Origin of the sequence: Spongiibacter sp., assembly GCF_041602295.1 — a bacterium.
Taxonomy (GTDB): domain Bacteria; phylum Pseudomonadota; class Gammaproteobacteria; order Pseudomonadales; family Spongiibacteraceae; genus Spongiibacter.
The window spans coordinates 1-46,762 of the sequence record NZ_JBFIGO010000012.1; the positions used below are offsets into that span (position 1 = coordinate 1).

General features: G+C 57.5%; 38 protein-coding genes. 16 read left to right on the plus strand and 22 right to left on the minus strand.

The genetic code is table 11. The features are described from left to right. Window positions 1–416 precede the first annotated feature (416 nt). A complete protein-coding gene (locus tag ABYM29_RS04020) occupies window positions 417–1,571 on the plus strand; it encodes a fibronectin type III domain-containing protein (protein ID WP_372862417.1) in 1,155 nt (384 codons plus the stop codon). A 131-nt stretch (window positions 1,572–1,702) separates the two neighbouring features. Here ABYM29_RS04020 and ABYM29_RS04025 read toward each other — a convergent pair whose 3' ends face one another. Then, entirely contained in the window at window positions 1,703–2,059 is a 357-nt protein-coding gene (locus tag ABYM29_RS04025) for a nuclear transport factor 2 family protein (protein WP_372862419.1), read from the minus strand. A gap of 182 nt (window positions 2,060–2,241) precedes the next feature. Then, entirely contained in the window at window positions 2,242–3,159 is a 918-nt protein-coding gene (locus ABYM29_RS04030; RefSeq protein WP_372862421.1) for a LysR family transcriptional regulator, read from the minus strand. 141 nt (window positions 3,160–3,300) lie between these two features. Between ABYM29_RS04030 and ABYM29_RS04035 the strand changes: the two genes are divergently transcribed. From ABYM29_RS04035 to trxC, 3 genes are all read left to right on the plus strand, one after another. Then, window positions 3,301–3,549 (plus strand): DUF2798 domain-containing protein, encoded by a 249-nt coding sequence (locus ABYM29_RS04035; protein WP_372862424.1) that lies wholly within the window; start codon window positions 3,301–3,303, stop codon window positions 3,547–3,549. Between the two features lie 101 nt (window positions 3,550–3,650). Beyond that, window positions 3,651–4,295 (plus strand): thiopurine S-methyltransferase, encoded by a 645-nt coding sequence (tmpT, locus tag ABYM29_RS04040; protein WP_372862426.1) that lies wholly within the window; start codon window positions 3,651–3,653, stop codon window positions 4,293–4,295. A gap of 71 nt (window positions 4,296–4,366) precedes the next feature. Then, window positions 4,367–4,825: a thioredoxin TrxC gene (trxC, locus tag ABYM29_RS04045; protein WP_372862428.1), complete on the plus strand. Its 459-nt coding sequence runs from the start codon at window positions 4,367–4,369 to the stop codon at window positions 4,823–4,825. A gap of 29 nt (window positions 4,826–4,854) precedes the next feature. Here the strand turns inward: trxC and ABYM29_RS04050 are convergent, their stop codons facing one another. Both ABYM29_RS04050 and rapA read right to left on the minus strand, forming a co-directional pair. Continuing rightward, complete coding sequence (locus tag ABYM29_RS04050; protein ID WP_372862430.1) at window positions 4,855–5,124, minus strand: hypothetical protein; 270 nt, start codon at window positions 5,122–5,124, stop codon at window positions 4,855–4,857. 36 nt (window positions 5,125–5,160) lie between these two features. Next, window positions 5,161–8,031 (minus strand): RNA polymerase-associated protein RapA, encoded by a 2,871-nt coding sequence (gene rapA, locus ABYM29_RS04055; protein WP_372862432.1) that lies wholly within the window; start codon window positions 8,029–8,031, stop codon window positions 5,161–5,163. Window positions 8,032–8,228: 197 nt separating this feature from the next. Between rapA and ABYM29_RS04060 the strand changes: the two genes are divergently transcribed. Then, window positions 8,229–11,777 carry a NahK/ErcS family hybrid sensor histidine kinase/response regulator gene (locus ABYM29_RS04060; RefSeq protein ID WP_372862434.1) on the plus strand — a complete coding sequence of 1,183 codons (3,549 nt, stop codon included), beginning with the start codon at window positions 8,229–8,231 and terminating at the stop codon, window positions 11,775–11,777. Here the strand turns inward: ABYM29_RS04060 and ABYM29_RS04065 are convergent. The 4 genes from ABYM29_RS04065 to ABYM29_RS04080 are packed head-to-tail and all read right to left on the minus strand — an operon-like array spanning window position 11,774 to window position 17,969. Beyond that, the gene (locus tag ABYM29_RS04065; RefSeq protein ID WP_372862437.1) at window positions 11,774–13,261 is read right to left on the minus strand and encodes a M28 family peptidase; all 1,488 of its coding nucleotides are present in this window, start codon (window positions 13,259–13,261) and stop codon (window positions 11,774–11,776) included. The genes ABYM29_RS04060 and ABYM29_RS04065 overlap by 4 nt on opposite strands. A gap of 11 nt (window positions 13,262–13,272) precedes the next feature. Further along, window positions 13,273–15,711, minus strand: coding sequence for a TonB-dependent receptor (locus tag ABYM29_RS04070; RefSeq protein ID WP_372862439.1), 2,439 nt, complete (start codon window positions 15,709–15,711; stop codon window positions 13,273–13,275). Window positions 15,712–15,739: 28 nt separating this feature from the next. Continuing rightward, a complete protein-coding gene (locus ABYM29_RS04075; RefSeq protein ID WP_372862442.1) occupies window positions 15,740–17,242 on the minus strand; it encodes a carboxylesterase/lipase family protein in 1,503 nt (500 codons plus the stop codon). Then, window positions 17,229–17,969 carry an alpha/beta fold hydrolase gene (locus tag ABYM29_RS04080; RefSeq protein ID WP_372862444.1) on the minus strand — a complete coding sequence of 247 codons (741 nt, stop codon included), beginning with the start codon at window positions 17,967–17,969 and terminating at the stop codon, window positions 17,229–17,231. Before ABYM29_RS04080 ends, ABYM29_RS04075 begins: the two co-directional genes overlap by 14 nt. A gap of 184 nt (window positions 17,970–18,153) precedes the next feature. On the opposite strand from ABYM29_RS04080, the gene ABYM29_RS04085 reads away from it, so the two are divergent. Further along, the gene (locus tag ABYM29_RS04085) at window positions 18,154–18,825 is read left to right on the plus strand and encodes a TetR/AcrR family transcriptional regulator (protein ID WP_372862445.1); all 672 of its coding nucleotides are present in this window, start codon (window positions 18,154–18,156) and stop codon (window positions 18,823–18,825) included. Between the two features lie 40 nt (window positions 18,826–18,865). Here ABYM29_RS04085 and ABYM29_RS04090 read toward each other — a convergent pair whose 3' ends face one another. Together ABYM29_RS04090 and acs are read right to left on the minus strand one after the other, a co-directional pair. After that, window positions 18,866–19,519, minus strand: a complete 654-nt coding sequence (locus tag ABYM29_RS04090; RefSeq protein ID WP_372862448.1) for a response regulator — start codon at window positions 19,517–19,519, stop codon at window positions 18,866–18,868. A 91-nt stretch (window positions 19,520–19,610) separates the two neighbouring features. Next, the gene (gene acs, locus ABYM29_RS04095; protein WP_372862450.1) at window positions 19,611–21,572 is read right to left on the minus strand and encodes an acetate--CoA ligase; all 1,962 of its coding nucleotides are present in this window, start codon (window positions 21,570–21,572) and stop codon (window positions 19,611–19,613) included. Between the two features lie 210 nt (window positions 21,573–21,782). On the opposite strand from acs, the gene ABYM29_RS04100 reads away from it, so the two are divergent. From ABYM29_RS04100 to ABYM29_RS04140, 9 genes are all read left to right on the plus strand, one after another. Further along, entirely contained in the window at window positions 21,783–23,087 is a 1,305-nt protein-coding gene (locus ABYM29_RS04100) for a DcaP family trimeric outer membrane transporter (protein WP_372862454.1), read from the plus strand. 93 nt (window positions 23,088–23,180) lie between these two features. Further along, window positions 23,181–23,450 carry a DUF4212 domain-containing protein gene (locus ABYM29_RS04105; protein ID WP_372862456.1) on the plus strand — a complete coding sequence of 90 codons (270 nt, stop codon included), beginning with the start codon at window positions 23,181–23,183 and terminating at the stop codon, window positions 23,448–23,450. Window positions 23,451–23,465: 15 nt separating this feature from the next. Then, window positions 23,466–25,199: a sodium:solute symporter family protein gene (locus tag ABYM29_RS04110; protein WP_372862458.1), complete on the plus strand. Its 1,734-nt coding sequence runs from the start codon at window positions 23,466–23,468 to the stop codon at window positions 25,197–25,199. A gap of 123 nt (window positions 25,200–25,322) precedes the next feature. After that, window positions 25,323–25,841: a hypothetical protein gene (locus tag ABYM29_RS04115; RefSeq protein ID WP_372862461.1), complete on the plus strand. Its 519-nt coding sequence runs from the start codon at window positions 25,323–25,325 to the stop codon at window positions 25,839–25,841. Window positions 25,842–25,867: 26 nt separating this feature from the next. Further along, window positions 25,868–27,691, plus strand: a complete 1,824-nt coding sequence (locus ABYM29_RS04120) for a putative nucleotidyltransferase substrate binding domain-containing protein (protein WP_372862463.1) — start codon at window positions 25,868–25,870, stop codon at window positions 27,689–27,691. Window positions 27,692–27,695: 4 nt separating this feature from the next. Next, the gene (locus ABYM29_RS04125) at window positions 27,696–28,331 is read left to right on the plus strand and encodes a 3'-5' exonuclease (RefSeq protein WP_372862466.1); all 636 of its coding nucleotides are present in this window, start codon (window positions 27,696–27,698) and stop codon (window positions 28,329–28,331) included. 62 nt (window positions 28,332–28,393) lie between these two features. Next, window positions 28,394–28,903, plus strand: coding sequence for a PaaI family thioesterase (locus ABYM29_RS04130; RefSeq protein ID WP_372862469.1), 510 nt, complete (start codon window positions 28,394–28,396; stop codon window positions 28,901–28,903). Then, window positions 28,903–29,301, plus strand: a complete 399-nt coding sequence (locus ABYM29_RS04135) for a PaaI family thioesterase (RefSeq protein WP_372862472.1) — start codon at window positions 28,903–28,905, stop codon at window positions 29,299–29,301. Before ABYM29_RS04130 ends, ABYM29_RS04135 begins: the two co-directional genes overlap by 1 nt. 5 nt (window positions 29,302–29,306) lie before the next feature. After that, on the plus strand, window positions 29,307–30,518 hold the full coding sequence (locus ABYM29_RS04140) for an NAD(P)/FAD-dependent oxidoreductase (protein ID WP_372862474.1): 1,212 nt from the start codon (window positions 29,307–29,309) through the stop codon (window positions 30,516–30,518). A gap of 52 nt (window positions 30,519–30,570) precedes the next feature. Here ABYM29_RS04140 and ABYM29_RS04145 read toward each other — a convergent pair whose 3' ends face one another. Next, on the minus strand, window positions 30,571–31,335 hold the full coding sequence (locus ABYM29_RS04145; protein ID WP_372862477.1) for an SDR family oxidoreductase: 765 nt from the start codon (window positions 31,333–31,335) through the stop codon (window positions 30,571–30,573). A gap of 240 nt (window positions 31,336–31,575) precedes the next feature. Between ABYM29_RS04145 and ABYM29_RS04150 the strand changes: the two genes are divergently transcribed. Beyond that, the gene (locus ABYM29_RS04150; protein ID WP_372862480.1) at window positions 31,576–31,935 is read left to right on the plus strand and encodes a DUF3127 domain-containing protein; all 360 of its coding nucleotides are present in this window, start codon (window positions 31,576–31,578) and stop codon (window positions 31,933–31,935) included. Window positions 31,936–31,937: 2 nt separating this feature from the next. Here ABYM29_RS04150 and ABYM29_RS04155 read toward each other — a convergent pair whose 3' ends face one another. The 11 genes from ABYM29_RS04155 to ABYM29_RS04205 all read right to left on the minus strand — a co-directional run bounded on the left by ABYM29_RS04155 (window position 31,938) and on the right by ABYM29_RS04205 (window position 46,176). Continuing rightward, window positions 31,938–33,218, minus strand: a complete 1,281-nt coding sequence (locus ABYM29_RS04155) for a YncE family protein (protein ID WP_372862482.1) — start codon at window positions 33,216–33,218, stop codon at window positions 31,938–31,940. A gap of 304 nt (window positions 33,219–33,522) precedes the next feature. Then, entirely contained in the window at window positions 33,523–34,815 is a 1,293-nt protein-coding gene (locus ABYM29_RS04160) for a diguanylate cyclase (RefSeq protein WP_372862485.1), read from the minus strand. Window positions 34,816–34,857: 42 nt separating this feature from the next. Then, window positions 34,858–35,922, minus strand: coding sequence for a chemotaxis-specific protein-glutamate methyltransferase CheB (gene cheB / locus ABYM29_RS04165; protein WP_372862487.1), 1,065 nt, complete (start codon window positions 35,920–35,922; stop codon window positions 34,858–34,860). Between the two features lie 20 nt (window positions 35,923–35,942). Beyond that, window positions 35,943–38,270 (minus strand): response regulator, encoded by a 2,328-nt coding sequence (locus tag ABYM29_RS04170; protein WP_372862490.1) that lies wholly within the window; start codon window positions 38,268–38,270, stop codon window positions 35,943–35,945. Between the two features lie 56 nt (window positions 38,271–38,326). Then, window positions 38,327–39,835, minus strand: coding sequence for a protoglobin domain-containing protein (locus ABYM29_RS04175; RefSeq protein ID WP_372862492.1), 1,509 nt, complete (start codon window positions 39,833–39,835; stop codon window positions 38,327–38,329). Between the two features lie 53 nt (window positions 39,836–39,888). Further along, the gene (locus ABYM29_RS04180) at window positions 39,889–40,425 is read right to left on the minus strand and encodes a chemotaxis protein CheW (protein ID WP_372862495.1); all 537 of its coding nucleotides are present in this window, start codon (window positions 40,423–40,425) and stop codon (window positions 39,889–39,891) included. 17 nt (window positions 40,426–40,442) lie between these two features. Beyond that, the gene (locus ABYM29_RS04185; protein WP_372862498.1) at window positions 40,443–41,993 is read right to left on the minus strand and encodes a CheR family methyltransferase; all 1,551 of its coding nucleotides are present in this window, start codon (window positions 41,991–41,993) and stop codon (window positions 40,443–40,445) included. A gap of 15 nt (window positions 41,994–42,008) precedes the next feature. Further along, window positions 42,009–42,482, minus strand: coding sequence for a chemotaxis protein CheW (locus ABYM29_RS04190; protein WP_372862500.1), 474 nt, complete (start codon window positions 42,480–42,482; stop codon window positions 42,009–42,011). A 352-nt stretch (window positions 42,483–42,834) separates the two neighbouring features. Beyond that, window positions 42,835–44,205 (minus strand): porin, encoded by a 1,371-nt coding sequence (locus ABYM29_RS04195; RefSeq protein ID WP_372862509.1) that lies wholly within the window; start codon window positions 44,203–44,205, stop codon window positions 42,835–42,837. Next, window positions 44,147–45,730 carry a diguanylate cyclase domain-containing protein gene (locus ABYM29_RS04200; protein ID WP_372862503.1) on the minus strand — a complete coding sequence of 528 codons (1,584 nt, stop codon included), beginning with the start codon at window positions 45,728–45,730 and terminating at the stop codon, window positions 44,147–44,149. Before ABYM29_RS04200 ends, ABYM29_RS04195 begins: the two co-directional genes overlap by 59 nt. 29 nt (window positions 45,731–45,759) lie before the next feature. After that, the gene (locus ABYM29_RS04205; protein WP_372862506.1) at window positions 45,760–46,176 is read right to left on the minus strand and encodes a hypothetical protein; all 417 of its coding nucleotides are present in this window, start codon (window positions 46,174–46,176) and stop codon (window positions 45,760–45,762) included. Window positions 46,177–46,762 lie beyond the last annotated feature (586 nt).

Genomic DNA, 46,762 nt, shown 5'->3' on the forward strand with positions numbered 1-46,762 from the left:
CAGCATCACTGCTTGACTAAGGCGCCTTCGGGCGCCTTTTTTGTTGGTGTTGCATACGCAGTGTGCAGCGGGCGACTTCCGATTATCGCCGAGACTGGCAGTCCTGAGGAGCGCCGTCTTTGCCATGGTGAGTGTGGGGATGTTGTGCGGCCATTCGCTGTCCGGTGCTTGGCTGCGTCGGCCATTACATTGCAGCTTTATCGTTGTGGCTGTTGCAGGAACATTGTTCCGTGCTTAGTGGTTTTCGCTGGCAGGGGTAGGTGTCGCCAATGCCTACAAAGATAGCGGGGTTCTTTCGCTATCTTCGCCGATTTTGTCGAGACGTGCGCTACTTAACGGTTCTGTTAAGCGGCCGGATTAGAATGTCCTCACCGTCAACCCCGACGGAATAATATAAACAATAAGGGAAAACACGCATGAAGCTTGGAAAGCAGTTAGTGGCCGGTGTGCTGATGGCCGCGGCCTCTGCCAGTAGTTTGGCGGCGGAATTTGAGAAGGTGATTGGTTTTTCGACTAAGACCGGTTTTCGCGCGGTGTTTGCTTGGCAGGCAGATACTCAAGTCAGCGGTGTGGTGGAATATCAGGTCGACGGTGGTGAGGTGCAAACCGCCTTGCCGCTGGTGAATGTGGTCGATACGGCGCAGATGGCGGTGATCGACGGCTTGCAGCCGGGTCAAACGGTGAGTTATCGAGTGCGCGATCAGTTTAGTGGCGCGCTGTCAGCGTCCTCTGGGTTTGTGGCCGGTAATGCCTACACCAGCTGGGACGGCAGTAACTATACCGTGAATGCCCTGGTGCAGCTGGATTCGCAGGGGCTGCCCGCCGGCATACCCTGGGATCAGGGGGTCGGTGATCTCGCTGACGGTATGCAGATTGTTGCCGAGCGCTTGTACGACGCGATGGACGGTTATGCGCAAATGGGCAGTGTGCTGGTGACCGACACGGTATTGAACTATCCCCTGAACCTGCCCTTCGGCGCTCAAGCGACCTTCGGCGGTGCCTGCGGTACACAGAACTTCGACGGCACTGGTGCTGTCGGCCACACCCTGGCTGATTTCTTAGTACAGACCAGTATCCCCTTTGATAGCCACACCTTCGGCGGTTGGATGATCGACAACCCCTGTGTCGGGTTTTATATCGGTCGTGTGGGGCAGCTCGTGGTGCCCTGGGAGGACGACTTGCATCTGGGCTATACCATGACCCATGAGCTGATGCACTACGCCTTTAATGCCCCGGATTTGTACAGCCTGAACAGCGATGCGGATTGTCGCAACCTAGATTGGGACGGTTCGCTAATGCATAACACCGGTGGTTGGAATGGTTCGCGCTGGGAGTTGACCGAGCTGGATCGCAGTGCGGCGGCCACACCCTGTGCCCACGGTACTCAGCCCTACACCTGGCAGGAGCTGCGCACGCGTTATACGCAAGTGCCCAGCAATGCCACGCCTCAGCATGTGATCGACACTCAGGCTCGCGGCAACCCCACTGGTGGCGAGCTGGAGATCTGGGTGCTGGACCACGAGCCCGGTAATTCCCGCCTGTGCCGCTACGGCAGCGCAGACTGCCTGTAGAAAACCGCGCGCCGCTGCGTTTTTCGCGGCGGTGTTCGTGTTTTTTAAAAGCGGTTTAACGATCGCCTTGTGGCGCTTGTGAGTTGCGTCGCCTGCGTATGTGTTTACCTGCAGGCGGCGCAACGCTTTTCTTACGAGCCCATATTCTCAGCGCCCCAGAAAGCGCGCATGGAAACCACCATGCCCTCGGCATTGAATTTAAAAATGTCGATCACGTCGATGCTCATACCGGGGGCTTTTACCTGAAAGGGGAAGGCCACTTCGTCGCCAGCGCAGCGTGGGGTGCCGGTGAGGGCCAACTTTACACCACTGCTGAGGGCGCCCTCGTAAAAGGCGACAATGGCGTCGATGCCATTGTGGGTGTCGGTGCCAACGGGGTCTTCGACGGTGGCGTCGGCGGCGTAGAGTTCTTTGATGATAGCGATGTCGGCGGTTTCGAACGCTTCTACATAGCGGTGGACGGCGGCGATTTTGTCTTGGGTTTCCATGGTGGGCTCCTGTTGTGTGTCGGCGCAGTATAGTGATTGGCGGTGTGCCGGATAATGACGAATGGGGTCAAGGCGCTGCTTAAGGGCTGCGCTTGGGAAGTCGTGGGCGTCGACAGACTCATGTCGGCTGTCTGCACACTTCTAGCATTACCTCTACTGCAGTGGTGTGCTCTCGGGTAGTTTTATGTTGTTTTGCTTTCATGCCTTGAGGGAACTTGCGTGAGGCGGTCGACGATAAATGCCGCCATATAGTCGCGCAGGCACTTGGCTTTAGCACTGAGCAGGCGGCCGCTGGGCCACACCGCGTAGATATCGCGCGGTTCGCCTCGCCATTGGGGCAGCACACGTTGCAGCTCGCCGCTGTCGAGTTCAGGTTTTAGTTCAGAGAGCGGCAGCAGGGTAATCCCCTGACCATCGATGGCCATGTATTTGGCGAAGGTGGTGTCGTTAAACTGTGCCACAAAGCGCGGCAGTATTTCTTGGTGCTTGCTGCTTTCAATGTCGTGCAGGGGCCATTTTCCGGAAATGGTGGTGCCGACCAAGCGGTGGTGTTTCAGTTCCCCGGGGTGGGCGGGGTGGCCGTGCTCCTTGAGGTAGCTGGGTGCGGCAACGAGTATTTTGTCGACCTGGCCGAGCTTTTTCTGGTAGAGCGCGGAATCTGCCTGCGGGCCAATGCGCAGGGCGATATCCGCTCTGGCCTTGATCATGTCGTGCAGCTGGTTGCTGAGCTGCAGCTCTAATTGAATATCGGGATACTGGCGGGTGAAGCCCAGCCACATGGGGCGCAGCATGCCGTGGGAGATGTTGCTGGGGGCCAGCACCCGCAGCTTACCGCGCAACTGCCGCATGTCGTTGTACAGTTGTTGTCGCACCTGCTCCAGTTGCTCTATCAGTTCCGCGTAGCTGTGGTAGAGCACCTCGCCGTCAACGGTCAGCACACATTGGCGGGCCGAACGCTGCAGCAGCTGGTAGCCCAGACGCTGTTCGAGTTTCTGCAGGCGCCGGGTTACGGTGGCAGCGGGCAGGCCCAAGTGCTTGGCGGCGCTGCTCAGGCCGCCTTGCTGGGCAATGTGAACAAAGAGGGCGATGTCGTCGTACATGATTCCAAAAATGAAAAATAAGCTTATTGTTTTCGGTGTAGATGTCAAAAATGTAAGTTTCTATCATAGCGCTTGTACCCCGTTTGGGGAAATCAGCGGCGAGATACGGAGCACCGGGGGCTCTCGCCAAGGAGGAGTGGAGTGATACCCGCGCGTTACGGCAATATTGTGTTTGCTTTTTATATGTCACTGATTATGTCAAATGTGATGTCCCTGTTTATTTCGCTGATCAATGTCGGCTTTATCGAGGGGATTGTCGGCATTTGGCTGCGGGCTTGGGGGTTGGCCTTTGTGGTAGCGTTTCCGACGGTGGTGCTAGTGACTCCCCTGGTGCGGCGCTTGGTGGCGCTGTCACTGAGCAGTAATGATCTGCCGCCGGGGGGAGCTTAGGGCGTGATGTCGGTGAGCACAGCCCATTGGCGACGCTCGGCATGTCGGCGCCTGTTAAGCGGGCGGTTATTTGATGACACATAGGGATGGGGGCAATAGCGATGGACGCGGAATTTTGGCATAAAAAATGGGAAGAAAAGGACATCGCCTTTCATACTTGCGATGCCAATCCGCTGCTTGTGCGGTATTTCGACACTTTGGCCCTGGCGCCGGGGGCGGGGGTATTCCTTCCGCTGTGTGGTAAGACGCGGGACATCGCCTGGCTGAGTCAGCGCGGTATGCGGGTCATCGGGGTTGAGCTCAGTGCCATAGCGGTTGAGGAGCTCTTTGCCGAGTTGGGCGTGGTGCCGGAGGTCAGTCGCTCCGGTGAGCTGAGGTATTATCGCGGCGGCGGTATCGAGATATACCAGGGTGACGTATTCGCATTGGCGCCGTCGCAATTAGCGACTGTGGAGGCAGTCTATGATCGCGCCGCGCTGGTGGCGTTACCGGCAGAGATGCGCCGCCGCTACAGTGCACATGTTGTGCAGCTCAGCAGTGCAGCGCCGCAGTTATTGATCAATTATGACTACGACCAGCGGGCCATGCCCGGTCCGCCATTCGCCATTAGCGACGCTGAACTACAGGGCCACTACGCTAAGCATTATCAGTTAGAGGCGCTGTACTGTGAGGCGGTGGATGGTGGCTTAAAGGGGTTGTGCCCGGCACTGGAGAAGGTTTGGCGACTGCAGCCGCGCGGCGTTTAGTGATGCCGCTGACTTGAAAATGCGCCGTGCCGGCAGCATCTACGCTTTATGCAACAGACAGAGGAAGATGGATGAACACCAGCGGTGCACTGCAAGTCATTTGTCCGGCCTGCGAGGCCATTAATCGCGTCGCCGCGGAAAAACTGGCCGACCAGCCGGTGTGCGGCAAGTGCCGGGCGGTGCTGTTGGACGGCGCGGTGGTTAACGCCAGCGATGCCAATTTCAGCCGCCATATTCAAAAAAGCAGCCTGCCGCTGGTGGTGGACTTCTGGGCGCCGTGGTGCGGCCCCTGTCAGTCCTTTGCGCCCGTTTTTGCGGAGGTGGCGGGGGAGCAGACGCGCCGGGCGCGATTTATCAAAGTAGATACCGAGGCCAATCCGCGCACGGCGGCCCAGTATCAGATTCGCTCGATTCCGACCCTGATGCTGTTTTATCAGGGGCGCGAGGTGGCGCGCCTTTCCGGTGCCCTGCCCAAACTGCAGTTTCAGCAGTGGCTGGCGCAGCAGTTGGCGAGCCTGCCCAGCGGATGATTGCCCCGGGGGCGTTAACCAGTGGGGGGTTAGTGGGCGTTAAAGGCCTGCACGCAATAGCCCTTGGCTTGCGCTTCCTGGATCTGCGGGTCTTTTTTCATGCTGGCGTCGACCTTGATCTGTCGGCGTTTTAGCACTTTGACCTCGCGAAAGCCCTCGCGCATCACAAACAGGGTGGCCAGTTGCTCGGCGCCAAACAGGTCTTTGAAGTCGATGTAGACGATAAACGGCACTTCCTCGCCCTGTTTGAATTCGCCCTGGTCTTTGCTGGATCTAGCGTTCAGTGAAAACAAAAACATAGTGTTCTCCGCGTTGCTTGCGTTTCGGCGGCCACCTTAGCTGACAATGGCCAGCCGCAGGGCGTGGGTGTTGAGCTGCAGGCCGCCGAGCAGGGCCAGGCCCTGTTCGCTGTCGCGGTCAAAGCTTAGCAGCTCGGGCTCACCAATGTCCGGGTTGCGCAGGGCCAGTGCCTGCAGGCGCGCGCGCTCGCTGTTGCGGGCCTGCTGGTAAGCCGCCACGGCCTGTTCGCGCCATTGGCTTTCCAGTTGTTTGGCGAGCGCTTCGACATTGTTGAGCAGTTCGGTGAGCGGTTCGCGAATCTGCCGCATCAGCGCCGGTACTAGGCTTTTCTTTACATTTTGGCAGAGGCTATTGAGCTGCTTGTGGCTGACCTTGCTGCTCAACTGGCGACCGTGGCTGTCCAGCAGCACGCGTTCGCTGGTGGCGGGCAGGTAGCGGTCCAGTGCCAGCGCTGCGGGCGCTTGCAGCGAGGGGTTGAAGAAGGTTTCCAGCAACATGCTGCCGGCGGGCAGGCCCTTCACCGCCAGGGTACACATGCAGGCACTGCCGAAGTCGCCGGTGGCGATGAGTTCCATCGCATCGCGCAGCAGGGGGTGTTCCCAGCTGAGAAAGGCCATGTCTTCGCGACTCAGCGCGCGGCGGCGGTCGAAGGTGCCGGTCATGCCCTCTTCGGGCAGCTGCGGGAAGGCGTCGCTGAGCATATGGTCGCCGGGGCGCAGGATGATGGTGTGCTCGCTGTGGTCTTCGTGCTCCAGACCAAACTGGTCGGCCAGTTGTTCCAGGTAACCGGCCAGTTCGTCGCTGCGCTGTTCGTCCTCGACTTTGGCGACCAGTGCCTCGGCCGGTTCGCGGCGACAGGAGTTTAACTCCAGCAGCTGGTTGCGGCCGGAGTGCAGTTCCAGGCGCAGGGCCTCGGCGACCTCGGCGGCCTCGCGGATCAGCGCGCCGGCATCGCCGCCGCTGCTCAGGGCGTCGTGCAGGGCGCTGTCAAAGCGCTGCATCATGGCGCTGCCGATGGTGCAGGGCTCGCGGAAGATGGCCATAGCGTCGCGGTACCAGTGCAGCAGGGTCTGTTGGGCGCTGTCTTGGTAAAAGGGGATGTGGATATTCACTTCGCCGCGCCGGCCGATGCGGTCGAGGCGGCCGATGCGCTGCTCCAGCAAGTCGGGGTTGAGCGGCAGATCAAACAGTACCAGGTGCTCGGCAAACTGGAAGTTGCGGCCCTCGCTGCCGATTTCGCTGCACACCAGCAGCTGTGCGCCGTCGTCGGGGTCGGCAAAATAGGCGGCGGCGCGGTCGCGCTCCAGCAGGCTCATCTCTTCGTGGAACACCGCGCTGGCAATGCCGCGGCGCAGGCGCATATACAGCTCCAGCTCGCGGGCGGTGTCGGTGTTGGCGCAGATCAGCAGGCAGCGGGTGTCGGGCTGGCTGAGTAGGAACTTTTCCAACCACTGCACACGCGGGTCACAGCCGGTCCAGTCTTCGCCGAGCAGTTGCTCGGGGCGCAGGCGATCGTCAAGCTCCAATTCGCTGGCGGCGGCGCGGTATAAGGCGGGCGCTTCCAGTGGGTGTTCGTGCAGGGCGCGGGCCGGGAAGCCGCCCACCGAGGCGCGGCTGTTGCGGAACAGGCTGCGGCCGGTGCCAAAACGGTCAAGCAGGGCCTCGATCGCGGCCTCGCGATGGTCGTCGGGCGAGGCGGTAAAGGCTGTCAGCAGCTCGTCGTCCAGGTAGTCGGCCAGGGGCTTGAGCAGGTCTTGATCGCTGTCGGCCGTGTGCAGCTGGCGGATCAGTTCGCTGATGCCGGCGTAGCTGCTCTGTTCGGCACGGAAGGCCTCGAGGTCGCTGTAGCGTTCGGGGTCGAGCAGGCGCAGGCGGGCAAAGTGGCCGTCGATGCCGGCGTTTTCCGGGGTGGCGGTCAGCAGCAGCACCGAGGGAATGGCCTGACTCAGGGTTTCCAGCAGGGCGTAGCCCGGCGAGGGCTCGGCGCCGGGCTGCCACTGCAGGTGGTGGGCTTCGTCGACCACCAGGGTGTCCCAGCCGGCGTCGACCAGCTGTTGGCCGCGACGCGGGTGGCTGGCCAGCCAGTCGATGGAGGCAATTAACAGTTGCTCGCTTTCAAAGGGGTTTTGCTCGCGGGCTTTTTCCGCGTCTTCGTCAAAGAAAATGGTGTTGGCGTCATCGCGATAGGGGTCGATGTCGCGGCAGCGGGCCTCGTCGAAAATACTGAAGTTGAGGTTGAAGCGGCGACGCATTTCCACCAGCCACTGGTGTACCAGACTGTCGGGCACCAAGATCAATACGCGCTTAATGCGCTCGTCGAGCATTTGTTGGTGAAGGATCAGCCCGGCCTCGATGGTTTTACCCAGGCCCACCTCATCGGCAAGCAATACCCGCGGCTGGGCGCGTTCGGCGACATTGCGGGCAATATAAAACTGGTGGGGCAGCAGCTCTACGCGCGGGCCGAGCAGGCCGCGACTGTGTCCGGCGCGGGCGCGATTGCGCTGCTCCAGGGTGCTGACGCGCAGTTCATAGCGCTTGGGGTGGTCGAGTTGGCCGGCCAGCAAGCGGTCGCGGGCGCTGTGCAGTTGAATTTGCGCGCTGAGAATTTGCTCGGGCACCGGGTGGATATCGCCATTGCTGTCTTCGGCAAAATACACCAGGCAGCCGTTGTGCTCCTGTACCTCGCGCACCTTCAGGGGTGGCTGTTCAGGCACATTGATGTCGTCGCCGGCCTGAAACTGTACCCGCGACAGCGGCGCGCGGTCGGCGGCGTAGGTGCGTTCTTCTTCGGCGGCGGGGAAGGCAATCACCACGCGGCGGTTGGCGGCTTCAAGAATAATGCCTAAGCCCAGGTCGGGTTCGGGGGTACTGATCCAGCGTTGGCCGGCGGTAAAGGTCTCTGGCATAGCGTGCGGGGGGCCTGATCTCGTCGAGCAAATTCGGGGCAGGCATCTTACGCGTCGACGCCGCTCAGGGGAAGGCTTGGCGGTCTCGCTGGCTGTGTAATTGCCACTCGCCATTAGCATAGACTTTAGTCGAATGCGCGGGCTTGGGGGCTGGGTTAGACTGAGTCTTCGTCGTCATAATAAAAAAGAGGCCTGCAGTGCCAGCGAATCAGTGGGTCATGTTATTGGCCTTTCTCTATGTCGGAATTCTGTTTGTGATCGCTTGGTGGGCGGATCGGCGGCCGAGCTGGCCGCGTCGTTTTAGGCCACTGATCTACAGCCTGTCACTGGCGGTGTACTGCAGCTCCTGGACGTTTTTCGGCGCGGTAGGCGAGGCCGCAGAGGGCGGCTGGAGTTTTCTGCCGATTTATCTCGGGCCAATTTTATTGTTTGCGCTGGGTTGGCCATTTTTGCGCCGCCTGTCGGTGATGAGCACGCGCAATAGGGTGACGTCGATCGCCGATTTTATGGGCTCGCGTTACGGCAAAAGCCAGCTACTGGCCGCGCTGGTTACCTTTCTGGCGGTATTGGGTAGCCTGCCCTATATCGCCTTGCAGCTGAAGGCCATTACTCAGGCCTGGCTCAGTGTGGAGCAACTTTGGGATCGGCATGCGATTGATGCCGGCGCGTCTTTCAGAGGGACGGGCCACAGCCTAGTTGCCGATTTGGGCAGTACCAGTTTTGTCGCGGCGCTGGTGTTGGTGCTGTTTACCGTGGTGTTTGGTACCCGGGTGGCCGATAAGCGCCAGCGCCACCGCGGCTTGATGGCGGCGGTGGCGGTGGAGTCGCTGGTCAAATTGGCAGCCTTTGTTCTGGTAGGGGTATTCGCCATTGGCTTGCTGTTGTCGACAGATGGCGAGCAGCCCATCGCCTGGGGGCAGTTGGCACAACAGCCCGACTGGACCAATTTTATCACCCAGCTGCTGTTGGCGGTGGCGGCGATCATCTGTCTGCCGAGGCAGTTTCATGTGATGGTGGTTGAGGACCACAGTCGCCGGGACATGCGCTTGGCGAGGTGGGTGTTCCCGCTGTACTTGCTGATTTTCTGCGCGATGATCGCGCCGATTGCGATTGCCGGTCAAAGCCTGCTGGCGCCGGGCGGCAGTGCCGATATGTTGGTGGTGGCACTGCCGCTTCAGCAGGGTAATCACCCGTTGGCGGTGGTGGCGCTGTTGGGCGGTATGTCGGCTGCGACTGGCATGGTGATCGTTGCCTGCGTGACGCTGTCAGTCATGGTGTGCAATGAGTGGCTGGTGCCGCTGTGGCAGTATTTTCGTCAGGGTCACCAGATTAATGCCCGTTGGTTGCAACAGGTTCGGCGAGTGGCTATTGCCGCTGTGTTGCTGGCTGCTTGGTTGTTAGAGCAACAGCTCAACGCCCGCGGTGGTCTGGCGTCGCTGGGGCTGTTGTCCTTTGCGGCGGCGGCGCAGTTGTTGCCGGGCATTGTTGCCGCATTGTATTGGCCGCGGGGCCACGCCCGCGGCGTGGTGGCGGGCCTGCTGGTTGGCGGCGGACTGTGGGCTTACACGCTGCTGTTGCCGGCGGTGTTGGGCAGTGAGCACGCGCTGGTCGTGGCCGGCCCACTTGGCTGGGCGGCGCTGCGGCCGGAGGCCCTGCTGGGCGTGGATTTTGGCGATGCGTTAAGTCACGGCGTGTTTTGGAGCCTGGCGATGAACAGCCTGTTGATGGTGCTGGTGTCGCGACGCAGCCGTTTTAGCAGCCTTGATCTGCGCCAGGCGCGCAGCTTTACCGAGGTAAGGGTGGAGCGCCGTCAGTTGCAGGGCGAACTGGAACTGAGCGATGTCGAAGCCTGGCAGCTTCACCGCCTATTGGTGCCGCTGTTGGGCGAGCGCCGCAGCGAAGATTTGTGGCAGCGTTTCGAGCAGCGTCTGGGTCACCGGCTGCTGCCCAGTGATCGGGTGCCGCGCTTTGTGATCAAGGATGTCGAGGAATCGCTGGCCGCGATTGTCGGCGCGGTGTCTGCCCACCGCACCTTGGAGTTGTTGGTCAAGCGCAAGTCGCTGGAGATCGACGAGTTTGTCTCGTTGATCGGCAGTAGCTCGCAGCAAATTCAATTTGGTCAGGACCTGCTGCAAATCACCTTGGAAACGGTGCCCCAGGGCATCAGCGTGGTGGATGCCAATTTGAATCTGGTGGCCTGGAATCAGCGCTATGTTGAACTGTTTAACTTTCCTGAGCGCTTGCTCTATGTCGGTTGTCCGATTTCGCGGGTCTATCAATACAACGCTGAGAAAGGCTATTTGCAAGACGCCGATCAGGATGTCGATGCCGCCATTGCCCGCCGTCTGGCGCTGTTGCAGGGGGGGCGGGCCTACCGTCTGGAACGGCAGCTGCCCAATGGCCTAGTGGTAGAAATTTGCGGCACGCCGATGGCGAATGGCGGCTATGTGACGACCTACACTGATATCAGCGAGTACCGCCGGCTGTTCGACGCGTTGCAGGCCGCCAAGTCTCAACTGGAAGATCGCGTTGTGGCACGTACCGCTGAGCTGGAGGCCGCCAATCGCTCATTGGCCGAAGAGAATGCTACGCGGGCGCGTATCGAGCGTGAGTTAAATGCGGTGTACACCAGCAAAAACCGGTTTTTAGCCTCGGCCAGCCACGATCTGTTGCAACCGATTAACGCCGCCCGCCTGTTTACTGCTGCCTTGTCTGGCAAGGTCGATGCCCAGCGCGACGGCGCGGCTGAGTTGAGTGAGGATGTGCAGCATATCGATGAGGCGCTGGCCAGTGCCGAAACCCTGATCACCTCGCTGCGCGAAATTGTCCGTTTAGACTCCGGACGGATGCAGCCCAAGTGCGAGGACTTTGCCCTGCAGCCGCTGCTCGATACCCTCGGCCGGGAATTCGCGGCAGTGGCTGAGCGCAGCGGGCTGGAATTGCGGGTGGCGCCTTGTTCGCTGTGGGTGCGCAGCGATCCGCATTTACTGCGCCGGGTGATTCAAAACCTGCTCGGCAACGCCCTGCGTTACACCGCCCGGGGCAAGGTGCTGTTGGGCTGTCGCCGCCGCGGCGACCTGCTGTCTATCCAGGTGTTGGACACCGGGCCGGGAATCGCCGAGCAGGACCGCCAGCGTATCTTTGAGGAATTTGAGCGCGCCAGTGATGCCGCGCACCGCGATGTCGAAGGTGGCCTAGGCCTGGGTTTGTCGATTGTCCGGCGTATCAGCGCCTTGCTGGGCCACGAACTCGAACTGACCTCACAGCCGGGGCGAGGCACCCGGTTTTCCATTGTCGTGCCCATGGCCGACGCTGCCAGTGAGCCGCCGACTGTGCCGTCCTCTGATGAGCTGCAGTCGGAGTTGGCCGGGGTCAGTGTGTTGTGCATTGATAACGAGGCGGCCATTCGAGCGGGTATGCAAAGCCTGTTGGGGCAGTGGCAATGCCGGGTGTTCTGCGCGGCGTCGCTGAGCGAGGCTCTCAGCCAGTGGCAGCTAGATTGCCCGCCTGACATCGTGCTGGCGGACTATCATCTGGATGCCGGTGAAACCGGGCTGGAATTACTGCAGGCGCTGAATTACCAATGGGGCTGTTCGCTGCCAGCTATTGTCATCAGTGCTGACAACAGCGATGCGCTGCGCGCAAAAGTCAGCGCGGCGGGGCACTTTTTCCTTGCCAAGCCGGTTAAACCCGCAGCCTTGCGGGGCTTAATGCGCAAGCTGGCGGCGGCAGTGAAGCCTGTTTAGGTGTCCGCACAGTCTGCCCAGGACTGCTGGCGTTGGCCGCGATAGCGTTGTTGGCGAAGGCTGGCGGCGCTGTGGGTGCGGGTGCGTTGGATAATATCGATGACTGCCTGGCTGATGGGTAGCAAACTCGCTTCATGTACCATGTTCAGGCGATCGTCCGGGTCGAATAAATACATCGGGGCGGCCAGTAGACTGACGATAGGGGTGTGTGGATGAAAACGCGCGGCATCGGTGGGGGGATGCTTGCGTTGGGCATTGGGAAATCCCTCTGGGGGCAGGATGAATGAGCGTTCCAGTTGCCGTGTGCAAATCGCCTCGGCCACGGCGTTTTCTAGCAGTGGGATTTTGCTGGTAAACCACCAGCGTGGCTCGGGACGCTCGCTGGCGACTAGTTTGCCGTCTTGCACACTGGCCTGTCGGGCAACGTGTTCTAGATGGACTTCCACCACCACCTGCTGCTCCAAAAATTGCCGATACTTTTTCGCGAAATGCACCAGGCCGGCGCCTCGTGACATGTGGGCGCTGTTCAGCAGAAACAACATATTGTGGGGGCGCTGTTGCTCGGGTATCTGCGCCCAATAGGCGGCTTGCGCCAGCACCAATGCGACTCCTGAGGCGTCTTCCACCGCGGAGTTCCACGGGCCGTCGTGATGCGAGCCTATCACCACCCAGTCGTCGGAGGCGCCTGGCAAGCTGGCCATCACATTGTGGGAGACAATCGCTTTCATTTCCCGTTGCAATTGCATTTCGGCCTGGCTGTATCCGGCGGCCATCAGCTGCTGTAATTTGTCACCGTTGGCGCGGCTGAGATAGAGGCCGGGAATGGGCCGCGGTGTGGCGTTATAGGGCACCATGTAACGGTCAGTTTGCCAGGGGAAGTCCAGCACACCGATAAAGCCGGCGGCGCCGGCGGCGATTTCAGGGGCCATGGTTTGCTGAAAGCGCTCGGTCATCGGCCAGGTTTGTTGCAGCGCGGCCATGTCGTCATCAGGGAAGTAGCTCCAGCTGGCAAAGCGCTGGGCAAATTGCTGCTGGCTTATGCTCTGCAGAGTCAGGCGGCGCACGGCAATTTTTCCGTTGAGTGGTGCGCGGCCGTCTGCCAGAACTAACTCACCACGCAGTGCCTTGGCATTGGCCGACAGCGGCACTGGCCAGGCGTCGAGACGGATTTTTTGCTGGGGGCTTTCGGGTTTCCAAACGTGCAGTGACCAGCGCTGTGGTCGCCAGTAACCGGCATCTACCGGGTCGAGGGTGACATCTTGTAAGCCCATCTGTGTGAATTGCTGTTGTAACCAGGTTTCGATCCACTGGTTGGCGGGATAACCGGGCATGCGTTGACCCTGGCTGTCGATTTCGGCGATCCACGACATGATGGCATCTGTGGTGGGCAGCTGCGGCGGAGGCGTTGCCGCAGGGGAGGCGCCACAGCCTAGTCCGATCAGCAATACGGTAGCGCTCAATATCGAGCGGATCGGTGAGCTCATGGCAGGCCTCCTTAAAAGTCGTAGTGGAAGGTGGCGTAGAGAGTGCGCGGGGCGTCGATGCCCTCGACGGCGGAACCCTTGAGAATTTGTCCCTGGCGGACGGTGACGCGCTCATTGGTGAGGTTTTCTCCTTGCAGGCGCAGCGACCAGCCTTGAAAAATATTGCCTATCCCCAATGAGGCGCGCCAGCGGGTGACGCTGTCCTGTTTGTAGCGCTCGTCGAGACTGGTGCTAGTGTACTGCTCACTCTGATAGTCGAAGCCGCCACCGACCTGCATTACCAGTCCCGACGCCGACAATGGAATGGTGGCCATGCCCAGCATCGTGCCGGTGTACTCAGGGGTGAGTGGGAAGGGTTTGCCGGTGGCGTCGCAGCGCGGGTCGTCGTCACCGTCGGTGTTTTGGTTGTCGGGAAAGCAGCTGTTATTGGTAAACGACAGATATTTAGTGTCGTTGACACCGAGAGTGGCAAACAAGGTGAACCAGTCGGTGACCAGCCAAGTGAGGTCGCCTTCTATACCTTGTGAGCGCGCGCGGGCGGCGTTTTCTACCTTGTTGCTTCCCACGCCAAAGCCGCGTTCGTTGGCGACGCCGACTAACACCTGGAAGTCGTCGACATCGAGCTTGAACAGCGACACATTGAGGCGCATGCGGCCGTCCAGCAGGGTGGTTTTAATGTCTAGGCCTAAGTCGGTGGCCGACTCGGGTTCATACTGCAGTTCGTCCAGTTCGCCGCGAAAGGAAAAGGCGTTGTAGCCACCACTGCGAAAGCCGCGGGCGACATGCAGGAATATGCCAATGTCGTCGCTGGGTTCAAAGTTGAGGGCCAATCGGTGGGCGATATTGATCTCTGAGCGCGACAGCTGTTGTTGATACTCGTCGACACCAAAGACCGGCAAGATGACCCGCGGTGGCGGCGAGCTGTAAAACTGGTTAAAGCTGGCGCTCTTGGATTCGTCGCTGTATCGAATGCCGTATTCCAGTCCCCAGCTATCGGTGAGCTGCCACTGCACTTGGGCAAAGGCGGCTTCGGCTTCGGCCAGTTGGTCGAAGTCCTGGGTGACTTCTTCACTGTAACGTGAGTCGGTACTGCTCAGCTCCAGCAAGGTTGTGGCCGCGGGTACGCTGGCACCGGTTAGCTGGGCCAAGGCCTCGGGAGTGCGGCTGTTGGGGTTGTCGAAATTTCCGGCCATAAAAAGGTCGAGATAGGAGGAGCCGAAGCGGTAGACGATGCCGTCGCCATTAATTTCGCGTTTTTGATAGTAAAGGCCGAATAGGCCACTACTCTGCTGGCCCAGCGGCAAGCCAAAGACATTGTCGAGGCCCAGCAGGCCGTTAAATTCGGGACTTTCAATGCGGAACTCGGCTGTGTGTGTCGGCGAGGTATCGGAGTCTTCGGCGGCAATGGCGGGTGCCGGGCCGACGTCGGTGTCCAATGCCGCGGCGCCATCGAGCAGGGAGTAGCCGGCAATGCCGGTCAGCTGCCAAGCGCCTAGCTCGTACTTCCATTCGGCGTTATAGGTTTCGATATTGATGTAGCGGTAGTCGGCCTCGTTAATGGTGTTGCGGTAGTTGGCGCGCACAAAGTCAGTGGCGGGGTCGTAACGCAACAGCGCCTGTTTCATGGAGTCGCTGACATTGAACAGTTCCAGCCCGGCGCCGGTCACGTCGAGGTCGATTTTTTCGGCGCTGAGCAGCAGAGATGACCCCAGCAGATTTGGCAACTCGAGTTTGATGCGCATGGCATTTTTGTCGCTGCCGCGACCGTAGCGCGGCGCTGTTTCCAGCGATACGCCGGCGGTATTGTCGACAAAGCCGCTGCGCTCGTCTTTGAGTACGGCGACGCGGAAGTTGAGAACGTCGTCGATCAGTGGCCCGCCAATGGCGGCTTCGACCCGCCGGCGATCAAAGTCGCCACTCTGCACATCCAGTCGACCACTGAATTCGGAGGTGGGGGATTTGGTGATCAGGTGAATCAAGCCGGCGGTGGTGTTCTTGCCAAAGGCGGTGCCCTGGGGGCCGCGATACACCTCCATACGGTCGATATCAAACAGCGCCGAGGTGAAGTATTCCAATCGGGTGTAGGGGATGCCGTCGATGGCAACGCCAGAGGGCGGCTCAAAGGCCTTGTTATTTTGGTCGGTGCCAAAACCGCGGATGCGCGGCAAGATGAAATAACCCGCGTCGGCAATCTTTACATTGGGGGTGTACATCACCGCAGTGTTGAGGTCGGTGATGGACCAATTTTCGATGAATTCCTCGCCGATAACGGAAATTGAGATCGGCACATCCTGTATTGATTGCTCCTTTTTTTGAGCGACCACCAGTACGGTTTCCAGAATTTTGTGACTGCGCGGTGGCTCGTGCTGCGCTGGACTTTGAGCGTGGGCGCTGAGCGCGAGTGACATAAGCAGTGCAGCGGCGGTGTGTTTTTTATTGTTATAGCGCATACAGCCTCCTGGCTATTATTTGTCCCGGTTAGCGAATGGGCTGTGCTTGCCGGGTTTGTCCGTATTCGGGCCACGCTACGCGCGGCAGATATTTGTTTGGCTTGCCATCGTCTATAAAGCCCTTGAGTGACAGCGTGAACAGTTGGTGAGTGCGCTGCAGTTGTTGGGCACTGCTGGCCGGAAAGGCAAAATCCGTAAAACTCTGTTGCGGCGCTCGGAAGTTGCCAAAAATAAAGGGCAGGTCGATGCCGTGAAAACTGCCGAAGGCCCACTGCCAAGGCTCAGGGATCTGTGTCCAGTTAAAGTGATAGCGGTACACCGGTACGGCGGACTGGCTGAGCTGGGCGGCGCTGTCGTCGACGCGGCTTAGTAATCTGCGATTGCTTTGCCACACCGCGAGTTGATAGGTCAGCGCCTGCCAGCGGCTGGGGATCAGCTCGCGGCGGCTGAGCAGGGCGCCGTCGCGACCGATTTGCGTCCACAGCCGTTGGCGGTCGAGCTTGAGTATCAGTGGCTCCAGCAGCAGGCTGGCTTCGCGATTAACACTGCCGATGATGGCGGGCACTGGATTGACTAATTGTCGAGGGTCAGCGCTGAGTACATGGCCGTCATTGGCGCCAGTGAGTGCCTTGAGTCCGGTGCTGGCGAGGGTGATTTCCTCGGTGGATAGGGAGTACAGGAACTCCCGCTGTTGCGCGGCGATGCTTGGCACTGGGCCAGGTTTGCCGCGCAGCGTCCAAGCGCGTTGTAGAAACTGCTGATAGCGTTCTCGGCGTTCTTCGGCGGTGCTGGTCAAGGGGATGCCTGAGAGGCAAATAACTTTGTGGAACAGTGAGTTGGCGAGTGGTGAACGCATTAGCGACCAACTGCTGACACAGCCAGCGGAGTGACCCATCACGGTGACATTGTCAGCATCGCCGGCAAAGGCGGCGATATTGCGCTGGACCCATCGCAGGGCCTGGATCTGATCCAGCAGTGCGAAACTGCCAGAGTTGTCGGCGGCTGAGTCGCCGTGCAGCGCCGGGCTGTGCAGACCACCCAAGATACCCAGGCGATAATTGAAACTGACCACCACCGCCTGTAGCGCGTCGGCGAGTTTGGCACCGTCGTATAGGGGTAGCGAGGCGGCGCCGTAAACCCCCGCGCCACCGTGAATAAATACCACTACTGGCAGTTTGACAGGCGCCTTACTCGGGGCCCAGATATTGAGATATAGACAGTCTTCATTGCCTATTGGCTGGCCGAACGTGGTGGGGTTGTTGTTGGTGTAATAGTTGCCTAATTGGGGGCAGACGGGGCCAAATGTGTCGGCCTGATAGCGACCGGACCAAGCTTGCGGGTTGCGGGGCGCGCGCCAGCGCAGTGGCCCCAGCGGCGCTTGGGCGTAAGGAATTCCAAGGTAGCGATCGACATCAGCCAGCGGCCTGCCCTGTACTTGGCCGCTGTCGATCCGTGTTAGCGCTTCGGCGAGTGCGAGGTCGCTGAGTAGGCAGAGCCACATCGCGGCAAGGGGGAGTTTATAACGCAACATAGGGGGCCTGCTCTGGCAGTGTTTGCAGGAAGTCCAACAGATAGCGATTAAAGGCTTGTGGCCGCTCAATACTCACTGCGTGGTGGGCATTGTCGATGACGGCAAATTGGGCTTGGGGCAGCGCCGTGGCCATGGCCCGGCTGGCGGGCAGGGGGTAGTAGTCGTGCTCGGCGGCGAGGATGAGGGTCGGGCAGTGGATGTCGCCTAGGCGGTGGTGGATATTCCAGCGCAGCAGGGCCTTCAGGGTGGCGAGATAGACGTTTTTGTCGTTTTGCCGATTGCGCTGCACGAAGTGCTGGCGCAGCGCTGCGGAGTGGGGAAACAGGCGCCTAGCGATCAGCCGGCTGAGTAGGCCGAGACCGAATAGTTTAATCAGCCACAGGCGTTGCCAGGCTTGCAGTTGGTCACGCAAATCTTGTGGTCGGAAGTTGGCGCGGCTATTGGCGATTACTAACGAAGCCACTCGTTGGGGGGCATCTAAAGCCAGTTGCAGGGCGACGGCGCCACCCAGCGACAGGCCGACAATGTGGGCGCGGTCGATGTTTTCTGCATTGAGTACGGCCAGCAATTGCCGGGCGAAGACTGTAAGGTCGACTTGGCCGTTGAGTTTGTCGGACAAACCGTGGCCGGCCAGATCGACGGCCAATACGGTGTGTGATGGCGCTAGTGCGGTAATTTGCGCCCGCCAGTCGTCGCTACAGGAACCTAAGCCGTGGACCAGGAGCAAGGCGGGGCCGTGGCCGGATTTAAGGTAATGGCACCTGCTGTTGTGAAAGTTAATAAAGGGCATGCCGGCGGCTCATGGTTATTTTTAATTGCACTAACGTTCGTTGGTTTTTTTGGAGATTAGTTGGCTTATCGCTGAAAAGCAATATATTCTTCGTGAAAAATTGCCATAACGTTTGTTAGCTATGAAAAGACCGATATCGACCTTGGCTCAGGGCCAGCGTATTGCCGCAGACAGTGAATTGTTGCCGCCAGCGGTGACTCCGAAAGGGGCCAAGGGCAAGGTGTTAAATGCGGCATTGCAGTTGTTTGCCCAGGCGGGCTACGGGGCAACCTCGGTGAGGGATATCTGCAAGGCCGCCAAGGTGCAGACTACGACCCTGTACTCACACTTCCCTTCCAAGGAGCATGTGTTGGCCGAGATTATTGGCTTGGGGTACGCGGAACACTACAAGCGGATCAAAGATGCCTTGGCGGCCAGTGCTGATGAGCCTTTAGCGCGGCTGGCGGCGGTGGTGCGTGCCCACGTGATTAGCCATTGCGAGTATCCGATGCTGGCGGTGGTGGCCAATACCGAGTCGCACTTTTTGTCGCCTGAATTGGCGGAGTCGGTGGTGGTGACACTGCAGCAGTCGGAAACAGTATTAGCGGAGATTTTACTGCAGTGCCAGGAGGCCGGTGTGTTCGATGTGCCCGATATTTATTTAGCGCTGCGGGCAATCGGTGGCATGGGGATGCGGGTGGCGTTCTGGTATGAGCCGGGCTGTGGTATGACTCCGCAGCATGTCGCCGACACCTACGCCGAGTTTGCCCTGCGCCTGGTCGGTGCCGGTAAGCCGTCCCCGTCGTTGTGTTGAACAGGCTGCTTACTGTTAAGTCGGTGCCGGCTACCGGGGGCTAGGGGTCGAGGCTGGGGGTGTTGATCTCTAGTTGACTGAGCATTAATACCGCTTGGGTGCGCGAGTGTACGCCGAGTTTGCGGAATATCTCGGTAATGTGGGCCTTGATGGTGGCTTCAGTAACGTGCAATTCCCAGGCAATCTGCTTATTTAACAGCCCCTGTACCAGGTAGTTGGCCACGCGGAATTGTTGCGGGGTAAGGCTGGCGACGACCTCGGCAATGGTTTTTTCACTACTTCCGCTAGTCGGTTGATATTTTACATTTTCCGGTAGCCAGCGCTGGCCGTCTAACACCTGTTGTACAGCGCGGCTGATTTGTTCCACCGAGCTGCTCTTGGGCAGGAAGCCACTGGCGCCGTAGTCAATTGCCCTGCACATCACCTCCTCGGTTTCCGAGGCGGAGACCACCATAAGCGGAATTTCCGGGTGCTGGGCCTGTATATGGATGAGCGCGCTGAAACCCTGGGCGCCGGGCATATGCAGGTCGAGCAACAGCAGGTCGATGTCGCTGTGTTCGGTGATGGCCTGCTGCAACGTGGAGATATCACCGACTTCCTCAATGGCGGCGTCAGGGAAACGGGTGACCAGGGCACTGCGCATGGCCGAGCGGAATAGCGGGTGATCGTCGGCGATCAGGAATCGCTTGGGCATGGGGCCTCGTTGTTCAATTATTGTTTTAGTGAGAGCCAGTATAAAAAGGCCCCGCAGTGCGGGGCAAGTGCTTAGGAAAAGCGGCTAACGATCAGGCGACCTGTTCGTTAATTCGGCGGTGCTCCGCGATGAGCCTCGCCACTACTGAGGGGTCGGCAAGCGTGGAGATATCGCCCAGGGAGTCGTAGTCTTCGGCGGCGATTTTGCGGAGGATACGCCGCATGATTTTACCGCTGCGGGTTTTGGGTAGATCGTCGCTCCACTGAATAATATCGGGTGATGCGATGGGGCCAATTTCTCGGCGCAGCCATTGCCTGAGTTCCTGTAGCAGTGCCTCGCTGCCCTGTTCACCTTGTTTAAGGCTGACGTAGATATAAATCCCTTCGCCTTTTATCTCGTGGGGGAAGCCGACCACGGCGGCTTCGGTAACCAGCGGATGCGCCACCAGGGCGCTTTCCAGTTCGGCGGTGCCCATGCGGTGGCCCGATACATTCAACACATCGTCAACCCTGCCGGTAATCCAATAGTCGCCATCGCTGTCGCGGCGCGCGCCGTCGCTGCTGAAGTAGTAGCCTTCGAAGGTGGAAAAATAGGTATCGATGAAACGCTGGTGGTCGCCAAAGATGGTGCGCATTTGTCCCGGCCAGCTGTCACAGATCACTAGGTTGCCCTCGGCGGCGCCGGTCAATGGTTTGCCATCGTTGTCCAGCAGTGCGGGTTGTACCCCGAAAAATGGCTTGGTAGCCGAGCCGGGCTTTAGCTCGGTGGCAGCGGGCATGGGCGCGATCATCATGCCGCCGGTTTCGGTCTGCCACCAAGTGTCGAGTATCGGGCAGCGGCCGCCGCCGAATACGTCGTGGAACCAGGCCCAGGCCTCGGGGTTGATCGGCTCGCCAGCGGTGCCTAATAGCCTGAGAGAATCGCGGCTGCTGCTGCCGATGGCCTCGTTGTTGTTGGCCATTAGCGCGCGGATAACGGTCGGCGCGGTATACAGGGTGCTGACCTGATACTTATCGATAATACGGCCCAGGCGGCCGCAGTCGGGGTAGTTGGGTACGCCCTCGTACATGATGCAGCTGGCGCCGTTGCTCAGTGGGCCGTACACGGCGTAGCTGTGGCCGGTTATCCAGCCAATGTCGGCCATGCACCAGTAGACCTCGCTGTCTCGGTAGTCGAAGACAGTGTGGTGGCTGAGCGAGGTGTAGACCATATAGCCGCCGGTGGTGTGCACCACGCCCTTGGGCTTGCCCGTAGAGCCGGAGGTGTAGAGCAGGAATAGCGGGTCTTCGGCGTTCATCGCCTGGGGTGGGCAATCAGCACTCTGTGCGTCGATCAGGCTGTGGTAGTCGACGTCGCGATTGGCGCGCCAGTGAATCGCCGCGCCGGTGTGTTTGAGCACCAATACGTTTGCTACGCAGGCTGGCGAGCAGAGTGCAATCGCCTCGTCGACATTTTGCTTAAGGGGAACGGTTTTGCCGGCGCGACGGCCCTCGTCGGCGGTGATGACCAGTTTAGAGTGACCGTCGCTAATGCGCCCGGCCAGCGCTTCGGGTGAGAAGCCGGCAAAGACCACTGAGTGCACGGCGCCGATGCGCGCGCAGGCGAGCATGGCAAATATGGCTTCGGGCACCATGGGCATGTACAGCGTGACCACATCACCTTTGTGCACGCCCAGTGCTTTTAGGCCATTGGCGAGTTTGCAGACTTGTTGATAGAGCTGCCTATAGCTGAAGCGCCGTGAGGATTCGCCTTCTTCGTCGGGCTCCCATTGCAGGGCAAGTTGATCACCGCGCAGGCTGAGGTGGCGGTCGATGCAGTTCTCTGCTGCGTTGAGTGTGCCGTCTTCGAACCAGTTAATGTGAAGATCATCTTTAGCGAAGCTGCAGTTTTTGATCTTGCTGGGTTTTTTGTGCCAGTTGATACGCTCGGCCATCTCGCCCCAGAAAATATCGGGCTGCTCGATAGATTGCCGGTACATGGCCTGGTATTGCTCGGTTGACACCAAGGCGTTGTCGCGGATCGACTCTTTAATGGGGTAGCGTTGCGCTGTCATGGCTTGGCCCTCAGTTCAAGGTGATGTGCTGTTGTTATGTTGATCAGTATTCGCCTTGGAGGCAGTTTTGGCCATTAGACCTTGGTCGAGCGCGGCACAGTATTGGTGGTATAGACTTTGGTCGATATTTGACTAATGGCTAATACTAAGCACAGACCTGCGCGCCTATAACTCTCGGTAAGCACATAACAACTACCGGGAGATCGCCCCATGTACAGAAATCGCCGCCTCAGCTGCAGGGCAAAACTCAAACCGCGCTTAGTCGCCGCGCCGCTGGCCGTCGCCGCTTTACTATCAGGCCAAGCCGCTGCGGAAAGCCTAGAACAGCGCGTACAGCGTTTGGAAGCCGCGCTGGCAGACAGTAAAACTGCGGCCAGCAGTGCCACCAGTTACCGCTTTGGCGGCTACATCAAGCTCGACGCCATGTTTAGTCAGTACAGCGGTGGCGAGCGTGCGCTGGCCAGTGTCGGCGATGACTTTTTGGTGCCCTCGGTGATTCCGGTTGGCGGCGAGCCCGGTGATGCACAGTTTGATATGCAGGCCAGGCATTCACGTATCTGGTTTAAAACCACCAGCCAAACCGCTGCCGGTAGCATCGCCACTCATATTGAAATGGACTTCGGGGTGAATCAGATTGGCGACGAGCGCATCAGTAATTCTTCGGTGTCGCGGGTGCGCCATGCCTATGTGAGTTGGCAATACGGCGAGGGACGCTCACTGTTGGCGGGTCAGAGCTGGAGTACCTTTTTCAATGTCGGCAGCTTGCCGGAAACCTTGGATTTTGTCGGACCGGTTGGCACCGTGTTTGAGCGTCAGGCGCAGTTGCGCTGGACGCTAGATCTGGCTGCGGGCAGCTCGCTGATGGTGGCTGTAGAGAACCCTTCCAGCGGGCTCTACGGCGGTGACAGCGGCGCGTTGGGCGCCAGTGATTTCGATAACAATACGCTGCCTGATATGGTGCTGCGCTACAACGGTCGCGCCGGTGACTTGAGCTACAGCCTCGCCGGGCTGCTGCGCGAAATCGCCTATAAAGAAACCTTTACCAATGCCCTGGCGCAGCCTGTTGCGGGCGATGACAGCGAGTTGGGCTATGGCCTGAGTATTTCGGGTAAGTGGCAGCTGGGACAGGACGATCTTAAGTTTCAGTTGAACGCCGGTCACCTGGGGCGCTACCTCGGCCTGCAGGGCTTCCGCGACGGCTATATTGGCGCCGGTGGTGACATCGACCTGCTGGACACTGTGGGCGGCTTTGTGGCCTATCGTCACTTTTGGGCGCCTAAGTGGCGCAGTAGTTTGGTGCTGTCGGCCAGCGCCGCAGATCAGCCCAGCAATGCAGCTGTGGGTACAGCGAGTGCCTACCGCAGTGCCCATGCCAATTTACTGTATTCACCGGTTGCGGCGTTAACGCTGGGAGCGGAGTGGATACACGCTGAAAAAAGGATTAAGGGGCGCATCAATGGCGATGACAGCGGCGAGCTGGATCGTCTGCAATTGAGTGTGAAGTATGTGTTTTAACCGCATTTTCGTGACTAAAGTCGAATGGCGTGTCGCGGCGATACCGGGCATAACAGTATTGTCGCCGTCACCCCGACGAACAGGAGAATAACCATGGCGTTTAAATCAAAAGAAATGGCCCAGGCATACTGGCGCGAAAACCTCAGACTGATGCTGTGGCTGTCGGTGGTGTGGTTTGTGGTGTCCTATGGCTGCGGGATTTTGTTTGTCGAAGAATTGAACACGATTCGCTTGGGCGGCTTTAAATTGGGCTTTTGGTTTGCCCAGCAGGGTTCGATTTACACCTTTGTGGCACTCACCTTTTTCTATGCGAAAAAGATGGGTGATCTCGATCGCAAGTATGGCGTGGATGACGACGCATAATAAGAGGCAGCCATCATGGAACTTCAAACATTAACGTACATTGTGGTGGGGTTTACCTTCGCCATTTACATTGGCATCGCCATTTGGGCGAGGGCCGGTTCGACCAAGGATTTCTATGTCGCGGGTGGCGGCGTACACCCGGTTGCCAACGGCATGGCCACCGCAGCGGACTGGATGAGCGCCGCGTCATTTATTTCCATGGCCGGACTAATCGCCTATATGGGTTACGGCGGTTCGGTGTTTTTAATGGGCTGGACCGGCGGCTTTGTGTTGCTGGCGATGTTTTTGGCGCCTTACTTGCGCAAATACGGCAAGTTTACCGTGCCGGAGTTTATTGGCGATCGCTTTTATTCACGCACCGCGCGGATTGTCGCGGTGGTCTGCCTGATTATCTGTTCGGTGACCTATGTGATCGGCCAGATGAAAGGGGTGGGCGTGGCCTTTTCGCGCTTTCTTGAGGTGAGCTACGAGACCGGCTTATTGGTGGGCATGGCGATTGTGTTTGTCTACGCGGTGGTTGGCGGGATGAAGGGCATTACCTATACCCAGATTGCCCAGTACTGTGTGTTGATCCTCGCCTATACCATTCCGGCGGTGTTTATCTCTTTTAATCTTACCGGCAACCCTTTTCCACAGCTGGGGCTGGGTAGCACTATTAGCGGCAGCGATGTGTATTTGCTGGATCGCCTCGACCAGGTGATTACCGAGTTGGGCTTTGCTGACTACAGCAACAACACCCGGCTCAGCACCTTGAATATGTTTGTCTATACCCTGTCGCTGATGATTGGTACCGCGGGTCTGCCCCATGTGATTATTCGCTTTTTTACCGTGCCAAAGGTTAAAGATGCGCGCACTTCCGCGGGCTGGGCCCTGGTGTTTATCGCCATTTTGTACACCACCGCACCGGCGGTAGCGGCGATGGCCAGATTGAACCTGCACGACACCATTGCACCGGCGAATGCCGAGCAAAACTTGGCCTATGACGAGCGCCCGCAGTGGTTTAAGAACTGGGAAAAAACCGGCCTGCTGGAGTTTGAGGATAAAAATGGCGACGGCCGTATCCAATACACCGCCGATGCCCAGACCAATGAAATGGTCAAAATCGACCGCGACATTATGGTATTGGCCAACCCGGAAATTGCCAAATTGCCTAACTGGGTGATCGCCTTGGTGGCCGCCGGTGGTTTGGCTGCGGCGCTGTCGACGGCGGCGGGCTTGCTGTTGGCGATTGCCTCGGCCATTTCCCACGATTTGCTCAAAGGGGTGTTGATGCCGGATATCACCGAGAAGGCGGAGCTGAGGGCCAGCCGGATAGCCATGGCCGGAGCCATCGGCTTTGCCGGTTACCTGGGCTTTAACCCGCCGGATTTCGCCGCCGGCACGGTGGCCCTGGCCTTTGGCCTGGCGGCGTCGTCGATCTTCCCCGTGCTGATGATGGGCATCTTCAATCGCCGCATCAATAAAGAGGGCGCTATCGCCGGCATGATCGCCGGGATCAGTGTCACGCTGTTCTATGTGTTCCAGCACAAGGGCATTATGTTTGTGGCCAGCACCGCCTTCCTGGGCGACATGCCGGAAAATTGGTTCCTGGGGATTGAGCCCAATGCCTTTGGCGCGGTAGGTGCGCTGGTGAACTTCGCCGTGGCCTTTGCGGTGTCGGCGGCGACTAAGGCGCCACCCGTCGAGGTCCAGGAATTGGTCGAACATATTCGCGTGCCGGTCGGCGTGAGCGCGGCCCAGGATCACTGATCCCGGGGCAAGCGGCAGGCGCCACGTTGGGGCCTGCCGCTTTGTTCGAGGGTATTGGCAAAACCGACAGCTACAAGCAATAGTGATAGCTGCTCCCACGATAATGACGACAGGACGCTAGCGATGAATGCGACGGCAATCCTTACCAATAAACACGTGGTTGCGGCGATGATTATCACGCCCATTCTGGCCATCCTCGGCTACTTTGCCGTTGACCGCATGGTCAGCGAAGTGCCGCAGCGGGCGGAACCGGGCGCGCGCTACCCGCTGGCAGCCAGTTCCAAGTGCCGTTACGCCAGCGGCTCCTGCCAGCTGAGAAATGGTAATTTCATACTGACGCTAAGGGCGGAATCGCACAGTACGAAAGGTATTCAGTTGCATCTGGATTCGGTGTTTCCACTGCAGGCTGCAAAGCTGTCGATCGCGCCTGATGACGATACCGACTATCCGCCGTTGGCAATGGAGGCGGCCTCCGAGGACGGTCGGCGTTGGCGGATTGCCACGTCCGTGCCGGTTGCGGCGGCGCCGCGGCTTCGCCTGGTGGCGGTCGCTGACGACAGTGTGTATTACGGTCAGACGGGGCTGGATTTTAGTGTCTATGAAACCAGCTATCAGCGCGATTTTCGCGGTGATCAACAGTAGCTTGCATGGGGCGTGAGGGCGGTGCAATGAGCGATGTGGCGGTGTTGGCCGAGGTCGGCGAGTTTCTTGCGCAATGCCTGCCCTTTGACGATCTTGAACGCGATGTTATCGCCGACTTGGCGGGTCAGTTACGCGTGAGCTATCGGCGCCGAGGTCATCATTTTCCGCCCGACGATGGCCTGTCGATTATTCGCAGTGGTGTGGTGGATGAGTTCTGCGATGGCGAGTTGGTGCAGCGACTGGAGTATGGCGAAAGTTTTTCTTGCGCGGCCGCCGACCCTAGTGAATTTGTCGCCTTTGAGGACTGTTTGATCTACCGCTTGCCCGGACAGGCGCTGGATACGCTGCGGCGAGAACATCGGCATATCGACCGCTACTTCCATGCCGGGGGAGAACGCCGGCTGCGCCGCGCCGCGCGCTATAGCGGCCAGGTATCTTTCCTGATGCAAACGGTTAGTGCCGCAATGACGTGTGACCCCTTGCAGCTCGGTGCTGACAGCAGTATCCGGGCGGTGGCTCAGGCCATGTCGCAACGCCGGGTGTCGTCGGCACTGATTGTTAATGATGGAAAATTGCTCGGTATCGTCACAGACCGCGACCTGCGCTGCCGGGTACTGGCGGCGGGCATCGATAGCGCGACCCGTATTGCCGAGATCATGAGTCCAGCGCCGCGCTGTGTGCAAAGCGATGCCACGCTGTTCGATGCGGTGCTGGTGATGACCAATCATCGCGTACATCACCTGCCGGTGTTGGATGAGCAGCAGAAACTGCTGGGGGTGTTGTCTACCTCCGATGTCAGTGTTGCTCGCGAGGACGACCCGGTATTTTTTGTTCAGCGATTGTCGCGACTCGCGACTCCCGAAGCGCTGCGCGAGCATGTGGCGCGCCTGCCTAAACTCTTCCAGCAGTGGGTGTCCGCGGATACCCCCGTGCAGCAGCTTACCCAATTGACTACCGCGGTGAGCGACGCACTGACCCGGCGCTTGATTGTTTTGGCGCAGCAGCAATTGGGCCCGGCGCCCTGTGAATATTGCTGGTTGAGTTTCGGCTCTCAAGCGCGTGGCGAGCAGTTGCTGGGTGGGGATCAGGATAATGGCTTATTGATTGCCGATGGGGCCAGCGACGCGGATATGGGCTGGTTTGCCGAGTTTGCCGACTATGTCTGTAGGGGTTTGAACGATTGTGGCTATGATTTTTGCCCTGGTGATGTCATGGCCAAGTCGGAAAAATGGCGGCAGCGCGCCGCCGATTGGCGCCTGACCGTCGACGACTGGATGCGCAGCCCCAGTCCGAGCGCGGTGATGCGCATTAGTATCTTCTTTGATATGCGGGCGATTGCCGGCAGCCATGAGCTGGCGGCGACTCTGCAGCAACATATGCTGGCGCACAGCCAGCGCAATACGATTTTTCTGGCGGCCTTGGCTGAGAATGTGCTGGAAAGTTCGCCGCCCCTGGGGGTGTTCGGGCGTTTTCTACTGGAGCGCAGCGGCGCGCATCAACATGAGTTCGACCTGAAAAAACGCGGGGTGTTGCCACTGGTCGAGTTGGCTCGCTTGCACGCTTTGGCCAATGGTCTCACGGCGGTGAATACCCATAAGCGACTGCAGGCGCTGGCGCGATCAGGACAGATGAGTTTGGCTGACAGTCGCAACCTTGAGGATGCGCTGACGCTGATTAATCGTATCCGCGTGCAGCACCAAGCTCAGCAGATTGCCGATGCTGAGCCGCCCGACAATTACTGTGACCCTCGGCGTTTGACACGCTTGCAGCGCAGCCACCTAAAGCAGGCTTTCAAAGTGGTACATCAGGCCGAGGAGTACATAAAACTGCGCTATCGGGCCGGGGTATAGAGCCTTGAACTCAGCGGTCGCGCTAACCGTTCGGCGGCTATGCGCCTATCGCCGGGCGGCGCCGCCGCTGCGCGATTGCTGGCGGCAGCTGCCGTCAGTTTGGCAAGCCACGGGCCGGCATGGCCGCTATCTCGCGGTAGATATCGAGACCACGGCCCTGAGCCCCGCTGATGGCGAGATCGTCAGTGTCGGGTGGGTGGCCATTGACGGTGGCGACATCGAACTGGCGAGTGCCGCCCACTATCTGCTCGGCGCCGAGGGGCCGGTGGGTGACAGCGCTGTTTTTCACCAGTTGCGCGACTGCGACCGCGAGGCTGGGGACTCTGCAGAAAGGGTATTAGCGCGTCTGTTGGCGGCCGCGGCCGGCCGGGTACTGATTTTTCACTGTGCGGAGTTGGATCTGGCCTTTCTCAATGCACTGTGCCGGCGGCACTTGGGGGCGCCCCTGTTGCTGCCCTTTATCGATACGCTGCAGCTAGAATACCGGCGGCGTCAGCGCCGTCAGCAGCCGATACTGCGTGGCGCGCTGGGCCTGGCTGCTTGTCGTGAGCATTATCGCTTGCCGAACTACCCCGCCCACAATGCCCTGAGTGATGCCCTGGCGACTGCCGAGCTGTTTTTGGCCATTAGCGCTCACTGAGTCGCCTTACCTTTTCGGCTGTTGGCCGTTAAACTGCGCGCCTGTTCTGTTGGGAGCTGTCCATGGCATTAGATTTACAAGAACTGCGCCGCTTTGTCGAAGTGGTGCTTAGCGACAACCGCGGTGACCACTTTACGACCCTGGGGCTGCGTGTGGACGACATCGCCCATCACCGGCTGAGTATGGCTATGCCCTATAGCGAATCGCTGATCGGTGACCCCGACAGTGGTGTGATACACGGCGGTGCGATTACCGCTTTGCTGGATACCTGCTGCGGATTCGCGGCGGCCACCGCACTGGATGACTTGGGTATGACGCCAACCATTGATCTGCGTATCGACTATATGCGCGCGGCCACGCCGGGCAAAACAGTGTACGCCGATGCCGAGGTCTATCGGGTGAGTGAAAGTGTCATTTTTACCCGTGCTCTGGCCCATCACGGCGAACGCGACCACCCTGTGGCGTCGGCGGTCGGTAATTTTTTCAGAATGGAGTCGGCGCTGTTCGAAGACCTGCGCCGTGAATTTCGTGCCAGCGAAGCCGCCAAGGGCGCGACAGGGGCCGCACATTGATGGACAGAGAGACTTTTCAGCAACGTATCGATCGCGTGCCCTATGCGCGCACGCTGGGTATTCAGATGCTCGACGAGGAGGGCTGCTTTTTACTGCCGGCGCGCAAAAGTAATATTGGCAACCCCACCTTGCCGGCCCTGCATGGCGGGGCCATTGCCGGTTTTATGGAGTTGTCGGCGATGATTCATGTGCTGGCAAAAAGCGGTAGCGTCAGTATTCCTAAAGTGGTCGACTTTGCCGTGGACTATGTGCGAGCCGGTAAATTTACCGAGACCTATTCGCGCTGCGAGCTGGTGTTTTTTGGTCGCAAAATGATCAATGTCAGTATTTCTGCCTGGCAGGATGACCCGCTTCAGCCCATCGCCAAGGCTCGCGCACAGTTTCTGGTTAAGGACTGACGGTGGTGCCCTGCCGCGCGATAGTGATTGGCGGTGGCCCGGCCGGTTTAATGGCCGCCGAGCAGCTGGCCAACCGGGGGATTGAGGTTGCCGTTTACGAGGCCATGCCGTCAGTGGGGCGCAAATTTTTGCGCGCCGGGATTGGCGGGCTGAATCTTACCCACAGCGAAGGCGCAGAGGCGTTTCGCAGCCGCTTTGCCGAGCAGGCGCCGCGGGTCAGCCAGTGGCTGGCGCATTTCGACGCCGAGGCGCTGCGCGCTTGGAGTGCCGAGTTGGGTGTGGAAACCTTTGTTGGCAGCTCCGGTCGGGTGTTTCCGCTGCAGAAAAAGGCGGCGCCCCTGCTGCGCGCCTGGTTGCGCCGCCTGCGCAGTTGCGGTGTGGAAATTCACACTCGCCAGCGCTGGCTGGGCTGGGCCGATGACGGCCAGCACCGCTTTGCCGGGCCGCAGGGCGAACACTGTGTGCCGGCTGAGGTCTGTGTGTTTGCGCTGGGCGGTGCCAGTTGGTCGGCGTTGGGCAGTGACGGCCAATGGGCGACGGCGTTTGCCGATCGCGGCGTGATCTGCCAGCCCTTTGCCCCCAGTAATTGCGGTTTCAATAGCGATTGGACGGCCGAGTTTGCCGAGCAGTGGGCCGGCGCGGCGCTGAAAAATATCGCCATTAGCCTGCCTGGCCAGCCTTGGTACCGCAAGGGCGATGCCCTTATCAGCCAGTACGGCATTGAAGGCAGTCTGGTGTACGCGGCCTCGGCCCTGCTGCGCGAGGAGATCGGCCGACAGGGGCAAGTGACGCTGTACTGGGATTTACTGCCAGACAAAAGCGAGACGGCCTTGGCCGAGGCCTTGGCGCGCAGTAAAAAAGGCGAGTCGCTGGCCAATCGGCTGCGCAAGCTCGGCCTAAAGGGCAGCAAGCTGGCGCTATTTAAGCAACTGACCAGCCGCGAGCAAATGCAAGCTATCAGCGCCTTGCCGGCCTTGATAAAGCGTCTGCCGCAACGCCTGCGCAGTCCGCGCCCGATAGACGAGGCGATCAGTACCGCTGGCGGTGTGGCTTTTAGCGAGCTCGATGAACAGCTGATGATGCGCGCGCTGCCGGGACACTTCTGCAGCGGTGAAATGCTGGACTGGGAAGCGCCCACCGGCGGCTATTTGCTGACCGCCTGCTTTGCCAGCGGTGTGGTGGCGGGCCGTGCCGCAGCGGATTTCCTGCGGCCTTAACGCTGCTGTCGCGCCACGCGTCGATCCCTGTCGCCTGCGGGGCCTGAGGCCTTTACAGCGTTAGCCCACCGTCGACCACAATGCACTCGCCGGTGGTATAGCTGCTGGCATCAGACGCTAGATACAGCACGGTGCCGGCCATTTCCTGGGGTTCGGCGTGGCGTTGCATGGGAATTTTTTCGATGGCGGTTTGGTAGATGTCGTCATTGCTAAACAGTGCGCCGGCAAACTTGGTTTTGGTTAAGCCGGGCAATATGGCGTTGCAGCGGATATGGTGTTTTGCACACTCTTTGGCAAAGGTTTTGGTCATATTGACCACCGCCGCCTTGGTGATTGAATAGATGCCCTGCATGGGGCCTGGCTGCAGGGCATTGATTGACGCGGTGTTGATAATAACCCCGCCACCGTTGTCTCTCATCAGCTTGCCGCCTTCTACACTCATGAAAAAATAACCGCGCACATTCACCTCGACGGTCTTGTTGTAGGCCGCCAGGTCGGTGTCGAGAACGTCGCCGAAGTAGGGGTTGGCTGCAGCGTTGTTAACAAGAATGTCGAGTTTGCCGTGCTGCTCGCGTATGGCCTTAAAGGTGTTGCCGATCTGCGCCATATCGCCGATGTGACAGGCCAGTGCCTGGGCGCTGTGGCCAGCCTCGACGATGCTGTCGGCGACCTGCTGGCAGCCGTCAAGTTTGCGACTCGATACAATGACGTGCGCACCTTGTTCGGCCAACAAGCGGGCGATGGCTTCGCCGATGCCGCGGCTGGCGCCGGTCACCAGAGCGATTTTTCCGGTTAAATCAAACAGTTTGCTAGTCATTGCAGGTCACCCTAAGTCTATTATTGCGTTGTTGTGATTTAGTTGGTGGTGGCGATAAGCCGCGTACTGGCCATCGGCGCTTGGCAGCTTGTCATCAACGGCTTTTGTCAGCAAGGGGCAGCCGCGGCTTATGGCAGCCCATTGTGGGCTGTGCTAAAAATTGCGCGCGTAGTTTGGTAAGGTAGTCGCCATCTGCTGCCCCTGTCGATGAAACACTCGACGTCATTTTAAGAGAGAAGTATGTCCTACGAACTCACGGGTAAAGTTAAACTGATTCAGGAAGCCCAAACCTTCAATAGCGGTTTTACCAAGCGCGAAATGGTGGTGACGGTTGAAGACGGCAACTATCCGCAGGATATCAGCCTGGAATTTTTGAAAGATAAAATCAGCCTGCTGGACAGCCTCAGCGTCGGCCAAACGGTGACGGTGAGTTTCGACATTCGCGGCCGCGAATACAACGGGCGTTATTTTAACAATCTGGTGGGCTGGAAAATTCAGTCTGGGGAAAGTGCCGCAGACGATGCGTCTTTTCAGTCCGCACCGCCCGCTGGCCAGTTTGATTCGTCCTACGACAATATGGACGACGATATTCCCTTCTAAACTCAGCGTTTGCCGAGCAGCAGCTGGCCGGTGCGAATCCGCTGTGGATGATTGCCCACCGGCACGCTGGCCACCTGCTCGCCGCTTTCGAAATCAATAACCACCACCCGATCCTGCTCGCTGCTGGATACATAGCAGTGCTTGCCGTCTTCGCTTTCAGTTGACCAGTAGGGTTTTGAACCCAGCGGCTCTTCCGAGAGCGTGACGGTGGTGTACTCAAAGGTCTCGCGGTCGACGATGGCCGCGTAACCGGACATGGTGGCCGCCACACATAACTTGGTGCCCGCGTGATTCAGCGCCAGTCCGTGGTGGGCGGAATTGAGCTGGTACTTGCGCAGTGGCAGCGCGGCAATCTGCGGGGGCACAGGCAGGTCTAAATGCCGGGTGATGCGGTGCTCTTTGAGGTCATACTCGAAAAAACCGTGGAAGAAGGAGATTTGCAGATACGCGAAACTCTCGTTCGGCATCACGGCCATCGGGCGCACGGCGGAGTCTACCCAGTCCAGGCCGTATTCCTCGAGTTTTTCTCGCATGTCGATGGTCTTCAGCACTTCATAGCTGTTGGCGTCGGCAATCACAAAGCGGCGCTCGCCCTTTAAACCGTCGAGCCAGTCCGAGGTCGTCGGCACAAAGACCCGGCCAATGGAGGCGTGATAAATGCGCTGACCGTCTTTGGAATAGTTGCTTTCGTGGGGCTGATCGCCGGGGTAGAAGTTGTCTACGATCTCGCCGGTGGCAGTATCAATGGCGTGGACCACGCCGCCAGTCGACGCGGAGATCAGAAAAATACTGCCGTCGGGCGACAGCGCCGCATGGTCCGAGCGCACGCCCTTCACCTTGGTGCGCCAGGCAATGTTGCCGGTTAACACGTCCAGCGCGATGGCGTCGGCGAAGCTGGGGCGCGAGACAAATAGGTAGCGGCCGTCTTTGGAGGGGAACAAATCATCCACCAGCTGATCATTGCCCTCGCCAATTACATGGCGGATAAAACGCGCGGCAATACGGCGGTAGAGGCTGTCATTGATCTCGGCAAAGCGCTCGTCGATATCCGGCACGAGGTTATAACGGGCCAGTATCTCAAAGGTTTGTGGGTCAAAGACCTCGGCTGTGCCGTCCCAGTTACTGCCCACCACCACGGCGCCGCGCAGCTCGGTGGTGCTGGGGTCTACGGGTTTGTTATTGGCAAGCTGGGGACCAACCGGCGCCAGTGGGCGGGAGATGAGAAACAGTACGATGGCAACAGTGGCCAGAACTGACAGCAGCAGAATCTTGAGCGGTCGCATGATGGAGCCTCTTAGTTATCAAAAAGGCGCTGTTCGTGCGCCCCAATGTTTTCAATGATAACAAAATAGCGGCGCAGGGATTGTCAACTGGGTGACAGTTGGCCTGCCGCCAGGCTTTGCGGACAAATCGTGCAGAACGGCAGGCTGGACCCGCAAACAGTGGTGTGAGAGATGACGCCCTGTGGTTGCGGCTAGTGATTGCGGTTGTTTAGAGCAAGCTGTTTGGTCTATGTCTATGTCTATGTCTATGTCGCTCGTTGAGTCTTGGGGGCGCCGACGGAGCCCTTGCGCTACCTTGGCCGACTTATGCCGTAGGCGCTATCTTGCTGGCGCTTACTACTTGATCACGCCCCTGGTTTTTGGCGGCGTAGACCGCCATATCCGCGAGTTTGAATATGGCGCTAAAATCTCTGGCGTGGTTTTCGTCGAGTGCCGCAACGCCGATACTGGCGGTGATTTTTAGTCCGGCGGGTCGCTGTTGGCGCAGGCGCTCTAAGACGCGCTGGGCGTGCTGCACGGCTTCATCTTCGTCGCATTTATGTAGCAAGATGACAAATTCCTCGCCGCCAAAGCGCGCGGCTACGTCGCCCCCCCGGCAGCTGTTTTTAAGCTCGTCGGCCACGGCAATTAATACCTGGTCTCCGGTATCGTGGCCATGGGTGTCATTCACGTGTTTGAAAAAATCGAGGTCGATAACCAGTAGACTGAGAGACTCGTGATGACGAAGGGCGTTGGCGATCATCTGGCCGGAAATTTCTTTCAAGTAGCGCCGGTTGTAAAGCCCGGTGAGCTGATCGGTAATACTGCTTAGGTAGAGTTCATTACTTTTTTCCAGCACTTGGTCGATCAACTGCTTGTTGGCAATTAGGTTGCCGACGCGTGCGAGGAACTCTTCTTCTATTACGGGCTTTGGCGCGTAGTCGTTAGCACCGAGTAAGAGCATCTCGATCTTTCGGGCATCGTCTTCCAGGGCGGATAAGCCCAGTATCGGGATGCGGCAGCGCTCGTCGTCCATCGCGCGTATTGCTCTGACTAAGCCCAGGCCGGTAACTTGCCCAGATAAAATGATGTCGCTAATGACTAGGTCATAGTGACCTTGTCTAAAAGCCACGAGAGCCTCTTCTGCGCTCTCAAATGTGTCAACCTCTAGGTTTAGCTTCTTTAACATGTAGCTTAAAAGCTCGCGGGTCGTTGCGCTGTCTTCAATTAGCATCACCCGCCCTTGGTAGGACTGATGAATACGTTTGGCGTAGGCGCTTAGCGAGTCATGCAATTGGCGGAGTTCAGACTTTCTGAAGACTTCGGTGATCCCGGAGTTTAGGGCGCGCTGTATCAGGGTGTCACTGTTGTCACCAGTGAGTAAGATTACGGGCAGTAGACGATTGGCTGCAGGTGCCCTAAAGCGACGGCAAAACTCCAGACCATTTATATCGGGTAGGTTGAGGTCCAGGCAAATGAGGTCAAAGCGCCGCTGTTTAATTTGTTCAAAGCCATCTGCTGCTGTGCCGACCACCACGACGTCGATACCGACGTGTTGTAGCGCGTCGGCCACGATCTGTTGAAACGTTGGTGAGTCTTCAATAATGAGCGCTATCATGGTCAGCCTCGTTTTTTTATTGATGGCGAAAGCTGTAAAATGTCACCCTCGCTGAGCGGGAACCAATTCCATTAACCTCTGAGCGATTTTTTCTAATTCGAGGATTTCGTCAATAGCATCCATGCGGATCGCCGATTCGGGCATGCTCGCAATCACGCATGAACTCGGTTCCTGGGCAATAGTGATGCAGCCGGAGCTTTTCATCTCACTTAGGCCTGGCGCGCCGTCGGCGCCCATGCCTGTCATCACGATGCCGATGGCATTGGCCTGACAGACTTTTGCTACTGAGAGGAAAAGTGGCGTGGCTGACGGTATGTGGGAGTGGTAAGGCGTTCCGGTGTTCACTTTTGCGAGTAGCCCTCCCCCCAGCCGGGTGACGCTTAGATGGTGTTGGTCGGGTGCAAAATAGACGTGGCCTGGAAGTAGGGGTTCGTATTGCGTTGCCAATTTACAGTGTAGTGGCGTCATGGCGTTCAGCCAGTCAATCATACCGGTCAAAAACCCTTCGGCTATGTGCTGGACTACGACAATGGGCAATTGGAAGTTAGAGGGCAGGGATTTTAATAGTTTTGCCAGGGCTTGCGGCCCACCCGTTGACGCGGCAATGGCAACGAGCTCTAGTTTCGATATGTCTCTGTGTTGTCTGTGGAGCGCGGCGCTATGACTTTGCGCAGCCATGTTGGTGTCGGAGTCTTTGCGGCGCAAAACACGCACATCTGCCATTGCGCGAACGGTGTCGACAAGGTCTTTGCAGATCAGCTCAAATTTTTCAACAGTGGGGGCTGAGGGTTTTTCTAATACAGACACCGCGCCCTCTCCGATGGCGCGAAAGGTTATTTGCATCTCGGTATCGTTAACGGCCGAGCTGATAACCACAATAGGTGCCGGTGCTTCGCGCATGATAATTCGGGTGGCTTCCAAGCCATCCATAATGGGCATTCGAATGTCCATGGTAATGACATCAGGTTTTAGCTTTTTAGCCAGGTCGATAGCTTCCCGCCCGTTTGCCGCTTGCCCAATCACCGTGAAATCAGTTTCGTTTTCAAAGATGGTCTTGAGCAGTAATGCCACAGAGGGAGAATCTTCAACGATCAATATTCGAATCACTGAGTTCTCATTCCCTGTTGTCAGTCGATAATGAGCCGTTGCACGACATCGACAAGCGCCCGGGTTTCGAATTGGCTTTTAACAATATAGGCATTGGCACCGACTTCTACGCCGCGTTTTTTGTCTTCTTCTTTTGATAGAGAGGTTACGATAATAACCGGCACATCACTATAGTGTTGATGTTGTTTTATGCGTTCGGTTAACTCAAAGCCGTTCATTGTGGGCATCTCAATGTCGGTGACGACCAGGTCGAATTTTTCCTTCTGGAAAAGCTCCCAGCCTTGTTTGCCATCTGTGGCCACGGTAACCCTAAAGCCATGGGTTTCCAATATGGTTTTTTCAAGCATTCGGGTGGTGATTGAATCATCGACCACTAATATATGCGCTGGCGTGGCCGCTTCGACCGGATCGCTGTCAATTTTCATGTAATCTAGCGACGAGCGCTGCTGCGAGGACTCCACCAGATCGGCTACATTGAGCACCATCATTATCTCGCCGCTGCCGGTGAGTGTGGCTCCGCTGATGTTCGGCACAGTGCTTAGTGGCGGCAGTAGGCGCTTGATGACGATTTCGCGTTCGCCGACGACTTCATCGACGACTACGGCAATAGTCGCAGCGCCTTTAGAAACAATGACGACCGGTATGGTGGAGCGGCGATCAGTGTTTTCCAGTGGCAGTGATAGGATGTCGGCGAGGGATCTGAGGGGAATAGGGGTGTCATCAAGCAGTATTGCCTGGCTTGCCGCGATATCAATGACGTCATCGGGGGAGAGCTCCATGATGCGTTCGACGGCGGTGCTGGGTATCACGAGGCACTCGCCGCCCGCAGAGACCTGCAGTCCCCTTTCTGTGGTGAGGCTGAGGGGGACCAAGAGGCGGAAGGTGGTGCCCGCACCAGGCTGAGAGTCCACTTCAACGCTGCCGTTTAGCTTTCTTAAATTCGCTTTCACCACATCTAAACCAACGCCGCGGCCCGATACGTCGGTAATGATTTCTGCACTGGAGAATCCCGGTAGGAAAATTAACTCCATTTTTCCCAACTCATCCATGTGCTCTAGTTTATCTTGGCTGATAAGTTGTTTTTTCAAGGCGATATCGGCGACCCGCTGTGTGTCGATACCCCGGCCATTGTCCGCAATTGATATGCGGATTTGGCCGCCGGCACTTTCGACTGATAGCGTGATTGCGGCGTTCTCGGCTTTTCCCGCCGCTGCGCGATCTGCTGAGCTTTCTAGGCCGTGGTCGATGGCATTGCGCACCAAGTGTATGAGAGGGTCTCTAATCCCCTCGAGAACAGCGCGATCGATCTCTATTTGATCGCCCTGTATCGTCAATTCAACCTCTTTGCCGAGCTCCCGAGCGAGATCGCGGACGATGCGGTGCATCGGTTGAAGGATGGTCGCCGCGGGCAGCAGTCGCGTCATGCGGATTTCGTCTTGAAGCGCTGCAGATATAAATCCCATGCGGTTTTTTGTGGCGCGCATAGCTTTACTGAGCTGGCTGGCCTGCGCCCTGAGGCCGTCAAAGCGCGCGGTGGTCTTAGTGAAATACAGGTCGTTAGTATTTTGTCGGTCGCTTATCTGCGCCGTGACAGGCTCCGCAGCATGTGAGGAGATTGAGTCCAATTTGTGTATCTGTTGAGAAACCTCAAGTAATTTCTCGAAATGGTCGTCGATAGAAATTTTTGCAACTTGTAACTCTTCTGCAAGAGAGGACAGGCGCTGTAGTTTTTCCAGAGATACGCGAATGGAGTCACCGCCGCCCACGGGTTTGTTTGATTGCTGGCTGGGGGCGGGGGGGGATTCGCTCTCTGTGTTCGCCTCAGCGGTAACTCGGTCGCTTCCTGTCCCGCCGTCGTCGCGCTGTGGCGTCTCGGGCTGGCTTGCGCCTCGGTCGCCGCTAGGCGGGGCTGTTGCCGTCTGCTGTTCTGGTGATGCGGCGATGATCGCCCGGTCGAGTCGCGCAAAAATGGGATTGTCAGCCTCTGTGCTGTCGAGCTCAGCACTATCATCTAGGTCGGTGGCGGTAATCGCGCGAATGCTGTCAAGGGCTTCGAGGCACAAGTCGATAACGCTTGCGTCGATAGTGGATTTTTCGTGGCGTAAATTGCTGAACAAGGACTCAAGTCGGTGTGATATGGCCTCGATGTTGTTTGCGCCGACACCCCGTGCGGCCCCCTTAATATTGTGGGCGCAGCGGAATATGCTATTGAATATTTCCAGAAGCTCGTCTCGTCCGGGTTTTTTTTCCAGTGCGAGTAAGCCGTCGGTAATCTGTTGCAGTTGCTCGTCCAGTTCGACCTGAAAAGTCTTGCGCAATACGCGCATAAAATCTGCGTCAATGGCCATAGGTCACCCCGTCGATTTGCCACGGCATGTATTTAACTGCGGTGTAGGCCGGGTGTTCATATGCGATATGTCTTTATGCTGTCGCGCATTTCTTTGGCAATGTCCTCGAGCCGTTCAGCTGAATTTTTAGTGAGCTCGGTCGAGTCGACGAACTGGGTGGTCGCCCGGCTGATCTCGCTCATTGCGGTGGCGATCTGGTCGATGCCGGTGGCTTCTTGGCGAATGGCCGAGACGATGTGCTGACTGGAAAGTGATGCCTCGCGGGTGGTTTGAGTCAGGCTCTGCATGGCCTGGCCGGACTGCTGTACCAAAGACATGCCGGAGTCTACAACCTTGGTTCCCTCTTCGGTGACCATCACGGCCTTGTCGGTTGCTCGCTGGATTTCTTGCAGGATGCTGTTGACTTGCACTGTTGCCTGCTGAGATTGCTCCGCCATATCCTTCACTTCGGCGGCCACTACAGCAAAGCCTTTGCCGGCCTCGCCGGCTTTGGCGGCCTCGATCGAGGCGTTTAGCGAGAGCATTTTGAGTTGTTGTGCAAGACCGTTAACGGTAGCGGTGATTTCACCAATTTGCTGTGTTTGTTCGCTAAGCGCCAAGATGTTTTCTGCAATACCCTGCACCTGGCCGCGTATAGTCTCCATACTTTTAATCGTGTGTTCTATAACATCTTTGCCGCGTTCGCCCTCTGAGCGTGTGCGCTCTGCAACCGAGCCCAGCGCCTCGGCCTTCTCGAGAGTTTGCTGGGAGATGGCGCGAATCTCCTCTAGCGTACTGGTCGTTTCATTAACGGCCGCAGCCTGTTGGTTGGCACCGGATGACTGGTTGTTGACGGCCTCCAGTAACTCGGCAATGGTTGTTCCCAAGCCGTCGCTGGCTTCTGAGGTTTGGCCGGCCATTTTTGCCATGCGGCTGGTCATCTCATTTAATCTCACGCCGAGCCGAGCGAGTTCCTCGTTGTCCGGAATGGCGACTTTTCTGGTCAAGTTGCCTTCGGCAACTTCGTCGACGAAAGCTGAGTAGGAATCCACGGTGCTCTCAAGTTCGCCCGTGAGGTCTTTGATATAGGCGTCTAACGCCAGCTGGGAGTCTAAGAAGATAATTTTATTAAAGGCCTCAATCATGCGGTTGGCCTTGGTTTTATTAAAACGGTATTTGGCATTAATTAGCGGGATAATCATTTTGGTATAGCCGGCATAGCTACCCAAATACCACTGCGGTTCCAGGCCGATTTTGTTGTGAATGACACCGATTTTAATTCGCTGCAAAAAATAATGGTCGTCGTAGTTTCCGCAGAACATTTCGATAAGATATTCTTTTTGCTTATTTTTAAGCCGATCCATGTCCGAGCCGGCTCTCTCGATGATCTGTAGAAGGGAGGGGAATTTCTTGAGGTGTAGGTAAAAGTCTTCCACGATCATGTCGGCATTTGGCTCGACCACCTTGCCAAGCTCTTTTAATAGCCTGGCGTCTTCATCGTTAAATCTAACGAAGTTCATACGGTTAACACGGTCGGCTGACTTGATATTGATGCCGAGATCTGTAGTAGAAATTGCTTTGTTCATAGTGCGATGCCTCGTTGTATCGACGCGAAATACTGTCTGCGAGATGATTGTTGTTAGCCCATATCACCGATGATTGACGGTATATTTAGCATGCTAATGCGGCCCATATGTATACCTACAAAATAGTTGCTGTCTTTGGCGTTGGCGGATTGCGGGGCAGGCGCCAGCGCAGCGCGTGAGAACATCGAGTTACCAACCAGCTCATCGACGTGTAGTCCGACCAGCAGTGTTCCCGTTTTGATCACGATGATATGGCTCTGGTCACCGGCAGGGATATCGCCGGCGACATGGAGCAATTGCCGCATATTGATAATCGTCAGCATGTCTCCGCGGCGATTGACGACGCCGGATATGTGCGCTGGTGAACAGGGGACTTTGGCAATGCGGTTGACCACCAATACTTCTTCAATGACGTCGTAGGGGATGCCGTAGTCTTCTTTGCCGGCTAAGCGGAAGTGGATGAAGTCTTCAAGAGAGTGGTGTTCTGTCGGCTGCTCGTCGGTATGTTGCGCGGCAAGCTCTTTAGCCCGCAGCTGCAATATTTCCCGGGCAAGGGGGTCTTGCTGCAGTTTGGATAGCGCATTATTCATTAGCACAATGACCCTCCTTATAGACTATTTCCATATAGGGCGATTTCTTGTTCTAGGGCGGCGATCAGTTGTAAATCATCCGGGGCTCCGGTGTCGCGATTTTTAGCGAGTGACAGGGCATTTTTCAGGCTTTTTACCCCTCTCTTCAAGTTGCCCTCTGCGATGAGGATGACCCCGAGTTGGTAGTGGGCCTCGATAAGGTCGGGTGCCAGAAATAGCGTTCTTTGCAGCGCGTTTTTGGCCTCTTGTGCCGCGCCGTTCTCGCAGAGCAGCAGGGCATGCAGCAGGTGGGCCGGCGCATAGGTGTTGTCTAAGGCAAGGGACTGGGTGCATCGTTCCATGGCGTTCTGCGTCCGTCCGAGGTTGGCTTCTGCACGAGCTTGGTAAAAGAGTAGGTCGGCGGAATGATTAACAATTATTTGATTTTTCTTCGCCAACTCTATGGTTTTACCCCAATTTTCATTTTTAACCAAGTCTAGCATTGTCTGGCGAATTTGCCCGGTGTCGCCGCGGTCGGGGGGCGTAGCGGGGTTGCTTTGCTGTGTCGCCGGGAGGTGGACGCTGTTGATTATGTCCCTGGCGGGTGTTGGGCGCCGTGCTGAATGCTCGGCAGGTGGCTGGGCGGTGGGGCGGGGCTTTGATGTTTTTACATAGTAAAAAAAGTTTTCCCCGCTGTGAATTTCTAGCCCGTCGATTTCGGGGTTGATTAAGTCGGAGGGGCCGAGCATCAGTACCCCGCCCGGCGCTAGGGCGCCGACGATTCTTTTTAGTATTTTCCGGGTATCGTTTTCGTCAAAGTAAATAAAGACATTGCGGCACAGCACCAGATCCATGTTGTATATCTTGTTGGCGATGAGCGAGCTTTTAGGGCAGATAAGATTGAGCTGGGCAAAGCGGACGAGTTTTCTGACTCTGGCACTGAGTTGTAGCGTGTCACCCTTAGGGTGAAAAAAGGCCTTTTTCAGCTCACTGGGAACATTGCGAAAAGACCAGTTTCCGTAAGCCCCTAAGGCGGCTCGCCTGAGTGCGTCGCTATCGATGTCGCTGCCGATTAGGTTCAATTCCCAGTCGTCAATGTCCGGTAATAGCCGGCAGAGCATGATCGCAATGGAGTAGATCTCCTGGCCCTGTGAGGCTGCTGCGCTCCATACGCGCAGTGCCCTGGTGCGGTTTTTTCGCGAGTCGATCAGCTGCGGGAGATACTCGTTTTCTAAGTAGTTCATTTGGCCGATGTCGCGAAAGAAATAGCTTTCGCCAATGGTGACCTCGCCAATCAGGTAGCGCAGCATGGCAGAGTCGGCGGGGCCGTTTATCACCCCTTCGATAAAATCGACCGGAGAGGGGCAGCGGAAGCGCTGGCAGCCCTTTATGACCGTTGCCTGGAGTTTTTCCGCTTGATGATTTTTGACGATGATGCCTGTCTCGCGGCGAATAAACCTCAATAGGCGATTCATATCGGCGATATGAATACCTTCGTTGAGTGGTTGGGCATCTTGACTGTTCATGGTTTGCTTGTGTTCATCTGAATTCAGCTCAATGTGCGTTTTGCGGATCGCGCGGTGATGCATCTGGCAGGCAGGGCTTCAGCACAGCTCGCTGCTGAGTAAGTCGCCGACATTAAGCATAAATATCAGTTGCTCGTCTTCTTCGAAGACTGCGTCAAATGGAATGTCGTAGTCGTCGAATAACTCGGCTTGCTGGCGCTGGCTGAGGTCTAAGGTTTTCACCCCATAGATATCGCCGACGACAAAGCCGGCGATGCGATCGGCGTGCTCGCAAAGTAGTATTTGGGTGTCGATGTTGTAGTCGTTTTGGGGCAGGTTTAGACGGCTGGCCAAGTCGATAATGGGCACGCTCTTTCGGCGGTAATTCATAAAGCCAACGAAGTAGGGGGGCGCATCGGGTATTTGTTGCAGCGACATGATGGGCAGGGCCTTGATGATGTTGGCCAGCGGCAGGCACAGGTGCAGCGTGGCTACCGAAAACAGGATCGCTTGTTGGCTCCCTGCCTCCACTTCGGAGGGGCGCGTTGGTACGTTCTCGGCGTTAATGGCCATTGTGTTCCCCGACTATAACTAGAGTATTGCTTTCTTCTAACAGCGGTCTCTGCCGCCGAAGACCGGGGCGGCTTTCGTCGGTTTGGCGGCGGCAGATACGGCCATCATAGATTCTAGACCAAAATTTGTATGCTAGCGGAAAGGTCGGCTTGTTTGCGGGGGCGAGTAAGTGTAGGTGAGCGGCCTTAATAGATAGTCAGTCGGCCGTGCGCCCGTTCATTCGGCGCGGCAGGCAGTAGGGCGCAGCCTTGCACTCGGCTTGTCTCGGTAATCCGCTGCGGGGGCCTATGGAAGCCCTAGTGGCTCGGGTATTCGCGGTGGTGCTTGCCCATTGCTCGCGCCGCCAATAGGGTCAGAAAATGAAATCCAGCGCGACGCTAAGCAATGTGGATTCGCCGTCCCAGTCGTTTCTAGATTGCCGGTAAAAACTGGTTTGGGTGTCATCGGCCTCTATGTGATCGAGCTGAAGTTTGACGGCGGTTTGCGTGCTGAGTTCGTAGCGAAGGCCGAGGGACGAGGTGCGCTGGTTGAATTCCGAGCTTTTAAAGGTGTCGAGCATTGGTGTGCGCAGTGGATGCCCCGCTGGGAAGCGGGGATCGTCCGCAGACGTGCTGTCGGTGTCGGCGATAGACAGGTAGGGGGTGAACTTCCCTATCCGGTAATGCCAAAGTGCATAGATGGAGCGGCCGTTAGCGAAGGCCAGGCTGGTGGTATCTCTTACATTGTAAAGCAGTGTCAGGCCGTGGGAGTTGCCGTCATAGGAAATACCGGCATTGTAATTTTTAATATGCGAGTTTTTCATGCCCACGTCTTTGGCCAGCTCTGGTGAGCCAAAGCTGATCAACGCCTGTTGCAGGTCGCGAAGCGAATCGAGTTCGTTGTTAAATTGTACTTGTGTTGCCCCGATGCGCAGACGCCATGCTGCCAGTTCATAGTTGAGGCTGCCACCTATCACCTCACTGCCATCGAGGTCATAGTTGTTGTCGTCGCCGATGGCCAATTCTTCTTCAGCCTGGCCGGCGTAAAGTTTTATCCAGCCTATACCGTCCCCTAGCGGCCGCTTTAGCACTAGGTCTGCGCCGTCGATATGTGAAAGTTCCGCTGTGCCAAAATACTCAATTGGCAGGCGCACGGGTAGGAAGACGTATCCTACGCTCCGCGAATCCCCCTGAAGGTAGGCGTCGTAACCCAGGCGTCCCGCTCGAACTTCGACATCTGGTCGCGGCGAGTACTTGATAAAGCCCCAGCTTAACTGTGTTCGGTAATTGTCCCGGAAGCCAAGGCGATTGATCACTTGCACGACACCCTCCCACTGGGGGGTGAAAGCTGCATTCAGCTGCAAGCCAACAACGCTGTCTGGCCGCAGACTATAGCCGTCGCGTGCGCCCTGGGGCTGGGAGAAATCCCGGACAAACTCCAGATCCTTGGAGGGATTGTAAACGGCGCCAATCGTAGCAAAGCCGTTGATGGAGACATGCGCATCACTTAGAGATAGCGCACTGACGCCGGTTACGGGAAGGGCGAGTAACGCCAGCGTTGCGACGCAGCGAGCTGCGGGTGATATCTTTCGGCCTATAAGTTGCAACACAGTATTTCTCCATTGAAAGCGCGCATCTGCTGCTTGTCCTTTTTCGGCGATTGGCCGCCCCTGTGGGGCACTATTGTTATTCTGGTTGCTGAGACCAAAAGCGGAAGGTATTTCGCCCGGCTTTTTTTGCTGCATACATTGCTTCATCTGCTTTGGCCATCAGTCCAGACATCGACAGTTCTCCGTCTTTGTGTACCACGATGCCAATACTGGCGCCGATCTGGGCGCTCAGACCGTCGTCGATGGGGATAGGTTGTCCGAGGCTGTCGATGATCTTGCTCGCGAGTTTTTCGATGATCTTTGGGTCATCTGTGGAATGCAGCACGACAGCAAATTCGTCGCCGCCCAAACGCGCAGCAAAATCGGTGCGTCGGATAGCCTTGGTCAAGCGCTCTGCTACCGCCACCAAGACTTTATCGCCCGCCAGGTGCCCATAGGTGTCATTGGCTTCCTTAAATCGATCTAAATCGATCATTAGCAAGGCAAAGCGATGCTCGGGAAAGCGCAGACAGGTGTCCATTAGCCATTTAAATTGATGTTCGAAGCCGAGCCGGTTGCTTATGCCTGTCAGGGCATCGGTGACCGCTTGTTGCTCGGCGGCGACTTCTACCGCTTTTCGGTCGGTGATGTCGTTGGCCACCCCTTGAAACATGTTGGTGCCGATGGTGCTGATGATGAGGTTAAACCACCGCTCTCCGCCCAGGCCTTCGCGTCTGATATCGGCGGTTGCCGATTCACCGGTTTCCATACAGTGTTTTATCAGGTGTTGCACGGAGTCGATCGATTCGCCCAGGATGTCGCTGAATCGAACCCTCTGGTCATCGATATCTCGTGCGGTTATCGAAAAGAAGTGGCAGAAAGCCGGGTTCGCGGACAGTAGTGTTTGGTCTTCGCCCATAAGGAAAATGCCAGTTTCCGCATTCTCGACGATGGCCCGAAATCGTTTTTCTTCGGTTTCAAGATCACTGCGCAGCTGCCGTTCATTGGTCAGCAAGCTGATCAAGTTGTCGATTAATGCGTTGACGTCTTTAACCAGTGTGCCTATTTCGTCGTCTTCGCTGCCACTGGGGAAGGCCAGTTTTTCACCGGCTTCTACCTTCAGTGTGTGAAGTCGGTGGGAAATTTGTTCGATAGGCCGCGTTACGCTATGGATGACCACGGCCAAAATGCTGAGCGCAACCGCCAATAACTGGCCGATGAAAAAGAGCGTAACGTAGTAAATGTTGGTATTGATTTCGCTTTTCATTGCAATGTTGTCAGGGTAGAGGGTGATCTCCCCAATGACCTCATTTTGCTCGAAAGGTGAGGTCACCTTCCTGACAATGTTAGCAGCCTCAGCCGGAAGTGCCTCGCCTGCCGGCAAATGGGCGAGGACGTCGCCCGCTGTCTGTATAGTTACCGCCCATACGCTGTCGTTTTGTACCAGGCCGGCGGCGACCTCGGTTGCGAGTTGCTTATCGCTTAGGAATATGGCGATGCTCGCCGGGTTTTGTATGGTGTTTAATAGTTGATCGAGCTGCTCTTGAAAGCGGCTCTGTTCGTGCTCGGCAACCAGGTTTCGGCCTACCAGCAGGAATAGCAAGCCTACCAAGCCAGAAATCAGCAGAATAAACACCACGCTGCGCAAGGCGAGACTGGTTTTTAGATTTCCGAGATTCATTTCAGTGCATATCCCGGCGGCTGTCGGCGTTATTTTGGAAAGGCATAGACCACTCGCACGGTATCGTCTACGGCTGCCTGGTTGATGTAAGTGATGGCGCCTTTATTGTTCTGGACGATGTCTAATAGTTCTAGCGGCTCACTGATTTGGCGCGGCGGTGAGGCCCGTCCTGAGAAAACCAGGCGCGCCCAGTAGGAGTTGATCTCCGAAGGCGCCTTGCCCACCAGCAATTGGTAAAATTTCGGGCGGAGTAGCACATTGTCCACCGGAAAGGCGGATATGCTTGGCGACAATTTTTGAAAACGGCCCATGAAAATATTGATAATTTCCGTTTTCGATAACTGGCTTACGCCATTGCTCGCGTTAGTGACGACCACCATGTCTGCATGTGTGGTAAAGGGTAGTGCTAGGAGGGACAGTAGGGCGATGCTTCGCAGATACCTCATAAGGTTAACCTAGAAAGCGTTGCGTCAAGGGTGGTGTGGGGTGTCATGGTATTTTTCGTTCCCTCTGCAGGCCGTTGCCTATAGAAGCCGAGCGCATCGGTGGTCAGCGCTAGGGGTATTTTCCAAAGTGGCAGGGAGCTAGTGACCAGTGGTGGCGCTAAACTCGTGGGAAGTTCCATCGTGTAGTTTGGCCTTTGCGGACATGTCATTATGAATTGTCTGCTCACTGGTAATTACCTGAAAATGCTAAGCTCTTCTCGCTGAAAAGCAAGCAGCCAGCGTGACCTGTATCACGGTCGTATCGTTTTCTGCCCATCAGGATTTCTCCCTATATTCTAAGGTATCGGGCGATATACTCGGCCACCTATCATAGCGGCTCGCTGCCCCATATGCCGAGAATCCCTCTCCGCGACTGCTGTGTTTTTCCGCGCGCTGCGGCGAAGTGCTTGGCTTGATTCGGGCTTGGCCCGTTTGTGCTGTGTTTACAGACCTGTGTAGAGGTCATCGCCGCGTTTATAGTATTTATAGCGTTGATCATAACGCTTTGCTGCCAAGGGGGCTAGGCAGGATTCTAGGGGAAGTTATA

Coding starts and splice junctions, on each gene's coding strand:
- ABYM29_RS04175 (WP_372862492.1), bottom strand. CDS start 39,835: ATGAACAAAGCAATTTCTACTACAGATCTCGGCATCAATATCAAGTCA.
- ABYM29_RS04200 (WP_372862503.1), bottom strand. CDS start 45,730: ATGAATCTCGGAAATCTAAAAACCAGTCTCGCCTTGCGCAGCGTGGTG.
- ABYM29_RS04190 (WP_372862500.1), bottom strand. CDS start 42,482: ATGGCCATTAACGCCGAGAACGTACCAACGCGCCCCTCCGAAGTGGAG.
- ABYM29_RS04105 (WP_372862456.1), top strand. CDS start 23,181: ATGGCGTTTAAATCAAAAGAAATGGCCCAGGCATACTGGCGCGAAAAC.
- ABYM29_RS04100 (WP_372862454.1), top strand. CDS start 21,783: ATGTACAGAAATCGCCGCCTCAGCTGCAGGGCAAAACTCAAACCGCGC.
- trxC (WP_372862428.1), top strand. CDS start 4,367: ATGAACACCAGCGGTGCACTGCAAGTCATTTGTCCGGCCTGCGAGGCC.
- ABYM29_RS04135 (WP_372862472.1), top strand. CDS start 28,903: ATGGACAGAGAGACTTTTCAGCAACGTATCGATCGCGTGCCCTATGCG.
- ABYM29_RS04065 (WP_372862437.1), bottom strand. CDS start 13,261: ATGAGCTCACCGATCCGCTCGATATTGAGCGCTACCGTATTGCTGATC.
- ABYM29_RS04155 (WP_372862482.1), bottom strand. CDS start 33,218: ATGCGACCGCTCAAGATTCTGCTGCTGTCAGTTCTGGCCACTGTTGCC.
- ABYM29_RS04160 (WP_372862485.1), bottom strand. CDS start 34,815: ATGATAGCGCTCATTATTGAAGACTCACCAACGTTTCAACAGATCGTG.
- ABYM29_RS04025 (WP_372862419.1), bottom strand. CDS start 2,059: ATGGAAACCCAAGACAAAATCGCCGCCGTCCACCGCTATGTAGAAGCG.
- ABYM29_RS04195 (WP_372862509.1), bottom strand. CDS start 44,205: ATGCAGCAAAAAAAGCCGGGCGAAATACCTTCCGCTTTTGGTCTCAGC.
- ABYM29_RS04185 (WP_372862498.1), bottom strand. CDS start 41,993: ATGCATCACCGCGCGATCCGCAAAACGCACATTGAGCTGAATTCAGAT.
- ABYM29_RS04170 (WP_372862490.1), bottom strand. CDS start 38,270: ATGGCCATTGACGCAGATTTTATGCGCGTATTGCGCAAGACTTTTCAG.
- ABYM29_RS04180 (WP_372862495.1), bottom strand. CDS start 40,425: ATGAATAATGCGCTATCCAAACTGCAGCAAGACCCCCTTGCCCGGGAA.
- ABYM29_RS04150 (WP_372862480.1), top strand. CDS start 31,576: ATGTCCTACGAACTCACGGGTAAAGTTAAACTGATTCAGGAAGCCCAA.
- ABYM29_RS04205 (WP_372862506.1), bottom strand. CDS start 46,176: ATGAGGTATCTGCGAAGCATCGCCCTACTGTCCCTCCTAGCACTACCC.
- ABYM29_RS04130 (WP_372862469.1), top strand. CDS start 28,394: ATGGCATTAGATTTACAAGAACTGCGCCGCTTTGTCGAAGTGGTGCTT.
- ABYM29_RS04070 (WP_372862439.1), bottom strand. CDS start 15,711: ATGCGCTATAACAATAAAAAACACACCGCCGCTGCACTGCTTATGTCA.
- ABYM29_RS04090 (WP_372862448.1), bottom strand. CDS start 19,519: ATGCCCAAGCGATTCCTGATCGCCGACGATCACCCGCTATTCCGCTCG.
- acs (WP_372862450.1), bottom strand. CDS start 21,572: ATGACAGCGCAACGCTACCCCATTAAAGAGTCGATCCGCGACAACGCC.
- ABYM29_RS04120 (WP_372862463.1), top strand. CDS start 25,868: ATGAGCGATGTGGCGGTGTTGGCCGAGGTCGGCGAGTTTCTTGCGCAA.
- ABYM29_RS04050 (WP_372862430.1), bottom strand. CDS start 5,124: ATGTTTTTGTTTTCACTGAACGCTAGATCCAGCAAAGACCAGGGCGAA.
- tmpT (WP_372862426.1), top strand. CDS start 3,651: ATGGACGCGGAATTTTGGCATAAAAAATGGGAAGAAAAGGACATCGCC.
- ABYM29_RS04085 (WP_372862445.1), top strand. CDS start 18,154: ATGAAAAGACCGATATCGACCTTGGCTCAGGGCCAGCGTATTGCCGCA.
- ABYM29_RS04030 (WP_372862421.1), bottom strand. CDS start 3,159: ATGTACGACGACATCGCCCTCTTTGTTCACATTGCCCAGCAAGGCGGC.
- ABYM29_RS04115 (WP_372862461.1), top strand. CDS start 25,323: ATGAATGCGACGGCAATCCTTACCAATAAACACGTGGTTGCGGCGATG.
- ABYM29_RS04020 (WP_372862417.1), top strand. CDS start 417: ATGAAGCTTGGAAAGCAGTTAGTGGCCGGTGTGCTGATGGCCGCGGCC.
- ABYM29_RS04110 (WP_372862458.1), top strand. CDS start 23,466: ATGGAACTTCAAACATTAACGTACATTGTGGTGGGGTTTACCTTCGCC.
- rapA (WP_372862432.1), bottom strand. CDS start 8,031: ATGCCAGAGACCTTTACCGCCGGCCAACGCTGGATCAGTACCCCCGAA.
- ABYM29_RS04075 (WP_372862442.1), bottom strand. CDS start 17,242: ATGTTGCGTTATAAACTCCCCCTTGCCGCGATGTGGCTCTGCCTACTC.
- ABYM29_RS04145 (WP_372862477.1), bottom strand. CDS start 31,335: ATGACTAGCAAACTGTTTGATTTAACCGGAAAAATCGCTCTGGTGACC.